Annotated in this window: 43 protein-coding genes, 4 tRNA genes and 1 pseudogene; 24 read left to right on the forward strand and 24 right to left on the reverse strand. The window is 60.6% G+C overall.

The window, feature by feature from the left end; translation table 11 throughout:
- Positions 1-133 precede the first annotated feature (133 nt).
- From ACFZPT_RS14650 to ACFZPT_RS14660, 3 genes are read right to left on the reverse strand one after another with little or no spacing between them, the layout of a single operon-like run.
- Positions 134-1,552, reverse strand: coding sequence for an efflux transporter outer membrane subunit (locus ACFZPT_RS14650; RefSeq protein WP_034114277.1), 1,419 nt, complete (start codon positions 1,550-1,552; stop codon positions 134-136).
- The gene (locus tag ACFZPT_RS14655) at positions 1,536-2,702 is read right to left on the reverse strand and encodes an efflux RND transporter periplasmic adaptor subunit (RefSeq protein ID WP_034098868.1); all 1,167 of its coding nucleotides are present in this window, start codon (positions 2,700-2,702) and stop codon (positions 1,536-1,538) included. Before ACFZPT_RS14655 ends, ACFZPT_RS14650 begins: the two co-directional genes overlap by 17 nt.
- Complete coding sequence (locus ACFZPT_RS14660; RefSeq protein ID WP_034114275.1) at positions 2,692-5,913, reverse strand: efflux RND transporter permease subunit; 3,222 nt, start codon at positions 5,911-5,913, stop codon at positions 2,692-2,694. Before ACFZPT_RS14660 ends, ACFZPT_RS14655 begins: the two co-directional genes overlap by 11 nt.
- A 193-nt stretch (positions 5,914-6,106) precedes the next feature.
- Between ACFZPT_RS14660 and ACFZPT_RS14665 the strand changes: the two genes are divergently transcribed.
- Positions 6,107-6,517, forward strand: coding sequence for a hypothetical protein (locus tag ACFZPT_RS14665; protein ID WP_034098864.1), 411 nt, complete (start codon positions 6,107-6,109; stop codon positions 6,515-6,517).
- Here ACFZPT_RS14665 and ACFZPT_RS14670 read toward each other — a convergent pair.
- Positions 6,514-6,666, reverse strand: a complete 153-nt coding sequence (locus ACFZPT_RS14670; protein ID WP_167389900.1) for a hypothetical protein — start codon at positions 6,664-6,666, stop codon at positions 6,514-6,516. The two genes, ACFZPT_RS14665 and ACFZPT_RS14670, sit on opposite strands and share 4 nt — an antisense overlap.
- Before the next feature lie 187 nt (positions 6,667-6,853).
- Here ACFZPT_RS14670 and ACFZPT_RS14675 point away from each other — a divergent pair, with 187 nt between their 5' ends.
- Entirely contained in the window at positions 6,854-7,516 is a 663-nt protein-coding gene (locus ACFZPT_RS14675) for a peptidase C39 family protein (RefSeq protein ID WP_034114273.1), read from the forward strand.
- Positions 7,517-7,563: 47 nt separating this feature from the next.
- Here the strand turns inward: ACFZPT_RS14675 and pbpG are convergent, their stop codons facing one another.
- Together pbpG and folD are read right to left on the reverse strand one after the other, a co-directional pair.
- Positions 7,564-8,487 carry a D-alanyl-D-alanine endopeptidase gene (pbpG, locus tag ACFZPT_RS14680; protein WP_034114272.1) on the reverse strand — a complete coding sequence of 308 codons (924 nt, stop codon included), beginning with the start codon at positions 8,485-8,487 and terminating at the stop codon, positions 7,564-7,566.
- Between the two features lie 207 nt (positions 8,488-8,694).
- Positions 8,695-9,549, reverse strand: coding sequence for a bifunctional methylenetetrahydrofolate dehydrogenase/methenyltetrahydrofolate cyclohydrolase FolD (gene folD / locus ACFZPT_RS14685; protein WP_034098858.1), 855 nt, complete (start codon positions 9,547-9,549; stop codon positions 8,695-8,697).
- Positions 9,550-9,824: 275 nt separating this feature from the next.
- On the opposite strand from folD, the gene ACFZPT_RS14690 reads away from it, so the two are divergent.
- The 12 genes from ACFZPT_RS14690 to ACFZPT_RS14745 all read left to right on the forward strand — a co-directional run bounded on the left by ACFZPT_RS14690 (position 9,825) and on the right by ACFZPT_RS14745 (position 22,985).
- Positions 9,825-9,901 (forward strand) — tRNA-Arg (locus tag ACFZPT_RS14690).
- Between the two features lie 32 nt (positions 9,902-9,933).
- Positions 9,934-10,009: transfer RNA gene (locus ACFZPT_RS14695), tRNA-His, on the forward strand.
- 56 nt (positions 10,010-10,065) lie between these two features.
- A tRNA-Leu gene (locus tag ACFZPT_RS14700) sits at positions 10,066-10,150 on the forward strand.
- Positions 10,151-10,227: 77 nt separating this feature from the next.
- Positions 10,228-10,303: transfer RNA gene (locus ACFZPT_RS14705), tRNA-His, on the forward strand.
- A gap of 1,352 nt (positions 10,304-11,655) precedes the next feature.
- Positions 11,656-13,359 carry a group II intron reverse transcriptase/maturase gene (ltrA, locus tag ACFZPT_RS14710; protein WP_379555697.1) on the forward strand — a complete coding sequence of 568 codons (1,704 nt, stop codon included), beginning with the start codon at positions 11,656-11,658 and terminating at the stop codon, positions 13,357-13,359.
- 127 nt (positions 13,360-13,486) lie between these two features.
- A complete protein-coding gene (gene tig, locus ACFZPT_RS14715; protein WP_034098856.1) occupies positions 13,487-14,797 on the forward strand; it encodes a trigger factor in 1,311 nt (436 codons plus the stop codon).
- A 91-nt stretch (positions 14,798-14,888) separates the two neighbouring features.
- Positions 14,889-15,524 (forward strand): ATP-dependent Clp endopeptidase proteolytic subunit ClpP, encoded by a 636-nt coding sequence (gene clpP / locus ACFZPT_RS14720; protein ID WP_034098854.1) that lies wholly within the window; start codon positions 14,889-14,891, stop codon positions 15,522-15,524.
- A 112-nt stretch (positions 15,525-15,636) separates the two neighbouring features.
- On the forward strand, positions 15,637-16,920 hold the full coding sequence (gene clpX / locus ACFZPT_RS14725) for an ATP-dependent Clp protease ATP-binding subunit ClpX (RefSeq protein WP_034114271.1): 1,284 nt from the start codon (positions 15,637-15,639) through the stop codon (positions 16,918-16,920).
- 161 nt (positions 16,921-17,081) lie between these two features.
- Positions 17,082-19,478, forward strand: coding sequence for an endopeptidase La (lon, locus tag ACFZPT_RS14730; RefSeq protein ID WP_034114270.1), 2,397 nt, complete (start codon positions 17,082-17,084; stop codon positions 19,476-19,478).
- Positions 19,479-19,626: 148 nt separating this feature from the next.
- Positions 19,627-19,899, forward strand: coding sequence for an HU family DNA-binding protein (locus ACFZPT_RS14735; protein WP_003174819.1), 273 nt, complete (start codon positions 19,627-19,629; stop codon positions 19,897-19,899).
- Positions 19,900-20,129: 230 nt separating this feature from the next.
- Complete coding sequence (locus ACFZPT_RS14740; RefSeq protein ID WP_034114268.1) at positions 20,130-22,004, forward strand: SurA N-terminal domain-containing protein; 1,875 nt, start codon at positions 20,130-20,132, stop codon at positions 22,002-22,004.
- A 168-nt stretch (positions 22,005-22,172) separates the two neighbouring features.
- The gene (locus ACFZPT_RS14745) at positions 22,173-22,985 is read left to right on the forward strand and encodes a DUF2242 domain-containing protein (protein WP_034098847.1); all 813 of its coding nucleotides are present in this window, start codon (positions 22,173-22,175) and stop codon (positions 22,983-22,985) included.
- A 313-nt stretch (positions 22,986-23,298) separates the two neighbouring features.
- On the opposite strand, the gene ACFZPT_RS14750 is transcribed toward ACFZPT_RS14745, so the two are convergent.
- Complete coding sequence (locus ACFZPT_RS14750; RefSeq protein ID WP_034114266.1) at positions 23,299-24,333, reverse strand: AraC family transcriptional regulator; 1,035 nt, start codon at positions 24,331-24,333, stop codon at positions 23,299-23,301.
- A 4-nt stretch (positions 24,334-24,337) separates the two neighbouring features.
- On the reverse strand, positions 24,338-25,468 hold the full coding sequence (locus ACFZPT_RS14755) for a carbon-nitrogen hydrolase family protein (RefSeq protein ID WP_034114264.1): 1,131 nt from the start codon (positions 25,466-25,468) through the stop codon (positions 24,338-24,340).
- A gap of 211 nt (positions 25,469-25,679) precedes the next feature.
- On the opposite strand from ACFZPT_RS14755, the gene ACFZPT_RS14760 reads away from it, so the two are divergent.
- Both ACFZPT_RS14760 and ACFZPT_RS14765 read left to right on the forward strand, forming a co-directional pair.
- Complete coding sequence (locus ACFZPT_RS14760; protein ID WP_034114262.1) at positions 25,680-27,719, forward strand: NADPH-dependent 2,4-dienoyl-CoA reductase; 2,040 nt, start codon at positions 25,680-25,682, stop codon at positions 27,717-27,719.
- 57 nt (positions 27,720-27,776) lie between these two features.
- On the forward strand, positions 27,777-28,667 hold the full coding sequence (locus ACFZPT_RS14765; protein WP_034114261.1) for a 1-aminocyclopropane-1-carboxylate deaminase/D-cysteine desulfhydrase: 891 nt from the start codon (positions 27,777-27,779) through the stop codon (positions 28,665-28,667).
- On the opposite strand, the gene ACFZPT_RS14770 is transcribed toward ACFZPT_RS14765, so the two are convergent.
- From ACFZPT_RS14770 to ACFZPT_RS14780, 3 genes are all read right to left on the reverse strand, one after another.
- Positions 28,657-29,214, reverse strand: coding sequence for a cytochrome b (locus ACFZPT_RS14770; protein WP_034098839.1), 558 nt, complete (start codon positions 29,212-29,214; stop codon positions 28,657-28,659). The genes ACFZPT_RS14765 and ACFZPT_RS14770 overlap by 11 nt on opposite strands.
- 113 nt (positions 29,215-29,327) lie before the next feature.
- A complete protein-coding gene (phnX, locus tag ACFZPT_RS14775) occupies positions 29,328-30,155 on the reverse strand; it encodes a phosphonoacetaldehyde hydrolase (protein WP_034114260.1) in 828 nt (275 codons plus the stop codon).
- Complete coding sequence (locus ACFZPT_RS14780; protein WP_034114259.1) at positions 30,152-31,282, reverse strand: 2-aminoethylphosphonate--pyruvate transaminase; 1,131 nt, start codon at positions 31,280-31,282, stop codon at positions 30,152-30,154. The genes phnX and ACFZPT_RS14780 overlap by 4 nt, the downstream gene beginning before the upstream one ends.
- 110 nt (positions 31,283-31,392) lie before the next feature.
- Here ACFZPT_RS14780 and ACFZPT_RS14785 point away from each other — a divergent pair, with 110 nt between their 5' ends.
- Together ACFZPT_RS14785 and ACFZPT_RS14790 are read left to right on the forward strand one after the other, a co-directional pair.
- Positions 31,393-32,250 carry a LysR substrate-binding domain-containing protein gene (locus tag ACFZPT_RS14785; RefSeq protein WP_047882689.1) on the forward strand — a complete coding sequence of 286 codons (858 nt, stop codon included), beginning with the start codon at positions 31,393-31,395 and terminating at the stop codon, positions 32,248-32,250.
- A gap of 100 nt (positions 32,251-32,350) precedes the next feature.
- On the forward strand, positions 32,351-33,058 hold the full coding sequence (locus ACFZPT_RS14790; protein ID WP_034098834.1) for a YebC/PmpR family DNA-binding transcriptional regulator: 708 nt from the start codon (positions 32,351-32,353) through the stop codon (positions 33,056-33,058).
- A gap of 162 nt (positions 33,059-33,220) precedes the next feature.
- Here the strand turns inward: ACFZPT_RS14790 and ACFZPT_RS14795 are convergent, their stop codons facing one another.
- The 4 genes from ACFZPT_RS14795 to ACFZPT_RS14810 form a co-directional block, all read right to left on the reverse strand.
- Positions 33,221-34,528 (reverse strand): protein kinase, encoded by a 1,308-nt coding sequence (locus ACFZPT_RS14795; protein ID WP_034114341.1) that lies wholly within the window; start codon positions 34,526-34,528, stop codon positions 33,221-33,223.
- A 39-nt stretch (positions 34,529-34,567) separates the two neighbouring features.
- A complete protein-coding gene (zapE, locus tag ACFZPT_RS14800) occupies positions 34,568-35,662 on the reverse strand; it encodes a cell division protein ZapE (RefSeq protein ID WP_034114255.1) in 1,095 nt (364 codons plus the stop codon).
- A 108-nt stretch (positions 35,663-35,770) separates the two neighbouring features.
- The gene (locus ACFZPT_RS14805; protein WP_034098830.1) at positions 35,771-36,508 is read right to left on the reverse strand and encodes an anti-sigma factor; all 738 of its coding nucleotides are present in this window, start codon (positions 36,506-36,508) and stop codon (positions 35,771-35,773) included.
- Positions 36,505-37,011, reverse strand: a complete 507-nt coding sequence (locus ACFZPT_RS14810; RefSeq protein WP_034114253.1) for a sigma-70 family RNA polymerase sigma factor — start codon at positions 37,009-37,011, stop codon at positions 36,505-36,507. The genes ACFZPT_RS14805 and ACFZPT_RS14810 overlap by 4 nt, the downstream gene beginning before the upstream one ends.
- 276 nt (positions 37,012-37,287) lie before the next feature.
- Here ACFZPT_RS14810 and ACFZPT_RS14815 point away from each other — a divergent pair.
- The 3 genes and pseudogenes from ACFZPT_RS14815 to ACFZPT_RS14825 all read left to right on the forward strand — a co-directional run.
- Positions 37,288-37,673: pseudogene (locus ACFZPT_RS14815) on the forward strand (AMP-binding protein); the annotation flags it as partial.
- A gap of 122 nt (positions 37,674-37,795) precedes the next feature.
- A complete protein-coding gene (locus ACFZPT_RS14820; protein WP_034114249.1) occupies positions 37,796-38,878 on the forward strand; it encodes a catalase family peroxidase in 1,083 nt (360 codons plus the stop codon).
- On the forward strand, positions 38,875-39,414 hold the full coding sequence (locus ACFZPT_RS14825; protein ID WP_034098823.1) for a cytochrome b: 540 nt from the start codon (positions 38,875-38,877) through the stop codon (positions 39,412-39,414). Before ACFZPT_RS14820 ends, ACFZPT_RS14825 begins: the two co-directional genes overlap by 4 nt.
- 18 nt (positions 39,415-39,432) lie before the next feature.
- Here the strand turns inward: ACFZPT_RS14825 and ACFZPT_RS14830 are convergent, their stop codons facing one another.
- Together ACFZPT_RS14830 and ACFZPT_RS14835 are read right to left on the reverse strand one after the other, a co-directional pair.
- On the reverse strand, positions 39,433-40,584 hold the full coding sequence (locus tag ACFZPT_RS14830) for a M14-type cytosolic carboxypeptidase (RefSeq protein ID WP_034114247.1): 1,152 nt from the start codon (positions 40,582-40,584) through the stop codon (positions 39,433-39,435).
- Positions 40,585-41,048: 464 nt separating this feature from the next.
- Positions 41,049-41,399 (reverse strand): DUF6124 family protein, encoded by a 351-nt coding sequence (locus tag ACFZPT_RS14835; RefSeq protein WP_034098818.1) that lies wholly within the window; start codon positions 41,397-41,399, stop codon positions 41,049-41,051.
- A 131-nt stretch (positions 41,400-41,530) separates the two neighbouring features.
- Here ACFZPT_RS14835 and ACFZPT_RS14840 point away from each other — a divergent pair, with 131 nt between their 5' ends.
- Positions 41,531-42,166, forward strand: a complete 636-nt coding sequence (locus tag ACFZPT_RS14840) for a LexA family transcriptional regulator (RefSeq protein ID WP_034114245.1) — start codon at positions 41,531-41,533, stop codon at positions 42,164-42,166.
- Here ACFZPT_RS14840 and ACFZPT_RS14845 read toward each other — a convergent pair.
- From ACFZPT_RS14845 to ACFZPT_RS14860, 4 genes are read right to left on the reverse strand one after another with little or no spacing between them, the layout of a single operon-like run.
- On the reverse strand, positions 42,163-44,088 hold the full coding sequence (locus ACFZPT_RS14845) for an acetyl/propionyl/methylcrotonyl-CoA carboxylase subunit alpha (RefSeq protein ID WP_034114243.1): 1,926 nt from the start codon (positions 44,086-44,088) through the stop codon (positions 42,163-42,165). The genes ACFZPT_RS14840 and ACFZPT_RS14845 overlap by 4 nt on opposite strands.
- Entirely contained in the window at positions 44,085-44,891 is an 807-nt protein-coding gene (locus tag ACFZPT_RS14850; protein ID WP_034114241.1) for a gamma-carboxygeranoyl-CoA hydratase, read from the reverse strand. The genes ACFZPT_RS14845 and ACFZPT_RS14850 overlap by 4 nt, the downstream gene beginning before the upstream one ends.
- Positions 44,892-44,906: 15 nt before the next feature.
- Complete coding sequence (locus tag ACFZPT_RS14855; RefSeq protein ID WP_034098810.1) at positions 44,907-46,514, reverse strand: carboxyl transferase domain-containing protein; 1,608 nt, start codon at positions 46,512-46,514, stop codon at positions 44,907-44,909.
- Positions 46,515-46,525: 11 nt separating this feature from the next.
- A complete protein-coding gene (locus tag ACFZPT_RS14860) occupies positions 46,526-47,689 on the reverse strand; it encodes an isovaleryl-CoA dehydrogenase (protein ID WP_034114239.1) in 1,164 nt (387 codons plus the stop codon).
- A gap of 150 nt (positions 47,690-47,839) precedes the next feature.
- Here ACFZPT_RS14860 and ACFZPT_RS14865 point away from each other — a divergent pair, with 150 nt between their 5' ends.
- Together ACFZPT_RS14865 and ACFZPT_RS14870 are read left to right on the forward strand one after the other, a co-directional pair.
- Positions 47,840-49,474 carry an AMP-binding protein gene (locus ACFZPT_RS14865; protein WP_034114237.1) on the forward strand — a complete coding sequence of 545 codons (1,635 nt, stop codon included), beginning with the start codon at positions 47,840-47,842 and terminating at the stop codon, positions 49,472-49,474.
- Positions 49,475-49,555: 81 nt separating this feature from the next.
- Positions 49,556-54,739, forward strand: coding sequence for an NEL-type E3 ubiquitin ligase domain-containing protein (locus ACFZPT_RS14870; RefSeq protein ID WP_379555709.1), 5,184 nt, complete (start codon positions 49,556-49,558; stop codon positions 54,737-54,739).
- A gap of 549 nt (positions 54,740-55,288) precedes the next feature.
- Here ACFZPT_RS14870 and ACFZPT_RS14875 read toward each other — a convergent pair.
- The 3 genes from ACFZPT_RS14875 to ACFZPT_RS14885 all read right to left on the reverse strand — a co-directional run bounded on the left by ACFZPT_RS14875 (position 55,289) and on the right by ACFZPT_RS14885 (position 57,668).
- A complete protein-coding gene (locus tag ACFZPT_RS14875) occupies positions 55,289-56,188 on the reverse strand; it encodes a hydroxymethylglutaryl-CoA lyase (protein WP_034114236.1) in 900 nt (299 codons plus the stop codon).
- A gap of 16 nt (positions 56,189-56,204) precedes the next feature.
- Positions 56,205-56,597 carry a MerR family DNA-binding transcriptional regulator gene (locus ACFZPT_RS14880; RefSeq protein WP_034098804.1) on the reverse strand — a complete coding sequence of 131 codons (393 nt, stop codon included), beginning with the start codon at positions 56,595-56,597 and terminating at the stop codon, positions 56,205-56,207.
- A gap of 135 nt (positions 56,598-56,732) precedes the next feature.
- Positions 56,733-57,668, reverse strand: a complete 936-nt coding sequence (locus ACFZPT_RS14885) for a LysR family transcriptional regulator (protein ID WP_034098802.1) — start codon at positions 57,666-57,668, stop codon at positions 56,733-56,735.
- Positions 57,669-57,671: the final 3 nt, after the last annotated feature.

Genomic DNA, 57,671 nt, shown 5'->3' on the forward strand with positions numbered 1-57,671 from the left:
CTTGAACTGCGTCGTGTACTTGCTCATGAAAAAGCCCCAAGAGTTGGATAGGTGTCCAACTTTTGGGGCGCACTTCATTATTCCATTCACAGCATCATTAACCGACATCACCGAGCTGTGCCTTTGCCCCCGATCAAGCTCCAGGCTGCCAACCGCCGCCCAGGGCGGTGATCAAGCCGACGCTCGCCTGCAACTGCCGTGTCTGCACTGCCTGCAATGTCCGCTGCGCCTGTAACGCCTCAGTTTGCGCGGTGACCACATCCAGGTAACTCACGGCGCCTGCCTGGTAGCTGTTCATCGCCAATGATTGCGTATGCTGCGCCGCGTCCGCCGCCGCCTGTTCATCCTGCGCTTGCTGCTGCAAGTCCCGCAGTTGCGCCAAGTTGTCTTCCACCTCGCGTACGGCCTTCAACACCTGGCTGCGATACTGCGCCGATGCCTCTTCGAACTCGGCCTTGGCCTGGCGTTCGTTGGCGCTCAAGCGCCCACCGTCAAGGATCGGCAGGTTCACCAACGGCCCCAACGCCCAATACCGATTGCCGGCCGAGAGCAGATTGCCAACGCCTTGGGTCTGCCCGCCGATCAAGCCGGTCAAGCTGAAATCCGGATACCACGCCGCCTTGGCCACGCCGATGTTGGCGTTGGCGGCAAACACCCGGCGCTCTGCTGCGGCGATATCCGGACGACGTTGCAACAGCTGGCTGGGCAGTTGCGAGGGGATTGCCGGCAGTGCAATCAGTTGCGCAGTGGGCGCTAGGGTGAAGTCACTGGCCGCTACACCGATCAATTCTGCGAGCGCATGTTCGATGAGGTTGCGTTGCCCGCGTACGTCATCAAGCTGGGCGCGGGCTTCGGACAGTTGGTTCTGGGCGCGGGTCAGGTCCAACTCCGAGGCGATCTGACCTTCGTAGCGGCTGCGGGTCAGTTGCAAGGCTTGGCTGAAATCCTCCAGGGAGCTGTTGAGGATGCGCGCCTGGGCATCCAGCCCATTGAGCTGTACGTACAAGGTTGCCAACTGGCGTTGCAGGCTCAGGCGCGCCACTGCCAGATCGTCTGCGGACGCCTGGGCCTGGGCGTCACCGGCGGCGACCTGGTTGCGGATTCTGCCCCAGAGATCCAGGTCGTAACTCAACGAAAAACCCGCCGTGTTGCTGTTGTACACCGACGGTTGTGTAGTCCCCCGCAACGGACGCGAATCCGACTGCCGCTGGCGCAAGGGCTGCGCGCTGGCGTTGATCTGTGGGAACAGCCCCGCGTGCAGTTGGCTGGCATATGCCTGGGCCGCATCGAAGTGCGCGAGCGCCGCCGCCAGGTCCGGGTTGGCCTGGAGCAGTTGCTGTTGCAGGTGATCCAGCGTCGCGTCGTGGTAGAGCGTCCACCACTGCGCTGCCAGTTGGTCGTTGGGTTGTGCGCTATGCCACGGGCCTGCGCTGGTCTGTTCGCGGTAATGGGCCGGCAGCTCCAGCGCCGGCGTGGTATAGCCGGGCGCCATGGAGCAGCCTTGCAAGCCCAGCAGCACCAGCGCGGCGAGCGGTTTAAGCCTTGGGCGCATGTGCACCTCCGGCGGCGGCCAGTTGTACCGGGTCGCCTTCGCGCAGGGCGTCGGGCGGGTTGTCCACCACGCGGTCGGCAGCGTTGAGGCCCTGGTCGATCACCAGCCGATCGCCCAGGTCCAGGCCGATATGGATGCTTTGCAGGTGCACATGATTGTGCCCGTCCAGCATCGCCACCTGGGTGCCTTGGGCGCGGAAGATCAGGGCACTGGCGGGGATGCTCACGCCATGGGTGTCCGCCGGGATCGGCAGGGTGGCTTCGGCATAGTCGCCGGGCAGCAGTTCGCCGTTGGGGTTGTCCGCGACAAATTGCGCGAGCAGCGTACCGGAACGCCGATCGATGGCGGTGGAGTCGCCGATCAACCGCGCCTTGAAGTGCATGCCGGGGTGCTCTGGCACGCTCAACTCGGCTTCCAGGCCCGGATGGATCACTGCGGCGTAGTTCTGCGGCACCGGTACATACAGGCGCAACTGGTGGGTGTCGGCAATGTTGAACAGCTCTGGATCGCTGTCGGTATCGGCCTTGATCAGCTGGCCGATATCGGTATTGCGTGCGGTGATGGTGCCGGCGAACGGCGCGCGCAGGGTCTTGTAGCTTTGCAGTGCCGACAACCGCGCAACGTCTGCAGCGGCGGCCTGAACGTTGGCCTTGGCCGCCGCCGCGTTGGAGGTTTTCTCATCGGCTTCCTGACGCGATACCGAATGGCTGGCCAAGAGGTTTTGCCAGCGCGTCGCGGTGGTCGCTGCAAGGTGCGCGTTCGCCTGTTCCTGAACCAATCGCGCATGGGCCTGGGCCAGTTGTTGATCGAGGTCGGGGCTGTCGATTTCGGCCAGCACTTGCCCGGCCTTTACCTGGCTGCCGATGTCGACCTTCCAGTCCTTCAGGTAACCGCTGACTCGTGCATGAATCGGTGCGGTGCTCCAGGCTTCCAGGTGCGCGGGCAGGCGCAGGGTGTCGCCGGCGGCATTGTGTTGCGGTTGGAATACGCTGACATGGGGGATGGCAGCGGCCTGTGTCCAGGCGCTGACCGACTGTGCGTGCAGCGTATGGGCATGCAAGCCGTTGGCGACCAACAGGGCGGCCAGGGTCAGGCCGCCGACACCCAGGAGCATCAGGCGCTTGCGCGAGGGTTTTTGATCAGACGACATGGGGCGTTTCTCCAGCAGTGGCGCGAGTAGGGTGACGCCCGTGGACCAGGCTGAAGACCACGGGTACAAACAACAGGGTGGCGGTGGTGGCGAGAATCAGGCCGCCGATCACGGCGCGGCCCAGGGGCGCGTTCTGCTCCTCGGACAGGGCCAGGGGCAGCATGCCGATGATCATCGCCAAGGCGGTCATGCACACCGGCCGGAAACGCGTGTAGCCGGCCTCCAGTGCGGCTTTCAAGGCATCGCCGTGTTCGGCCAGGCGTTCCCGGCAGAAACTCACCACCAGGATCGAGTTGGCGGTGGCCACGCCCATGCACAGGATCGCGCCGGTCAAGGCCGGCACCGACAATGAGGTGCCGCTGAGAAACAGCATCCACACGATCCCCGCCAAGGCCGCCGGCAGGGCGGTGATGATCACGAACGGGTCGACCCACGACTGGAAGTTGACGACGGTCAGCAGATAGATCAGCACCACCGCGCCGAGCAGGCCAAAACTCAGCCCACTGAAAGCTTCATGCAGCGCATCGATCTGCCCATGCAGGCTCACCGTTGCGCCTTTGGGGCGCTTGGACGCGGTGTCGTCCAGCACCTTTTGCACGTCACACGCCACGCCGCCGAGGTCGCGCCCTTGCACATTGGCGTACAGGTCGAGGGTTGGTTCGATGTTGTAGTGAGTCACCACCGCCGGGCTTTGCACGCGGGAGATGCTTGCCACGCCGCCGAGGATCTGCGACTGGCCGTTCGCGCCGGTCACTGGCAAGGCTTCCAGCGACGGCAGGCTGTCCAGCCGATATTGCGGGGTGGCGGCGACGATGGAATAGGACACACCGTTGGCCGGGTTGAGCCAGAACGTCGGCGCAATCTGTGAACTGCCGGCCAGTGATGCGACCATGCTGTTGGTTACGTCGCGCTCGGTAATGCCCAGGCCGTTGGCGCGCAGGCGGTAGACATTGACCTGTAACGATGGGTAGCCGGTGGACTGCTGGATGCGCAGATCGGCGATGCCCGGAACGTGTTGCAGGCGGCGTTCCAGCTCCAGCGCGTAGGCGCGGTTTTCGGCGTCGTTGTGCCCGGAGATTTTTACGTCCAGGGGCGCCGGCGCGCCGAAGTTGAGGATCTGGCTGCTGATGTCCGCCGGCAGGAATGCGAAGTGGCTGCCGGGAAAGCTTTGCGGCAGGGCTTCACGCAGTTTTTTCACATAGTCGGCGGTGGGCGCGTGGTGTTTTTCCAGGGTGACTTGGATATCGCCATCCTGCGGCCCGATGGTGCCGCTACTGCTATAGGCCATGTCGATGCCGCTCAGCGGAATACCGATATTGTCGACGACGGTATCCAGTTCTTCGGCGGGAATGATTTCGCGAATCCGCGCTTCGATGCGGTCGAAGGCGGCGGCGCTTTCTTCGATGCGCGTACCCAGCGGCAGGCGCACGTGCAGGGCCAGCGCACCGGCATCGGTTGCCGGGAAAAAGTCCTGGCCCAGGCTGGGCAACAGCAGGAACGAGGCGAGTACACAGGCGAGAAAACCCACGATAAAGCGCTTGCGGTTGCCCAGGGCCAGTGTCAGCAAACCATGGTAGGTGTCGCGGATATTCGAGAAGTGGCGCTCGAAACCTTGTTGGAAATTCAGTACGGCCTGCAGCGCAACATTGCGTGGCTTCTGGTGCTGCTCGCCCTCATGGTGGTTGATGAATTCATCTTCGGGATGGTGCCCTGCGCCTTGTTCCGGTGTGTGCGGTTTGAGCAGAAACATCGCCAGTGTCGGCACCAGGGTGCGCGACAGAATGAACGAACTGGCCATGGCAAAAATCACCGCCAATGCCATCGGCCGGAACAGATAACCGGCGATGCCTTGCAGCAGAAACATCGGTACGAACACGATGCAGATGCACAGCAGCGAGACGAACGCCGGGCCGACGATTTGCGCGGCGCCATCAAGAATCGCAGCCTTCACCGCCTTGCCTTGTTCCAGGTGCCAATTGATGTTTTCGATGGTCACCGTGGCGTCGTCCACCAGGATCCCCACCGCCAACGCCAGCCCGCCTAAGGTCATGACATTGAGGGTTTGCCCGGTAACCGCCAGCAGCGCAATGGCTGACAGCACGGCCAGGGGAATCGATACCGCAATGATCAGCGTGGAGCGCCAACTGCCGAGGAACAGCAGGATCATCGCGCTGGTCAGCAGTGCAGCAATGATGCCTTCCTGGGCGACGCTGCCCACCGATTGCTTGACGAACACCGAGGCGTCGCCCAGCAGCGAAGTTTTGAGTGACGGTGGCAGGGTTTCATCGATGCGCGGCAACATCTGGTGGATGCCGTCGATGATCGACAGGGTGGAGATACTGCCGTTTTTCAGCGCCGGCATCAGCACCGCACGATGTCCGTCGACGCGCACGATATTGGTCTGCGGCGGCGAACCGTCGCGCACATGGGCGACCTGGCCGATGGTAATCAGCGCACCGTCGACGGTCTTGATCGGCAGGTTGTTCAGCTCATCGATGGCCTTGGGGCTGTTATTGAGCAGGATTGTGTATTCGTCGGTGCCGAGTTTGGCGGTGCCTACCGGAATGATCTGGTTTTGCAGGGCCAGCGCCGTGCCCACGTCCTGGGCCGACAAGCCCTTGGCAGCCAGCGCCTGCGGGTCGAGGTCGAGGGTGATCTGGCGTTGCTTGCCGCCCATCGGGGTCGGCATCGCCAGGCCGGGCAGGGCGCTGAGGGGCAGGCGGATATTGTTCTGCACCAGGTCGCGGATCTTGGCTTCCGACAGTGTCGGGCTGGAAAACGCCATTTGCAGGATGGGCACCGTGGAGGCGCTGTAGTTGAGGATCAGCGGCGGCGTGATGCCGGGCGGCATCTGCTTGAGCACGGTTTGTGATACCGCCGTGACCTGGGCGTTGGCGGTGCGGATATCCACGCCAGGCTGGAAGAAAATCTTGACGATGCCCATGCCGGGCAGCGATTGCGACTCGATGTGTTCGATGTCATTGACGGTGGTGCTCAAGGAACGTTCATAGGTGTAGATCACCCGACCGGCCATGGCATCCGGCGACAGACCGTTGTATTGCCAGACCACAGCCACCACGGGAATGCCGATATCCGGGAAAACATCGGTGGGTGTGCGCAGGGCCGCCATCGGCCCGATGATGCAAATGAATATGGCCAGCACGATAAACGTATACGGCTTGTGCAGTGCGGTCTTTACCAGCCCGAGCATGCGTGGATCTCCAACAGAGCAAGGATTGCAAACCCCGGCAGTCTTGCCCGACCCACCTAACACGCACCTTTCAGCCAGGTGAAGGAACATTTAGGTAAGCGCTGAAGATCGTTTCATAGGCTTTCATTTGTTCCAGGCCTGGCAGCTGCCCAAGCTTGTAGCCCATCGAATGTACGATCCAAGGAGCGCTGCCATGTCACTCAAACCGTTTTTATTGATCCCCGCCCTGAGCGCCGTATTGCTGTTATCGGCCTGTGCCGGGCCGATGCCCAAGGCGGACCCGAGCGAGGCCTGGATCGGCCTTAAAGAGGAAGCGCCCAATGACCTGCTGGCCGAACGTGTAGACGGCAAGCGCGTGGACGATGGACGCTTCTTCGAGGTGACACCGGGGGACCATCGCTTGGACGTGACGCTGTTCGAGGACGAACCCGGTGACGACAATCAGCAAGACTGCCAGGGTCGTGTCGAATACAAGCATTTCAAGGCGGGCGAGCACTACACCTTGGTGGAGTCCAGCCTGGGGATGACCGTACGCGCAACCCTAAAGGATGCACAAGGTCACGAAGTGGCGGCGACACAGGACTTCAATTGCATGCCTGGTTAAGCGTGACGCACCACCGCTTTGTGAGGCTTGGCGGGTTTGACGTGGGGGTGATGGTGCCGGCGGGTAATGCGCAACACTCCCCACAACATGGCGCCGGCTACCGCCAGCCAACCGCAGATCAACAGGAAAATCGTTGTTGCAAGGCTCATTTGGGCCTCCTTCGCCCCGCAGGGGGCACACACAGTCTTCTCAATGGACAGTCTAGCTACCTGGCGGTTGCCTGCTATTGACCAATGGTCGTGTCTGTCCAACGAGTTCGCTATATCCAGGCCCGACACAAACGTGATTGGGCTATGATCAGCGCCCTCACCGACGGCTGATCAAGAGAGTAGAAAAGTGCGGTTACGGTCGAATCTTCCAACGTCCCTGCTGCTGGCCTTCACCCTGGGGCTCACCGCGTGTGCCGGGCAACCCTCAAAACTAGCGGGCCTGCCTGAACGGGTCGAACTCAATGGTGTGCCGACCTTTCGCAGCGAGGTCTATCAAAGCGGCCCTGCTGCATTAGCCAGCATGCTGTCGCAACAAGGCATTGTGATGACACCGGGGCTGCTGGATAAACCGCTGCATTTGCCGGGCGGCGAGGCAAACCTGGAGCGCACGATGCCGCAATTGGCGCGCGAATATGGGCTGATGGTGTACCCGTTGGAGGCCAAGTTGACCGCCGTGCTGGCGCAGGTGGCCGCAGGTTATCCGGTGATGGCGCGCCTCGGCGGCGGGCTCTGGTCCGACGCGCGGTATGTCGTGGTGGTGGGCTTCAATCAGCAAAAGAGCACGGTGTTACTGCGCTCGGGCATGGACCGGCGGCTATTGATGAGCTTCAGCGATTTTGAATCGAAATGGGCCAGTGCCGGACATTGGGCGATCCTCACCCAGCGCCCGAGCCAGTTGCCGGCCAATGTGGATGCGCAGCGCTGGCGCGAGGCGGCCGATGCCACGGCCCAGGCCGGGCAGGAGCGGGCCGCGGCGCAGGCGCTTAAAGTCTTGGCGGATCACCGATAGCAATGGGGGCAGGGCGCAGAGCCCCTCCCATCGGTTCTTCGGTGTTATCAGCGCCGGACCTCGGCGGCATTCGCGCGGTTTTTCAGATTTTTGTCGGCTTTGTAGCGCAACGCGACATCCGGCACCGCGCCGCCCTTGCCGGTCTCGACCCAACTGCGGATACGGCTGGCGTCGGCGAAGTGGGTGTACTTGCCGAAAGCATCGAGGATCACCAGCGACACTGGTCGGTTGCCCATGCTGGTCACCAGCACCAGGCAATGGCCGGCTTGGTTGGTGAAGCCGGTCTTGGTCAGCTTGATATCCCAGTTGGCGCGGTTGATCAGATGGTCAGTGTTGGAGAAACCCAGGGTGTAGTTGGGCTTGCGGAAGGCTACGGTCTTTTCCTTGGTGGTGCTCAACTGGCTCAGCATCGGGTACTTGCGCGCAGCGGCCAACAGCTTGCTCAAGTCGCGAGCGGTGGATACGTTGTGGATCGACAGGCCAGTGGGTTCGACATAGTGGGTGCTGGTCATGCCGAGGGCCTTGGCCTTGGCGTTCATCGCCGCGATAAACGCCGAATAGCCGCCCGGATAGTGGTGGGCCAGGCTGGCGGCGGCCCGGTTTTCCGAGGACATCAGGGCGATCAGCAGCATTTCTTTGCGCGGCATTTCGCTGCCGATCTTCACGCGGGAGAACACACCTTTCATTTCTGGCGTATCGGTGATGTTGATATCGATGTACTCGTCCATGTTTTGCTTGGCTTCGAGGACGATCAGGCCGGTCATCAGCTTGCTCACAGACGCAATGGGCACCACCACGTCGGGGTTGCTGGCATAGATGACTTTGTTGGTTTGCAAGTCGACCAGCATGGCGCTGCCGGAAGCGATTTGCAGTTTGGAAGGATCGCGGGGCGCCAGGGCGGTTTCGGCGGCATGCGCGATAGTGCCTGTGAATGCGAAAAATAGGCTGATGATGGAAAGACGAATTTTCACGCGGATGAACTCGCTAAAAAGTAAGAAATACCGTTAGGAAAACGGGTTTTTGATAAATGGCGTTACATTTTAGGAGTATGGATCAGAAACTGTCGAATGTTCTTACAGAACCAGACGAAAGTGCTTAAAAACAAAGAAAAAACAGGTTTTATTCCGGCTAATAAAAAGCCCCGCGATAAGGCGGGGCTTCTTCAGTACATGCGGTTATTAATCGTGCAGGGTTTCCGCGGCGTACAGGGTATTTTCCAGCAGGCAGGCGCGGGTCATCGGGCCGACGCCGCCTGGCACCGGCGTGATCCAGCCGGCGCGAGGCAGGGCGGTGTCGTAGACCACGTCGCCCACCAGCTTGCCGTCTTCCTGACGATTGATGCCGACGTCGATAACGATTGCACCCTCTTTGATCCACTCACCTTTGACCAGGCCCGGCTTGCCGGCGGCAACCACCACCAGGTCCGCGCGTCCGACGTGGCCGGCGAGGTCCTTGGTGAAACGATGGGTCACGGTCACGGTGCAGCCGGCCAGCAACAGCTCCATGGCCATCGGGCGACCGACGATGTTCGAGGCGCCCACCACCACGGCATCGAGACCGTACAGGTCTACACCGGTGCTTTCCAGCAGGGTCATGATGCCTTTGGGGGTGCAGGGGCGCAGCAGCGGGATGCGCTGTGCCAGGCGCCCGACGTTATAAGGATGGAAACCGTCGACGTCTTTGTCCGGGCGAATGCGCTCAAGCAATTTGGACGCGTCCAGGTGATCCGGCAGGGGCAGTTGCAGTAGCACACCGTCTATCGTCGGGTCCTCGTTGAGGCTGTCGATCAGGTCGGTCAGGGCCTGCTGGGTGGTCTGCGCAGGCAGGTCGTAGGCCTTGGAAATAAAGCCGACCTCTTCACAGTCTTTACGCTTGTGCGAGACATAAACCTGAGACGCAGGATCGCTGCCGACCAGGATCACCGCGAGTCCCGGTGTGCGCAGGCCTTGCTGGCTGCGCTCTGCGACCCGTTTGGCGATCTGCTGGCGCAGGCTGGCGGCGATTGATTTGCCGTCGATAAGTTGTGCAGTCATTACGCGTGATTAACCATCGAGAGGGGGAAGAAAAGTGCGCGCATTCTCGCACGCTAAGACGTGAGGGCAAAGGCGGTTGGTCTGCAAATTGCCCTAACTCCTTAAATAAAATGAATTTTTTTTAAAAAAGATTTGACGGGTTTCAGGGGGCTCTATACTATTCGTCGCACTTGTCGGGCACAGCCTAGCACTGGTTAAGAAGGTCAAGCAGAATCACTGTTCTGTAAGGCTGGAAGCACTTAGTTTGTAATCCTCCAAGAGTACAGATTAATAAGGCGCCCGTAGCTCAGCTGGATAGAGCATCCGCCTTCTAAGCGGATGGTCGCAGGTTCGAGTCCTGCCGGGTGCGCCATTAGGCAGCTTTGGCACAAGTAGCGCTATATGGTGGGCGTAGCTCAGTTGGTAGAGCACGGGATTGTGACTCCCGTTGTCGAGGGTTCGATCCCCTTCGTCCACCCCATATTTTAAAGGCGCCAGATTTTACAGTCTGGCGCCTTTGCTTTAAGAGCTTCAAGCGCGGATGTGGTGGAATTGGTAGACACACTGGATTTAGGTTCCAGCGCCGCGAGGCGTAAGAGTTCGAGTCTCTTCATCCGCACCAATTAAAGCGTTGTTCGGTCGTAGGATCGGGCAGGGCTCGACAAAGAAGTGGTTTGGTTTCTTTGTTAACGCAATATGGTGGGCGTAGCTCAGTTGGTAGAGCACGGGATTGTGACTCCCGTTGTCGAGGGTTCGATCCCCTTCGTCCACCCCATATTCGAAAGGCGCCAGATTTAACAGTCTGGCGCCTTTTTTGGTTTTGGCGGTTCGGATCGTGGGCGGCCGTAGCTACCGGGTCGCAGTGTCAGGGATGGAAGTGATGGCCTCTCCTATATATAGAAGAGGCGGCACAGAGCCCTGGCATGATTGGCTGTATTTGTCAGCGGGGCGAGGTGCAGCAGTGCTCTCGTGCCGATAAATTGCCGGCTGTTTGCGAGCATATTTCCAGTAGGGTGACTTCTTGAGTTTGACCCACTAGAATGCATGCCCTTGGTGCGACACGCGTGGCGTGTCTCCTAAACTTCGAGGTGTAGAGTCATCTTGAAGGGTTTTCGAAAGAGAGCCGAGAGCTTGGGTGCCCAATCCCAAGAAGCAAAACCCTCCCAGAAGTCCAATGCCTTCAAGGACTTGCCGCAGCGGCGGTGGCAAACCCAAGGTCGATTAGCGCTCGGAGGCTCGACCACAATACCGGATCTTACGGTATTGGAGCGCCTACTACACATCAGCCCTATTTAGGGCTAAACCCATGCGGGAGAGAATCCCCGCTGGGGTTCCCTCCTGCTTTTGAAACAGGAGGTAACAATTCTTTGAGCATGCTGCTTCGGCAGTCCCTGTTCACATCAAACCGGAGACATGAGCGAAAGCTCTGTCTGTCATTGTCCAACCATTGCCTGTCTGGAGTGGCAGCGGACTCGTTGTGCGACCAACGATAGCCTAGGAAGACATGCGTCACTGGTAACGGTGGGGTGTGAAGCTCTTCCAACAATGTAGCCCCCGTATGGGTGTGTCTTCGCCGTGAGGCGGAGCGCAGATGCTCGGAGCAGTACCGGGTTGAGGCGCTAGGCTGGCTGGTATGGGTAACACAAGTGAAATGCTAATAAACGTCGTCAGCATTACGGTGCCTAATCTGCTGATAGGCATTAACCAAAAAAGGTGATGCGACCGGTTGTTCTGGTCAAGGGTCGGAACACGTCGTCACATAAGGTCGCCGGCGAATAGGCAGACCCTAACCCAGTCGTGTGACGGGCAGGGAACGTGGTAAGCCCGTATAGCTGCCTTCGGGCAGGTGAGCCGCAAGGTGATCCGTTGGCTGTGCGGGTATGGGATCGCAGAGAAAGCGAACGTCGGGCTGTAATGGCTCGGATAGGGGCTGGAACATTGCTCCACGGGAAACCGGGCAGACTTCTGCGTGGTCTTTCGTCGCATGAACTCTGAGTGAACCTGTCTCAATAAACCTAGAGATCCAGCTGTAACGGATCTTCTATTAATCCAACCCTGGCGGGAGCGTCCATTCCCGTCAGGGGATGTGCGCGTCTTTCGCTTAGGGCAACTTGAGAGGAAGGCAGCATGTTAGAGCGTAGCCAGTTGGCCGTGTCTGCGCCTTCCGGCACTCCGCAACAATGGCATGACATCGATTGGTGGCGTGTTCAGCGGAATGTTCGGGCGATGCAGATACGGATTGCGAAGGCTTGTCGGGAAGGCAACTGGCGCAGGGTGAAAGCCTTGCAACGGATGCTGACCCGCTCACGCTCGGCCAGATACTTGGCCGTACGGCGAGTCACTGAAAATCAGGGTAAGCGCACGGCGGGAGTCGACCGCGTGCTCTGGGATACACCCAATGCCAAATGGAATGCGGCAAATGGGTTGAAGCGCCACGGTTATAAGCCACGGCCTTTACGGCGTGTGTTTATCCCGAAGTCAAATGGAAAGGAGCGCCCTTTGGGCATTCCGACCATGACGGACAGGGCAATGCAGGCGTTGTATTTGCTTGCTCTGGCGCCCATCGCAGAAACCACCGGTGATCCAAACAGCTACGGCTTTAGGGTCGAGCGATCTACGGCGGATGCAATGGGGCAATTGTTCGTGTGCCTATCCAAGAGGGTTTCGGCCCAATGGGTTTTGGAGGCGGACATCAAAGGCTGCTTTGACCATATCAATCATAATTGGCTTATCACCAACGTCCCAACGGATAAGGTGGTTCTCCGAAAATGGTTGAAAGCTGGCGTGATTCATAAAGGCCAGCTACAGGCAACGGATGCCGGCACGCCACAGGGCGGGATTATCTCGCCCAGCTTGGCGAATCTGGTACTGGATGGGCTGGAGTCACAACTTAAGCAACACCTGGGTGTGACAAAGGCCAAGAAGCTGAAAATCAATGTGGTGCGTTATGCGGATGACTTTGTGATAACTGGAACCTCGAGAGAGGTTCTGGAAACTGAAGTCAGACCTTGGGTAGAGCGGTTCCTCGCGGTACGGGGGCTGCAGCTGTCACTCGAGAAGACGCGTGTCGTCCATATAAAGGAAGGCTTTGACTTTCTAGGTTGGAATTTCCGCAAGTACGATGGGAAGCTTTTGATCAAGCCAAGCAAGAAAAACGTGAAAGCGTTCTATAGCAAGGTAAGGGAGGTCATCAGTACCAACAAAACGGTAAGGCAGGAGGATCTGATCCGACAGCTGAATCCGATACTGCGAGGCTGGGCGTTCTATCACCAGCCTGTGGTAGCCAAGAAAGCGTATAGCCGCATGGATTACATGATCTTTCTGGCTCTATGGCGTTGGGCAAAACGGCGACACCCTAAGAAAACACTCCAGTGGATAGGAGCGAAGTACTTCAAACCCATGAAGGGGCGGAAAGGGGTGTTTGCTACCGCGACGATGAATGACAAGGGAGAGATGCAAACGATCGAGTTGTACTCGCTAGCGAGCACTCCGATTGAGCGACACAAGAAGGTAAGTGGGGAGTACAACCCCTTCGATCCTTCTATGGAGAAAATGGGTGAGAAAAGGCGTATGGAACAGATGCTCAAAAGGCTGGCGTACCGTAAGCAAATCTTGAACCTTTTCCAGAGTCAGAAAGGATTGTGTCCGATGTGTAAGTTGCCGATTACGAAGGAGACGGGGTGGCATGATCACCACATTCTGTACCGCACAAAAGGCGGTGGAGACTCCCTAAATAACCGGGTACTATTGCACCCCCTTTGTCACCAGCGGCTACACGCTCGCGGATTGACAGTGAACAAACCGGCTCCCCTTACCGGGGGTTTTGATTAGGCCCGAGCCGTATGCGGGGAAACTCGCACGTACGGTTCTTAGGGGGAGGTGGGTCAGTAATGGCCCATCTCTACCCGACATTGGGGTCGGAAATGGCCGGCTAACGTCTGTGCAACGAGGAATATCCATGCAAGTTTCTGTTGAAAATACTACTGCTCTCGAGCGCCGCCTGAGCATCACCGTGCCGGCAGAGCGTATCGAGACTGCGGTCAACAAGCGTCTGCAGCAGACTGCCCAGAAGGCCAAGATCGCTGGTTTCCGTCCAGGCAAAGTGCCGATGAGCGAAATCAAGCGTCGTTTTGGTGCCGATGCGCGTCAGGAAGCTGTTGGTGACGTCATTCAGGCTTCTTTCTACGAAGCCGTTGTCGAGCAAAAGCTGAACCCAGCCGGCTCGCCTTCGATCGAGCCTAAGTCCCTGGAAGCAGGCAAGGACCTGGAATACGTAGCCGTATTCGAAGTGTTCCCTGAATTCGAAGTTGCCGGCTTCGAGGGTATCGCTATCGAGCGCCTGAGCGCTGAAGTGGCTGATTCCGATCTGGACAACATGCTGGAAATCCTGCGCAAGCAGAACACCCGTTTTGAAGTGGTCGAGCGTGCCGCCCAGAACGAAGACCAACTGAACATCGATTTCGTTGGCAAGGTTGACGGCGAAGTATTCGCTGGCGGTTCTGCCAAGGGCACTCAACTGGTGTTGGGTTCCAACCGCATGATCCCTGGTTTCGAAGATGGCCTGGTTGGCGCTAAAGCCGGCGAAGAGCGCGTTTTGAGCCTGACCTTCCCGGCTGACTATCAGAACCTGGACCTGGCCGGTAAAACCGCCGAGTTCACCGTGACCGTTAACAGCGTTTCCGAGCCTAAGCTGCCAGAGCTGAATGAAGAGTTCTTCGCTCAGTTCGGTATTAAAGAAACCGGCATCGAAGGTTTCCGCGCCGAAGTTCGCAAGAATATGGAACGTGAGCTGCGCCAGGCCATCAAGTCCAAGGTGAAGAACCAGGTCATGGACGGTCTGCTGGCCGCCAACCCGATCGAAGTACCTAAGGCTCTGCTGTCCAATGAAGTGGATCGCCTGCGCGTTCAAGCCGTTCAGCAGTTTGGTGGCAACATCAAGCCTGATCAACTGCCTGCCGAGCTGTTCGAAGAGCAAGCCAAGCGTCGCGTAGTGCTGGGTTTGATCGTGGCTGAAGTGGTCAAGCAATTCGACCTCAAGCCTGACGAAGATCGCGTTCGTGAAATGATCCAGGAGATGGCTTCGGCCTATCAGGAGCCTGAGCAGGTCGTGGCTTGGTACTACAAGAACGACCAGCAGCTGAACGAAGTACGTTCGGTTGTGCTGGAAGAACAAGTTGTGGATACTGTTCTGCAGAAGGCTAAGGTGACCGATAAAGCGGTCTCTTACGAAGAAGCAGTCAAACCGGCGGAAGCAGCACAAGCCGACTGATTGTCCAACTCGTTGGAAATACAACCATAAGCCAGCCTCGCGCTGGCTTATGCGTTTTCAAGACATGACTATTTGGGAGTAACTGCAGAGCATGTTCCGTAATTCCTATATTCAGCAGAACTCTGATATCCAGGCCGCCGGCGGCCTGGTCCCGATGGTTGTCGAGCAGTCCGCTCGTGGCGAACGCGCCTACGACATCTACTCGCGCCTGCTCAAGGAGCGAGTGATCTTTCTGGTTGGTCCGGTAGAGGACTACATGGCCAACCTGATTTGCGCGCAACTGCTGTTCCTTGAAGCGGAAAACCCGGACAAGGACATCCATCTTTACATCAACTCGCCGGGTGGTTCGGTGACTGCGGGCATGTCGATCTACGACACCATGCAGTTCATCAAGCCAAACGTGTCGACCACTTGTATCGGCCAGGCGTGCAGCATGGGCGCATTCCTGCTGACTGCGGGTGCTCCGGGCAAGCGTTTCTGTCTGCCGAACTCCCGCGTGATGATTCACCAGCCATTGGGTGGTTTCCAAGGTCAGGCGTCGGATATCGAGATCCACGCCAAGGAAATCCTCTTCATCCGCGAGCGTTTGAATACGCTGATGGCCAAGCACAGTGGTCGCACGCTGGAAGAAATCGAGCGTGATACCAACCGTGACAATTTCATGAGTGCGGAAATGGCGCGTGAATACGGGTTGATCGACGCAGTGATTGACCACCGCCCCGCATAATATAAGCCGCTCAAAATAAGGTGGGTCGGCGTAGCCGATCATCGGCGGGCTTGAAAAAGCCCGCATAAGCCTTCATCTTGTGTTGCAAGCCTATCGGATTTGGATCGAACGAATGACTGACACCCGCAACGGCGAGGACAACGGCAAGCTGCTCTATTGCTCCTTCTGTGGCAAAAGCCAGCATGAAGTACGCAAATTGATTGCCGGCCCCTCGGTCTTTATCTGCGACGAGTGCGTCGACCTGTGCAATGACATCATCCGCGAGGAGGTGCAGGAAGCCCAGGCCGAAAGCAGCGCGCATAAATTGCCTTCGCCCAAAGAAATCAGCGGCATTCTTGACCAGTATGTGATCGGTCAAGAGCGTGCCAAGAAGATTCTGGCCGTAGCGGTGTACAACCACTACAAGCGCTTGAATCAGCGTGACAAGAAAGGTGAAGAGGTCGAACTCGGCAAGAGCAACATCTTGCTGATCGGTCCTACAGGTTCGGGTAAGACCCTGCTTGCGGAGACCCTCGCTCGCCTGCTGAACGTTCCCTTCACCATCGCTGACGCGACCACCCTCACCGAGGCTGGCTACGTGGGCGAGGACGTCGAGAACATCATTCAGAAATTGCTGCAAAAATGTGATTACGATGTAGAGAAGGCCCAGATGGGTATTGTCTACATTGACGAAATCGACAAGATTTCGCGCAAATCTGATAACCCGTCCATTACTCGAGACGTGTCCGGCGAGGGTGTGCAGCAAGCGCTGTTGAAACTGATTGAAGGCACGGTTGCATCCGTACCGCCGCAAGGTGGCCGCAAGCACCCGCAGCAGGAATTCCTTCAGGTTGATACGCGTAATATTCTGTTCATCTGTGGCGGTGCGTTCTCCGGTCTGGAAAAGGTTATTCAAAACCGCTCCACCCGTGGCGGCATCGGTTTCAGTGCGGAAGTGCGCAGCAAGGAAGAAGGTAAGAAAGTGGGCGAGTCCCTGCGTGAAGTCGAGCCTGACGATTTGGTCAAGTTCGGTCTGATCCCGGAATTCGTCGGCCGTCTGCCGGTCCTGGCTACGTTGGATGAGCTGGATGAGACTGCTCTGATTCAGATCCTCACCGAGCCGAAAAACGCCCTGACCAAGCAATACGCCAAGCTTTTCGAAATGGAAGGAGTAGACCTCGAGTTCCGTACCGATGCGCTCAAATCTGTAGCGAAGCGGGCACTGGAGCGTAAGACCGGTGCGCGCGGTTTGCGCTCGATCCTCGAAGGTGTGTTGCTCGACACCATGTATGAAATCCCCTCGCAGTCCGAGGTGAGTAAAGTGGTGATCGACGAAAGCGTTATAGAAGGTAAGTCCAAGCCACTGTATATCTATGAAAACAGTGAGCCGGCTGCCAAGGCTGCGCCAGACGCGTAAGCGTTTCGCGGTTTCGGTACAGACAAAGGGGCCTCCAGGGGCCCCTTTGTTTTTTTGTAGGTTTTTACTGCGTTTAACTGCCGGCAATAAGCTTGTTTTTTTTGCATGCAGCCCCCATCTTGGCTTCATGCTTACTTTTGAACTGTCATAGAGGCGAAATCATGAAGACCACCATCGAATTGCCTCTCCTGCCGTTGCGTGATGTTGTCGTCTATCCGCACATGGTTATCCCGCTGTTCGTGGGGCGCGAGAAGTCTATCGAAGCCCTCGAGGCCGCGATGACGGGCGACAAGCAGATCCTGCTGTTGGCCCAGAAAAATCCAGCTGATGATGATCCAGGCGAAGACGCCCTGTACCGGGTCGGCACTGTTGCTACTGTTCTGCAATTGCTCAAACTGCCGGACGGCACCGTCAAGGTGCTGGTGGAAGGCGAGCAACGCGGCGCGGTGGAACGCTTCATGGAGGTGGATGGCCACCTACGTGCCGAGGTGGCGTTGATCGATGAGATCGAGGCCCCGGAGCGCGAGTCTGAAGTGTTCGTACGCAGTCTGCTCTCGCAATTCGAGCAGTATGTACAGTTGGGCAAGAAAGTCCCGGCTGAAGTCCTATCTTCTCTTAATAGCATTGATGAACCCAGCCGCCTGGTCGATACCATGGCTGCCCATATGGCGCTGAAGATCGAGCAGAAGCAGGACATCCTCGAAATCATCGACCTGCCGGCTCGCGTCGAACATGTGCTGGCGTTGTTGGATGCTGAAATCGACCTGCTGCAGGTTGAAAAGCGCATTCGTGGCCGCGTTAAAAAGCAGATGGAGCGCAGCCAGCGTGAGTACTACCTGAATGAGCAGATGAAGGCCATTCAGAAAGAGCTCGGCGACAGCGAGGAAGGCCACAACGAAATCGAAGAGCTGAAAAAGCGCATCGATGCCGCGGGTCTACCTAAAGATGCTTTGACTAAAGCCACCGCCGAGCTGAACAAGCTCAAGCAAATGTCGCCGATGTCGGCCGAAGCCACCGTGGTGCGCTCCTATATCGACTGGCTGGTGCAGGTGCCGTGGAAGGCTCAGACCAAGGTGCGCCTGGACCTGGCCCGCGCCGAAGACATTCTCGACGCCGACCACTACGGCCTTGAAGAGGTTAAGGAGCGCATCCTTGAATACCTCGCCGTACAGAAGCGCGTGAAGAAAATCCGCGGGCCGGTGCTGTGCCTGGTCGGGCCGCCTGGCGTGGGCAAGACCTCTCTGGCCGAATCCATCGCCAATGCCACCAACCGTAAATTCGTCCGCATGGCCCTGGGTGGCGTGCGGGATGAAGCGGAAATTCGTGGCCATCGCCGCACCTATATCGGTTCGATGCCAGGAAGATTGATTCAAAAGATGACCAAAGTCGGCGTGCGCAATCCGCTGTTCCTGCTCGATGAAATCGACAAAATGGGCAGCGACATGCGTGGCGATCCGGCCTCGGCCTTGCTCGAGGTTCTCGATCCTGAGCAAAACCACAATTTCAACGACCATTACCTCGAAGTCGATTACGACTTATCCGACGTCATGTTCCTGTGCACCTCCAACTCCATGAATATTCCGCCAGCGCTGCTGGATCGGATGGAGGTGATTCGTCTGCCGGGTTACACCGAAGACGAGAAGATCAACATCGCGGTCAAGTACCTCGCGCCCAAGCAGACATCGGCCAATGGCCTCAAGAAGGGCGAGATTGAGTTCGAGGTCGAAGCGATTCGCGACATCGTGCGTTACTACACCCGCGAGGCCGGTGTGCGGGGGCTTGAGCGCCAGATCGCGAAGATCTGCCGCAAGGCGGTCAAAGAGCATGCTCTGGAAAAACGCTTCGCGGTGAAGGTCACGTCCGACTCCCTGGAGCACTTCCTGGGCGTGCGCAAATTCCGTTACGGGCTGGCTGAACAGCAGGATCAGGTCGGGCAGGTGACGGGTTTGGCGTGGACTCAGGTGGGTGGTGAGCTGCTGACCATTGAAGCTGCCGTGATCCCTGGCAAGGGCCAGTTGATCAAGACCGGTTCCCTGGGGGATGTGATGGTCGAGTCCATCACCGCCGCGCAGACCGTGGTGCGCAGTCGCGCTCGGAGCCTGGGGATCCCCTTGGACTTCCACGAGAAGCACGACACCCATATCCATATGCCGGAAGGGGCAACCCCGAAGGATGGTCCAAGCGCCGGCGTGGGCATGTGCACCGCGCTGGTGTCGGCATTGACCGGTATTCCGGTACGCGCTGATGTAGCCATGACCGGGGAAATTACTCTGCGTGGTCAAGTATTGGCCATTGGTGGTCTGAAAGAGAAATTGCTTGCCGCGCACCGTGGTGGAATCAAGACCGTGATCATTCCTGAAGAGAATGTTCGCGACTTGAAGGAAATTCCTGACAATATCAAGCAAGATCTTCAGATTAAACCCGTTAAATGGATTGACGAGGTCCTGCAAATTGCGCTGCAATACGCGCCGGAGCCCTTGCCGGATGTGGCCCCGGAGATAGTTGCTAAGGACGAAAAACGAGAGTCTGATTCCAAGGAAAGAATTAGCACGCATTAATGCGAATAAGCCTGGAGGCTTCCTTGACAGCTTTTTAGAGCCCTTGTTATAAAGCGGCTCTTAAGTGTCTGTAGGCCATTCAGCACTGGTTTTTGCTTTCACCAAAAAACTTAGAATCATACTCAATAGATATATAAGGGGACTTAGAGTGAACAAGTCGGAACTGATTGATGCTATCGCTGCATCCGCTGATATCCCGAAAGCTGCTGCTGGCCGTGCGCTGGATGCAGTAATCGAATCCGTCACTGGCGCTCTTAAGGCCGGCGACTCCGTGGTACTGGTAGGCTTCGGTACTTTCTCTGTGACTGACCGCCCAGCTCGCACTGGCCGCAACCCACAGACTGGCAAAGCACTGCAAATCGCTGCTGCCAAGAAACCAGGTTTCAAAGCCGGTAAAGCCCTGAAAGAAGCCGTCAACTAAGTTTCGATCAAGCCTTACCTACCCGGGTCAGACGCAGGTCTGGCCTGGCAGCGGAGCGGCAGCTGACCCACGTATCCATTGGGTCGCCACGCCGGGGGTGTGGGTTCAAACCCCCGTCCGCTCCGCCAGTTACGAGAAGGCGCATCCTCGGATGCGCCTTTCTTCTATCCGGACTCTACCCACGCTCCACGGTTGCCAATTTTTGAAGTTCAACCGTTTCTGGGGGACGCATGCTGCAAAATATCAGGGACAATTCACAAGGCTGGATTGCCAAGACCATTATCGGGATCATCGTCGCATTGATGGCGTTCACCGGTATCGAAGCGATTTTCCAGGCTTCGACCAACACCAAGCAGGACGTGGCCAAGGTCAACGGTGAAACCATCACCCAGACCGAACTGAGCCAGGCCGTCGACATGCAACGGCGCCAGCTGATGCAACAGCTGGGCAAAGATTTCGATGCTTCGCTGCTGGACGAAAAACTGCTGCGCGAGGCGGCCCTCAAGGGCCTTATCGATCGCAAGCTGCTGCTGCAAGGTGCCGCCGATTCCAAGTTTGGCTTCTCTGAAGCCGCACTGGATCAGGTGATCCTGCAGACACCGGAATTCCAGGTGGATGGCAAATTCAGTCCAGAACGATTTGATCAGGTGATTCGTCAGCTGGGCTATACCCGTTTGCAATTCCGTCAGATGCTGACGCAAGAAATGCTTATCGGCCAGGTTCGCGCAGGTATCGCCGGCAGTGGTTTCGTAACCGACGCCGAGGTGCTGGCTTTTGCCCGTCTGGAGAAACAGACCCGCGATTTCGCCACCGTCAACATCAAGGCCAATCCTGCAGCGGTGAAGCTGACCGACGAGGAGGTCAAGGCCTACTACGATCAGCACGCCAAAGAGTTCATGACCCCTGACCAAGTGGTCATCGATTATCTCGAGTTGAAGAAGTCGTCCTTCTTTGATCAGGTCAACGTCAAGGACGATGAGCTGCAGGCGGCTTATCAAAAGGAAATCGCCAACCTCGCTGAACAGCGTCGTGCCGCGCATATCCTGATTGAAGTCAACGACAAGGTCACCGACGCTCAGGCGAAAGCGAAGATCGAAGAAATCCAGGCACGCCTGGCCAAAGGTGAGAAGTTCGAAGCCTTGGCCAAGGAGTTCTCCCAGGACCCTGGTTCGGCCAGCAACGGCGGCGACCTCGGTTTCGCCGGCCCTGGCGTTTACGATCCGGATTTCGAAACCGCCCTGTACGCTTTGAACAAAGACCAGGTCTCGGTACCGGTGCGCACCACCTTTGGCTGGCACTTGATCAAGCTGCTGGGGGTTGAAGCACCTGAAGTGCCGACTTTCGCCAGCTTGAAGGACAAGCTGACCCGCGAGCTGAAGACTCAGCAGGTCGAGCAGCGTTTCGTCGAAGCCACCAAGCAGTTGGAGGATGCGGCATTCGAAGCGTCCGACCTGACTCAGCCGGCGTCTGACCTCAAGCTCACTGTGCACACCTCGGCGCCATTTGGCCGTGACGGCGGTGAAGGGGTCGCGGCTAACAGGGCAGTGGTGACCGCCGCATTCAGCCCGGAAGTGCTGGATGAAGGCGCTAACAGTAGCGCCATCGAGCTGGACCCTGAAACCATCATCGTGCTGCGTGCCAAGGAGCACCGCAAACCAGCGCAATTGCCGCTGGAGAGCGTTGCCACGGCAATCCGTGCACAGATGACCAAGGAGCGCGCCAGCGCGGCGGCCAAGACCCATGCCGACGAGCTGATTGCCAGTCTGCGTGATGGCAAGACCCCGCTGAACCAGCCGATTGACGGTCAGGCGTGGAAAGTTACCGAAGCGGCTACCCGTGGCCAGGAAGGGATTGATCCTGCCGTGCTGCAAGCCTTGTTCCGCATGCCAAAACCTGCGTCCAAGGACAAGCCGACCTTCACCACCGTGACCCTGGCCGATGGTAGCCTGATGATCGTGCGGTTGAACGGTGTCAACGAAGCCGCCGCTCCATCGGACGAAGAAAAGGCGCAGTACCGCCGCTTCCTCGCTTCCCGTGTCGGTCAACAGGACTTCGCGGCTTACCGTAAACAGTTGGAAACCAAGGCTGACATCAAGAAATATTGATGCCGGCTTGAACAAGAAGCCCCCGGCCTGAAAAGTCCGGGGGCTTTTTCGTGGGCGTTCGTTCAGGGGGGCGTAGTCAACCTGTGACGTTTTACCGACAGGAATACGCGCGCCTGCCCCTCGTTCTGTTGCACAATACCGCCCAGATCGTTTTCCTCAGGATTATCAATGTCGACATCATTTCACTTGCGCAGCCTCGGGTTGGCGTTGGTGTTGGCGGGCGCCGCGGGCTGCTCGTCACCCAAGACCGCTATTTATGAACATGAGAACTTCGACGATTCCGGCACCTTTTCCCGGGACTACCCGGTCAGCGATGTGGCGGCGTGCGAAGCCGCACGGCGTGCGTTGCTGAGCCAGGGCTACATCATCACCAGCAGCGACCCAAAACTGGTGGTGGGCAACAAGAGCTTCCAGCAGAGTGGCGAAACCCATTTGCAGATCAGTTTCAACGTGGTGTGTGCCGACGACGGCAAAGGCAAGAAACATTCAACGATGTTTGCCAACGCCTTGCAGGACCGCTACGCGCTGAAGAAGGTCAACAACTCGGCGAGCCTGGGAGTGGGGGTGCTGGGTTCGGTGTCGATGCCGATCGGCTCCACCGATGACTCCATGGTCAAGGTCGCCAGTGAAACGGTGTCCGCGCCCAAGTTCTATGAGCGCTACTTTGCGCTGGTGGACGTGTTCCTGCCCCAGGAAGTGAAGAAGGCCGAGCATATTCCGGAGAAGCCGAAGGCTGAACTGGGGGTGCCGGAGCCTAAAACCGAACCGGCCGCCGAGAAAGTCGAGGCTCCCAAGGATCAGCCTGCTGTGCCTGCCGCCTCGCAACCGCTCGCTCCACCGGCAGAACCCGCGCCGATTGCGCCTCAGGCGGCGCCCGAAGCAGCCCCCGCGCCAGAACCTACGCCTGCTCCCGCGCCGACCAATCCCGACCTGCCCGCGCCGACAGAAGCCATTCCCCCGCTGCCTACGCCTGCACAGTAATCAACACGCTACGGGATCGACGCTGATCCCGTAGCGGCGAGTGCCTCCACTGCCTCCCTGGGCTAAATCACCGACCTGCTGCTACGTTTAATCCTCAAGTGCAGAAACGTCATGGCGCTGACTTTTTTTCGTCATCACGGCACTTTAGGCTGACTATTCGGGTCATTTGCTAAGGCCGCTCTACGCCGGCTTTTCTCATCCAAAACAGGGAGCACACCATGGACGATTATCAAGAAGAGCTGTTGGAGTATCAGGCGTTTGAACTGGACCCTTTGGATCCGGCCGACGATGCCACCGAGCTGTAACACCGACCTCAGGCGGAATGCCGCTGACTGCGGCGAAACTCCCCTGGGGTCTGGTTGTTCCATCGCCTGAACGCGCGTTGAAAGGCCTGGGCTGAGGCAAACCCGAGCAAGTAGGCGATTTCGCCGAAGGCCAGTTCCGTATCGCGGATATAGGTCATGGCCAGGTCGCGGCGGGTGTCATTGAGAATCGCGCGAAACTGGGTGCCTTCTTCCGTCAGTTTGCGTCGCAGGGTCCAGGTCGGCAGCTTCAAGCGTGCCGCCACTTCTTCCAGGTCGGGTTCCCGTCCGCCATTGAGCATCGGCCCGAGCAAACGGGTAATTCGCTCGCTCAGGCTGCGAGTGCGGGTCAACTGCTCCAACTCCCGTTCGCACAATTGCAGCAACAGGTGCCAGGTACTTGGGCAATGTTGCGGGTTGCGCAAGGCCAGGGTGGCTTGGCTCAGACGCAGTTGGTTCAGGTCAGCACCGAAATGCACAGGGCTATCGCCCAGCAGGCTATAGCGTTCGCTGTAGTCGGGGGCTTGAAATTCGATCTCGATCCGCTGGGCCTGCACCGGTTGCTGGGCCAGGCTGGACATTTGATGCAGCCAGCCAGCGATGATCGAGTCGACCACAAAGCGGTTGTAGGCGTTATATGGGCTGATGGAATAGAAGCGCAGCCAAGCGCCTTGGGCGTCCTCGTGAAAGCTCGATTGCCCCCGGTAGTTGGAGCCGTACAGCGGTTCAAAGCGCGTCAGCGTGCGTGCGGCCTCGCGTACGGTGGGCGCTTGCGCGGCGGTGACACCGGCGAGTCCAGCCTGGCTCAGACGGCTGAGCTGGCCCATGCGCAGGCCCAGGGCAGGGTCGCCCGTGAGCTGTATGGCGGCGTGGCCCAGACGCATATAGCGGGGTATAGATAAGCGCGCGCCGGCTTCGGCCAACCGCGCCGGGTCGAGGCCGTATTGCAGCAGCAGGGGTTGCGGGTCCAGGCCATGGCTGTGCACCGCGTCGGCCAAGGTGTGCACGAAGCCCACCGACAAGTCCCCCAGGCGCACTGGTTTCACGGCGTTACAGCCAGATATTCAGCATGCGCGCGCCACGGGCGTCGCCATCGGCGCTGATCTGGCCGTTGCTGCTGAGGAAGCTGTGCCCCGCAGTGCCCAGGTCCCAGAACTGCCCGCGTAGAAACACGCTCATGCCGGCGCTGGCCTGGCTGACGGGTTGCTGGCTGATCAACGTGAGTCGACGCCAAGCCTCGCCCTCACTGAGTTCCTCGGGCTTGAGGCTGACTTCCGGCGGCGTGGAAACGCTCTTGAAGCCGCGCCATGGCCGGTCCCAGGTGTCACGGCCTGTGACCAGCGCCGGTACGGCGATCAGATGGGCACCGTTTTCGTTGAGCTTGCGGTAGTTATCCGGGTACCAGCTGTCGCTGCCCACTAACACGCCCAATCGACCGGCTGGCGTATCCACCACGCTAACCACGTTTTCATCGCCGGGCTGGATAAATTCGCGCTCGTCGTAGATCGGGTAGAGCTGGCGCTGGGGATCGCCGATGGGCAAGCCGTCCGCAGCGAATACCACGCTGGCGTTGTACAGGGCGCCGTGGCCGATCTGCAGTTGCCGTTGGCTGATGCTCGGGTTGGGCAGGGCGATGGAGCCGGCCACCAGGGTCACGCCGAACTCTTTGGCCAGCCCGCCGAACAGTACCTGATAGTCGCGAGCCATGGCGGGCGCTTTCATGCGTAGATAGGCGTCGTCCATGCGGTCGGCGCCGGTGGCGCTGATCCAGGCGCGCACGAACTGCACCGGGTTGCTGATCGACAGCCAGTTCATCGCCTCCTTGAGGTGCAGCGCTTGATAGACCTCGTTCTTTTCGCCGGTGAGCATCAGCCAGGTGCCGATGTGTTCGGGCAGCACCACAATGGTCTTTTCGTTGATCAGGCCTTGGTCGCGGGCGTTTTGCAGATACGCGGCGAGTTTCAGGTGCAGGCGTTCCAGGCTCTGGTAGTCGGCGGGGAACAACTCAGGCTGGATGCCTAGCAGGTTGCCTCGGTCGGCTGGTACGCCTTCGTTGACGGCCAGGGTGATGCGCAGGTCCGACAGGTAATGCGCCACAGGGCGCTCCTGGGTCCAGACCAGATACGCGGTGACGGCGGCAACCAGGGCCAGGGTAACGGTGAACGCTAGAAGTTTACGCATGGGCAACAGACAACAGACCGGGTGCTGGGTTCGGCGTCTAGGGTAGGGCCCATGCCTTGGCTTGCCAAGGGGCGCTGTACATTTGGATCAATAACTTGTCAGTTTCAGTCATTGAGCAGTCGGTAACCGCCTCTTAGTCTGTGGGGCATAAACCGATGGTTGGCCATTCGAGCCGGCCACGTCCCGTGATGACCTGCCGTGGAGCTGTACCATGACCGCCGTTGCTTACCCGCACCTGCTGGCCCCGTTGGACCTGGGCTTTACCACTTTGCGCAACCGTACCCTGATGGGGTCGATGCACACCGGCCTGGAAGAAAAACCCGGCGGTTTCGAGCGCATGGCCGCCTATTTCGCCGAGCGCGCTCGGGGTGGCGTGGGTTTGATGGTCACTGGCGGTATTGGCCCCAACGATGAGGGTGGTGTGTACGCCGGCGCGGCCAAGTTGACCACCGAGGAAGAAGCCCAGAAGCACAAAATCGTGACCCAAGCGGTGCATGCGGCGGGCGGTAAGATCTGCATGCAGATCCTCCACGCCGGGCGGTATGCCTACAGCCCCAAGCAAGTGGCACCGAGCGCGATCCAGGCGCCGATCAACCCGTTCAAGCCCAAGGAGTTGGACGAGGAAGGCATCGAAAAACAGATCCAGGATTTCGTCACTTGCTCGCGGCTGGCTCAGGTCGCCGAGTACGACGGTGTAGAAATCATGGGCTCTGAAGGCTACTTCATTAACCAGTTCCTCGCCGCGCACACCAACCACCGCACCGACCGTTGGGGCGGCAGCTACGAGAACCGCATGCGCCTGGCCGTGGAAATCGTGCGTCGTGTGCGCGAAGCGGTGGGGCCGAATTTCATTATTATCTTCCGCCTGTCGATGCTCGACCTGGTGGAAGGTGGCAGCACCTGGGAAGAAATCGTGCAACTGGCCAAGGCCATCGAGCAGGCCGGTGCGACCATCATCAACACCGGTATCGGCTGGCACGAAGCACGCATCCCGACCATTGCCACTAAAGTGCCGCGTGGCGCGTTCAGCAAAGTCACCGCCAAGTTGCGCGGTGCGGTACAGATCCCGCTGATCACCACCAACCGCATCAATACCCCGGAGATTGCCGAGCGCATCCTCGCCGAAGGCGATGCCGACATGGTGTCGATGGCGCGGCCGTTTCTTGCCGACCCCGAGTTCGTCAACAAGGCGGCCGCCGGGCGTGCCGATGAGATCAACACCTGCATCGGCTGCAACCAGGCGTGCCTGGATCACACCTTCGGCGGCAAGCTGACCACCTGCCTGGTCAACCCCCGTGCGTGCTACGAAACCGAGCTTAACTACCTGCCGGTCAAACAGATCAAGAAAATTGCCGTGGTCGGTGCCGGCCCCGCCGGTCTGGCGGCGGCGACGGTGGCCGCCGAGCGTGGGCACCAAGTGACCCTGTTCGATGCCGCCAGCGAGATCGGCGGTCAGTTCAATATCGCCAAACGCGTACCGGGCAAAGAAGAATTCTTCGAAACCCTGCGCTACTTCAAACGCAAATTGCAGACCACCCATGTCGAGGTGTGCCTCAATACTCGCGTGGACGTGGCGCAACTGGCGGCCGGCGGCTATGACGAAATCATCCTGGCCACCGGCATTGCGCCGCGCACCCCGGCCATCCCAGGGATCGACAACCCCAAGGTGCTGAGCTACCTGGACGTGATCCTCGAACGCCAGCCGGTCGGCCAGCGCGTGGCGGTGATCGGCGCCGGCGGCATTGGCTTCGACGTATCGGAGTTCCTAGTGCATCAGGGCGTGTCCACCAGCCTGGACCGTGAGGCGTTCTGGAAGGAATGGGGCATCGACACCCAACTGCAGGCCCGTGGCGGTGTGGCCGGTATCAAGCCCCAGCCCCATGCGCCGGCGCGAGAAGTGTTCCTGCTGCAACGCAAGGCTTCCAAGGTCGGCGATGGCCTGGGCAAGACCACTGGTTGGATCCACCGCACCGGCTTGAAGAACAAGCAGGTGCAGATGCTTAACAGCGTCGAGTACCTGAAGATCGATGACCAAGGCCTGCATATCCGTATCGGCGCCGAGGGCGAGCCGCAGTTGCTGGCGGTGGACAACATCGTCATCTGCGCCGGTCAGGACCCGCTGCGCGACTTGCAGGACGGCCTGGTCGCCGCCGGGCAGAACGTGCACCTGATCGGCGGCGCAGACGTGGCGGCCGAGCTGGACGCCAAGCGCGCGATCAACCAAGGTTCGCGCCTCGCCGCCGAGCTGTAAGGCCCTGAGCGGGGCGGTGCTAGACTACCGCCCCGTTTGCCAGGCAGATCCACCCCCATGGGCCCCTTCGATTGGCTTCCCATCGCTCCCCTTGAACCATTGCACCTCGATTGGCTGAACGGCATCGAGCTGGCTGTGCTGCGCCTGGACCGTATAGACCCCCTAATCAGCGGCAACAAGTGGTTCAAACTCACCGAGCATTTGAGGCAGGCAGAACAGGCCGGTGCCCGTGGCATCATCAGCCTGGGCGGGGCTTACTCCAACCATTTGCATGCCTTGGCGGCAGCGGGTGAGCGCTTTGGTTTCGCCACTGTCGGCCTGTTGCGCGGCCATCCTCAAGACACCCCCACCGTCCTCGACCTGAAAGCCTTTGGCATGCACCTGCATTGGCTGGGCTACGCCGGCTATCGCGCGCGCCACGGGGCGGACTTCTGGCTGCCGTGGCGTGAGCAATACCCGCAGTTGTATCCGGTGCCCGAAGGCGGCGGCGGGCTTGCCGGTGCGCTGGGTTGCGCGGTGCTGGTGGAACAGGTCCGTGGGCAATTGAGCAAGCTGGGTTGGGACGCTTACGACGCTTGGTGGCTGGCCGCCGGCACGGGGACGACCCTGGCAGGTTTGGCCCTGGCGGAAGCGGGCGCGCACCCGGTGTACGGTGCGATGGCGGTGCCGGATGATCACGGCGTGGCCCAGAATGTGGGGGCGATTGTGGCCGGTGGCTACGAATTGCTGGAGGCCAGCCGCGGTGGGTTCGCCAAGGTCGACGCGGCATTGCTCGACTTTATGCAAACCACCGAACGCGCCACTGGCCTGCCGTTGGAGCCGCTCTATACCGGCAAGGCGCTGTTGGCGTTGAAGCAGCAGATCGAGGCCGGGCGGTTCTCGCCCGGCACGCGTCTGATCTTTGTGCACACCGGTGGCTTGCAGGGCCGTCGCGGGTTCACAGGTTAGCGCGCTTACCCGGCATCATCCGCAGCGCGGTGTTATCGCGAATCACATAGTGGTGCACGATTCCCGCCAGCGCATGCAGGCCGATCAGCCAGTAGCCGATTTTGCCGAACAGCACATGCCAACCTTCGATCTCTTTGGCCAACGCCTTGTTTTCAGCGATCAGCGGTGGCAGCTCAAGACCATAGAACATCACTGAATGCCCTTCGGCGCTGACGATCAGCCAACCGGCAATCGGCATGCCGATCATCAAGGCGTACAGCGCCCAGTGCATCAGTGTGGCCAGCAGGCTCTGCCATGGCGGCGGGGTGGGGATGATCTTTGGCGCGACCCCCAGGCTCCGGGCGAACAGGCGCAGCCACACCAGCACGAACACGGTAAGGCCGAACATAAAGTGCATTTCCACGATCAACGTGCGTGCGCCGCTGCCCTTGGGGAACTGCCCGCGTAGCTCAATGCAGGCGTAAACCACCGCCAGCAGCACCACCATCAACCAGTGCAGCGCAATCGACATGGTGCTGTAGCGCGTATCGGAATTTTTCCACGGCATCGCTGGGATCCTCATTGGTCAGGGCATGCCTTCGTTCTTTTGTGACGAAGTATTTCTACTGTATGCCTGTTTCCAAGGATTTGTCCGCTACGACAGCGTTGTTTTGACCTCAATCAGTGGCTTTGCGGCATTTCACCGCGGGCCAGGCGTTGGTTGATGTCGACGATGACCGCCGGCAGGTCGTTAATAGTGTTGATCAGGTAGTGGGGCCGCGAGCCTTCGAACATCGCTTCGATTCGCCTGCGTTCGCTGGCCAGCGTGGCGGCGTCGAGGGCGCGAAATTGCGCATAGGTCAGCCCCAGCGCATTGCCGGAGCAGGTCAGCGCCACGGTCCACATGCCGGCGCGGCGGCCTTCGAGGATGCCCGGTACGGTGTCGTCGACTTTTACGCACGCTGCCACGTCGTCAATGCCCAGGGCGATCACATTCGCCAGGGCCTGGGCGGGCCATGGACGGCCATTGGGTACTTCGTCAGTGGCGACCACATGGTCGGCGACGTAGCCGTTGCGCGCGGCCAGGGCGACCACTTTGTCCATCACCTGCTTGGGGTAGCCGGAGCAGGAGCCGATCTTGATGTTCTGGGCACGCAGTGTGGCGATGGTGTCGAGCGCGCCGGGGATCAGCGCCGAATGCTCGGCGATCTTCTCGATCTGCAGGGGCATAAAGCGCTTGTAAATGGCCGTCACGTCGTCATCGGTGGGCGTGCGCCCGAATGCTTGGCGGTAGCGCTCGGCCACCTGCGGCTGATTGCACAGGGTGCGGATATGGTCCCACTTGCCCATGCCCATCGGACCACGGGCTTCGTCGATGGACACCTGCACGCCGAACTCGGCGAAGGCCTCGACAAAAATCTGCGTGGGCGCGAAGGAGCCGAAGTCGACCACGGTGCCGGCCCAATCCAGGATCGCGGCCTGGAGTTTGGTGGGGTTTTGATAGTTCATGCGGGTACTCCAGACGCAGAGAGAAGAGGGATGTCCATGGCGCGCAATACCTGGGCGATGGTGGTTACGGCGGCGCGCATGTCGGTAGCGTCGACATGGCCGATGCAGCCGACGCGAAAGGTTTCCACCTGGGTCAATTTGCCGGGGTAGAGGATGAAACCCTTGGCCTTGACCCGTTCGTAGAACTCCTTGAACTGGTAGCGCGAGTGTTGCGGGGCGTGGAAGGTGACGATGATCGGTGCTTGGATCGCCGCCGGTAGAAAGCTGCGCAGGCCCAGTTCGGCCATGCCCTCAAGCAGCGTCTGACAATTGTGCGCGTAGCGCTGATGGCGCGCGGGCAGACCGCCTTCTTCGTGGTATTGCAGCAGCGCTTCGTGCAGGGCCGCCACCACATGGGTGGGCGGGGTGAAGCGCCATTGGCCGGTTTCGGCCATGTAACGGTGCTGCTCGAAAAGGTCCATCGCCAGGGAGTGGCAGTTGCCTTGAGCAGTGGCCAGCGCCTGTTTATCGACAAAGACAAAACCCATGCCCGGCACGCCTTCCAGGCACTTGCCTGAGGCCGCTATCAGCGCGTGGAACGGCACTTCGCGGGCATCGATCGGCAGCGCACCGAAGGAACTCATGGCGTCGACGATCAAGCGCTTGCCGTGGCTTTTTACCACCTGGGCGATGGCCGGCAGCGGGTTGAGAATGCCGGTGCTGGTTTCGCAATGGATCAGCGCGACATGGCTAATCGACGGATCGGCGTGCAGCAGGCGGTCCACATCGGCGGCGGTGGTGGGTTCGTCCTCGGCGGTTGCAAAGGTGCTGAATGCACGGCCGAGCACTTCGCATATCTTCGCCAGGCGTTTGCCGTAGGCGCCGTTGACCAGCACCAGCACCTTGCCATCCCGTGGCACCAAAGTGCCGATTGCTGCCTCGACGGCGAAGGTGCCGCTGCCCTGCAAGGGCACGCAGTGGTGGCTGTCGGCGCCATGAATGATTGCCAGCAACTGCGCGCGGACGCTGGCGGTGAGTTGGTTGAAGCGCTCATCCCAGGAACCCCAGTCCACCAGCATGGCCTGGCGGGTGCGGGCAGACGTGGTCAGGGGGCCTGGGGTCAACAGCATCGGCGCGGTAAGGAGCATCGTGGGTTCTCTTCAGCGTTGGGTTGAATCTACGGCGCTTACGTTGCGGTTTGGCGTGATATCAATCAAATTGTTTATTGTTATGCGAGCTATCAGCGAGGCCGATAAGCATGAACCTGTTTCAACTGCGTGCATTCGATGCCGTGGCCCGCGAGGGCAGTTTTACCCGTGCGGCGGCGCGGCTGTTTATCAGCCAGCCAGCGGTAACCGGGCATATCAAGGCCCTGGAGGAGCACTATCAGATTCCGCTGTTGCGCCGTACGGCGCGGCGGGTCGAGTTGACCGAGGAGGGCGCGCGGCTGGCGGCGATCACCCGGGCGATCTTCGGTCTGGTGGACGAGGCCCAGGCCCTGCTCGAAGCCAATCGCCAGTTACTCAGCGGGCGCCTGGAAGTGGCGGCGGACGGTCCGCACCTGGTCATGCCGATGATCGCCAGCCTGCGCGCGCGGTACCCGGGCATCACCGTCAACCTGCGGCTGGGCAATGCTCAGGAGACCTTGGCCGCGCTGTTGGCCGAGCATGCCGATGTGGCGGTGCTGACCGAGGTGGAACCCCGCCCTGGCATGCATTTACAGCCCTTGGGCGAATCGCATATCTGCGCCTTGGTCCCGTCCAACCACCCGTGGACGGAACTGCCCAACGGCATCGAGCTGAAGCAACTCGATGAGGTGATCATGGTGCTGCGCGAGCCCAGTTCGATCACCCGCCGCACCTTTGATGCCGCCTGCCAAGCCGCCGCTGTGCAGCCCAAGGTACTGCTGGAGCTGGATAGCCGTGAGGCGGTGACCGAGGCGGTCGCCGCACAATTGGGCGTCGGCGTGGTGTCGTCGATGGAGGTCAGCCAGGACCCGCGGGTGCGGGCGGTGCCGATCCGCGGCGCGGGGTTACTGAACCGGCACAGTCTCGGCTGCATGGAGCGACGCCGTTCCCTGCGCCTGATCCAAGCGTTTTTCGAGCTGGCGCCGTGACGGTTTTTTGGTGGAACGATGCGTTCTCGCGCTATAAACTCTGCCCCCAAAGCGCCGGCCAGTAGACGTTTCGGCGCGATGGACGAGAAGAGAGCGAGTCATGGGCGCACAGTGGAAAGTCAAACATAAAGAAGCGGCAGCCAATGCCAAGGGCAAAATCTTCGGCAAGCTGGTGAAAGAAATCACCATCGCCGCGCGCAACGGTGCCGACACCGCGACCAACGCCCACCTGCGTCTGGTGGTGGAGCAGGCCAAAAAAGCCTCGATGCCCAAGGAAACCCTGGACCGCGCCATCAAGAAAGGCGCCGGTCTGCTCGGCGAAACCGTGCAATACCACCGCGTGACCTACGAAGGGTTCGCGCCCCATCAGGTGCCGCTGATCGTCGAGTGTGTGACCGATAACATCAACCGCACCGTGGCGGAAATCCGCGTGGCATTCCGCAAAGGCCAACTGGGCGCTTCCGGTTCGGTAGCCTGGGACTTCAACCACGTCGGCTTGATCGAAGCCTCGCCGGACAGCCCGGACGCCGATCCTGAAATGGCCGCCATCGAAGCCGGCGCCCAGGATTTCGAGGACGGCGAAGAAGAGGGCACCACCCTGTTCATCACCGAAACCACCGATCTCGACGCCGTGCAGAAAGCCCTGCCGGAGCAAGGCTTTACCGTGCTATCGGCCAAGCTGGGCTATATCTCGAAGAATCCGGTGAGTGGTTTGACCGACGAGCAGATGGCTGAAGTCGAAGCCTTCCTCGAAGGCTTGGACAACCACGACGACGTGCAGGACATGTTCGTCGGCCTGGCGGGCTGATCGACGGCTGAGCAAGGTGGGAGGGGCGGTGCGACGATTCGACTTGCCCCCGATTACGGTGTGTCAGTGAAAGCGGGGCTGACTGTCGCACCGCCCCTCCCACATTTTGATCCAGTAATTTTCTATCCGAGCTGTTTTGAAGCCCCTCTGACATTGCCTTAATTAGTCAAAGTTGCAGATGGCGTGCAGCAACGCCTCGATCTCTTCGAACCCCGGCCGCGCCAGCACGTCCGGCTGACAGCAGCGCGCCTGCAGCGCCACCAGTGCCGCATCTACGGGTTCCCCCTCGATCCGCTCCAACAATTCCCCCAACAACACCCCGAAGGCCCGCACTTCGATGCGCTGCAATGCCCGGGTTTCCACGGTGTCCGCCACGGCGTGGAATGACGCCGCGCCAAAGTCCCCCAGCAAACAATCGCCCGTCGCGTTCCACAGAATATTGTGAGCGTACAGGTCGCCATGGGTGATGCCGTGACGGTGTAAATGCGCCGCCACCGAAGCCATGCCACGGGCTATACGCAGTGCGACATCGGCGCTGAAGCGGGTGTCGGGCGCGTAGATATCGCGCGTGCAGGACGCCAGGCTGGGCAGGGCGGCCAGGTTGCGGTAGCTCGGCTCGATCAGGTCCATCACCAAGGCGGCCTGGTCATCGGGGTGGCCGACCACGCGACCTTGCACCTTGATCAGGTTGGGATGCCGCCCGGCGGCGATGCACGCCTGCATTTCGTGCAGCGGTGAACCGTCGCTGGTAATCGTGCCTTTGTAGAGCTTGACCGCCACCGGCAGGGCCTGGGGTTTCCACAAGGCTTTGTGGATCACGCCGGAAGCCCCTTCGCCAAGGACATCGGCCAATGCCAATTCGCCCCAGGGAATATCCGGCGTGGTGTCGTCTGCCTGGACTTCCACTGCCATTTCCACTGGGTTGCCGGCATAAGCCAGCCAGGTCAGGCTTGGCAGTGACAGCAGCCAGTCCGGCAGGTGGGTGAGGCGATTGGAGGCGATGCGGATCAGCTCCAGGTTGTGGCACTGAGCCAAGCTGCGTGGCAGTTGCTCCAGTTGATTGCCGGCCAGCATCAGCTTTTGCAGCAATGGCCGTTCACCCAACGCCTCGGGCAACTGGCGAATGCAGTTGTCGGTGAGGATCAGCCAGCGCAGCTGCGGCGGTAGGGCGGCGGCGGGCACTTGGCTGATCCGGTTGGCCTTGAAGCCGATCATGCTCAATTTCGCGCACTGACCCAGGCAGGTCGGCAGTTCGGTGAAGGCGTTGTCCGAGCAGAACAGCACGCGCAGGTGCGGCAGGCGATGCAGGTCGTCCGGCAAGCGGCTCAGGGCGTTACCGCTGAGGTTGAGGATTTCCAGGGTGTCGGCCAGTTCGAAGATTTCCCGAGGAAACTCGGTGAGCCCGCAGGAAAGATCCAGGCGCGTGATACCGGCCAATTGGCCGGCCTTGAGTTGGGCGAGGGTAGTCATGAACGGCGCGGTCACTCGGCAAGGGGGCTTAAAGGGCGCTCATGATACCGGGTCGGGCACGGGTTGCGGGTCGACCTGTTGCAATTGGCTCAGGCGGCTGGCAGTGCGGGCCAGGTCGATAGCCTCGCCCGCCAGGCAGTCGGCCAGAGGCTCGGTGCCGATCAGGGTCAGGCGTTTGTCGCGGTCGTAGAGCACGTCCACCAGATTGATGAAGCGTTGTTGTACGGCAATCGGGCACTGCGCCAGGTGGGGCAGGCCGTCGATGATCCAGTGATCGAACGTCTCGCATAGCAAGAGGTAGTCCATCACCGCCGTCAGTTGCTCGCAAAGATCGGCGAAGGTGAAGACGATGGTGCGCGCTTGGTGGTGGCGACACACCAGTTGCCGATTGCCCACCTGCAACTGCTGCGCTGGGCCTTGGGTCGCCGGCAGGCCGAGGGCCGCACGCTGCGCGGCCGTGCCTGGCCACAGGTAGACGCCGGCGGTAAAGCGCTGCGTGGCATGGGCCTGGGGCAGGCTGCGAAAGTCCTGTGGCGAGCTGACTTCCAGCACGTCCATGCGCGCGGCGATCAGATCGATCACCGGCTTGAAGCGCTCGTGGTACAGCGGGTTGGGCAGCAGTCCTTCGGGCGCGTAGTTTGAGGTGACCAGCACCAGCATGCCGCGCTGGAACAGGGCTTTGAACAATCGGCTGATAAGCATGGCATCGCCGATATCGTGGACGTGGAACTCGTCGAAGCACAGCACCCGGCAGTCTGCCAACAGCTCATCGAGGGTCACGCCCAGCGCATCATCCTGTTCACGGTGCTGGAACATGCCCCGGTGCAGGCGCGCGAAGAAATCGTGGAAATGCACCCGCTGTTTCTCGGCCAGCGGCAGCGCCTGAAAAAAACCGTCCAACAGCCAGCTCTTACCGCGCCCCACCGGCCCGTGCAGGTACAGGCCACGGGTGGCTTGGCCGTCGAGCAGGTGGCCGGTCTCGCGGGCCATGGCGGCAATCGCTCGGGTCTGCCCGGCGCTGAGGGTGTAGCCCTGCTGTTGGGCTTTGTGCGCAAAAAACTCGGGGATGGAGGCGTCGCTGCGTGGCGCGCGTTGTTTACCAAGCAGGCGACGGATCAAAGTCGGCACGGCCACTGCGGATCACTCTGTGGGTCAAAGGTCGCTCACTTTAGGATGCTCTTCACGTTTTGACCAATCGCGAAGGCGCGCATCGGCCATCTCGAAAACGCATGACCCCCACGACTAGAAGGTTTGCAGCGGCGCCACCGGGTGATCCACCGGGCTGACCACCGCGTAGTTATAGCCGCCACCGGACCAGTACTGCGCTTGTAGCCCATCGGCGGTGCGGCTGCCACGGGGCAGGAAGCCGTTGTCCGGGCCCGGCGGGCGGATGTAGAAACTGATACGCCGCCCCTGCGCGTCCTGGTACAGCACCATGGCAGCGGCGCCTTGATCGGTGGTGAGCAGACGCCCGCTGACCGGCGTGAAGCCCGACTGGCTCAAGTCCGGCAAGCGCTGGGCCTGTTGGAAGTACCGGTCGAGCCAGGCTTGCATGGTGCCGCTGTCCTGAGCACGGTAGTCGGCGGGCAGGATGCCATCCTGGGCGAACAGGCGGAACGCCTGCATGGCATCGGCCATGGGTTGCAGCGGCGGTTGAGTCGCCTCGCGGGCCTGCCAGCCGCCCCAGCCGCCGAGGCTCACCGCCACCAGCAACAGCGCTGCCGTGGCCAAGTGGCGACGCGTATTGTGCCGGACGCGCTGGCGGATCAGCGCGGGGTCCAACTGCGGGTTGGCGGGCTGTTGCAGGGCGCCGCCCAAGGCTGCGCGCAATGCGTGTGCGTCCTGTTGCCAGGCCTGCACTTGGGCCGCCACCTCCGGGTGGGTCGCCAGCCAGGTGTCCAGGGCACGCCGGTCATTCTCGCAAAGCTGATGATCGACGTAGGCATGTAAGTCATGTTCGTTGGGAGGCAGGCTGATCATTTGAGTATCCGCAGAGAAGGGCTGGCAATTTCGCCATCGCTGAGTTGACGCAGGGCCTGGCGCGCCCGTGACAACCGCGACATCACGGTGCCGAGGGGTACGTCGAGAATCTCGGCGACTTCTTTGTAGCTCAAACCTTCCACGGACACCCACAGCAGCAGCGCGCGTTGCTCGGTGTTCAATTGATCGAAGGCTTGCAGGGTCGACTGGGCCATCACGGTGCGTTCGACCGAGGGCTGCACGTCTTCGCGTCCTGTAAAGAAGTCGAGCATGCGCGCATAACGGCGGGTACGGCGCTGGGCATCAAGAAACTGCCGGTAGAGGATCGAGAACAGCCATGCGCGCAGGTCGCCTTCCGGGCGTTTGTCGCCCCAGCGGGTGATTGCACGCTCCAAGGTGGCCTGCACCAGATCGTCGGCGCTGCTGGTGTTGCGCGTCAGGGACACGGCAAAGCGCCGCAGCCGGGGCAGGAGTTCGCGTAGCGGTTCGTCGAGTTCATGCATGGTGGGTCAGTCTAGCCAGTTGTAAGAGTAGACGTTCGCCCGCGTAGGTTATTCCATGCCTACCTGAAAGAAACCTTGCCCTTGTGGGGGCGCCCTCTCTGGATAGCCCACAGGCCTGTAATGCCCCACGCCCGCCTTAATCCAGCCTCGTGGCTACCGGTACAGGATCGTCCGCAATGAAGAGGGCGTGTTGATGGATTCACCGACAGGCAAAGCATGTTACTTCCGGCCGGAACTGACGCACTTGCTGGCGGCGTAGCAAGTGATTTTCGCACACAGGCCCTGGCCGATCAGTGGGCGGCGCACTGCACGTTCTACAACGGTTGTGGGCCCACCGAAACCACCATCGTCAATACCTTGCACCGGCATGAGCCTGGCGCCTTGCTGACCATCGGTCGGCCAACTCCGAACAACACGGTGTATGTGCTCGACGAACAAGGGGCGCGCCTGTGAGCTGGGCCAACCTGGGGAAATGTAGGCCGGAGGGGTGGGTGTCACGGCCGGCTACTTGAACAACCCGGCGTTGACCCAAAAGCGATATCGCCCCGATCCGTTCCTGGGCGGCGACAACCTGATGTTCCGCACCCGCGACCTGGGACGCTGGACGGCAGATGGCCGGCTCGAACCTGGGGCGGGTGGATGACCAGGTCAAGGTGCGTGGGCTTTCTGAATCGCGGTATGTAAGGTCGTAACGCTGAAAAAAACTACAGTGAAGTGGGAATAAGCCTGCGTGGGTTTCGTCTCATAGCACTTTCCCCCTGCGGCCCTCGGCCCTGGAGTTTTTATGCTGGATCACCCATCACCGCCCCGTCCTGCCTTGAGTACCGCAAGCCTGGTGGCGCGTCTTGCCGCCATCGGTGTTGTGGTGGCCGGTTTGGCCGCGGCGTTTGCCTACGTCAATGGCACACTCGACCCACAGCGGCTGCGGCCTAAAACCTTGGTCAATGCCCTGGAAACCAACAATGGCGTGCACCCTGGCTATCGGCGCAACCACGCCAAAGGCGTGTGCGTGGCGGGTTACTTCCAAAGCTCTGCCGAGGCGCGCGCCTATTCCAGCGCCGAGGTGTTCAGCGAGACCAAAACCCCGTTGATCGGCCGCTTCGCCTTGCCCAGCGGCAACCCGTACGCGCCTGATAGCAGCGTGCCGATCCGCAGTTTTGCCGTGCAGTTCAGCCAGGCCAACGGCCAGCAATGGCGCACCGGTATGAACAGCATGCCGGTGTTCCCGGTGGGCACGCCCGAGGCGTTCTATCAGTTGCTCAAGGCGGGCGCGCCGGACCCGGCCACCGGCAAGCCGAACCCAGCGAACATGCCGGCGTTTTTTGCCGCCCATCCGGAGGCCGCACCGTTCCTGACATGGGTCAAGACCGCCAAACCGTCGGCCAGTTACGCGACCGAAACCTATAACGGCATCAATGCGTTTTATCTGGTGAACGCCGAGGGCAAGCGTCAAGCCGTGCGCTGGGCGGTGGTGCCCCAAAGCCAAGACGCGGTGGGTGATACCGCCGTCGATGGTGCGGACTTCCTGGAGAAAGACCTGGTGCAGCGCCTGGCCGCCGGGCCGCTGCGCTGGCAGTTGAACATGACCCTGGCCAACCCCGGCGACGTGCTGGACGATGCCAGCAAACCCTGGCCCGGCCCCCATACGGTGCTGAACGCCGGTACCCTGGTGGTGCAAAGCAGCCAGCCCCAGGCCGACGGTGACTGCCGCGATATCAACTTCGATCCGCTGATTCTGCCCAGCGGTATCCAAGCCTCCAATGACCCCTTGCTGGCGGCCCGCTCGGCGGCATACGCCAGTTCTTACCTGCGCCGCGCCGGCGAGGTCAGCCCCTTGCACCATGCTCCACAGGAGTCGAAACCATGAAGGCCTCTCCACAATTCTTCGCTCCCTTGGCGCGCCTGCTGCACTGGCTGATGGCGCTGATGGTCATCGCCATGCTGTTTATCGGCGCGGGCTTGGCGGCCTCGGTCTCGGAGCGGCATGCCTGGCTGATCCAACTGCATAAACCGTTGGGTATTGCGATTCTGGCGCTGGTTATCGTCAGGCTGGTGGTGCGCTTTTCCACGCAGCAACCGCCTCTGCCCCAGGACTTGCCGCAGTGGCAAGTGCTGGCGGCAAAGGCATCGCACCTGATGTTGTATGGTCTGATGCTGGCGTTGCCGCTGCTGGGTTGGGCGATGATTTCAGCGGCGGGCGACCCGGTGATGCTCAGCAGCTCCGTACGACTGCCGGCGTTAGTGGAGGCGAACGCACCGTTGTTCGCGCTGCTGCGTAAGGCCCATGGGTACCTGGCGTACCTGCTGTTTCTCACGGTGTTGGTGCACCTGGCGGCGGCGTTGTTTCATGGGCTGATCCGACGCGATGGCGTGTTGCAGAGCATGACCGGCACCAAGGACTGATGCCGGGGTTCGTTGCTGTCAGCGCAACAGGCCGACGATATCGGCGACGCTGCTCAGCACATCCTTGCCTAGCTGTTTCGAGCGCTCGCCCGACCAGCCGGTTTTCGGGTTGGGCGCGTCGTTGTTGTCCTTGAAGGGCATTTCCAAGGTCAGCGACAGGCAATCGTACTTTTGGCCGACCGCATTGCAGGCCAACGTCATGTTGGCTTCGCCCGGCAGGTCGCGGGTGTAGCCATGGGAGGTCTGGAAGTCACGAGTCAAGCCGCTGAGGTGGCTGCGAAAGTGCTTTTCCAGGGCTTCAATGCGCGGGGTGTAGCCTGGGTTGCCTTCGCAGGCAGCGGCGAATACATAGGGGATTTCTTCGTCACCGTGGATATCCAGGAACAGGTCCACGCCGTACTGTCCCATCTGCTGTTGCACGAACAGCACTTCCGGGCTGAGGTCCTGGCTTGCGCTCTGCCACGCGCGGTTGAGGTCCTGGCCCATGGCGTTGGTACGCAGGTGCCCGTGGAAGGCGCCGTCTGGATTCATATTCGGCACCAGGTACAGGTCAGCCACCGCCAGCAGTTTTTTCAGCTCGGCATCGCCGTCCTGTTGCAAGCGTTCGATGATCCCTTCCATAAACCATTCGGCCATGTGTTCGCCCGGATGTTGCTGGGCGATGATCCATACGTTGCGTCGTCCTTCGCCGCCTTTGCCCCGGCGCAGCAACTGAATGTCGCGGCCTTCGACACTCTTGCCGGTGGCCAGCAATTGGGTGCCGGTGTGTTTGAGCGCCTGCTCGATCAAGCCGTCATGACGTTCGCGGCTGTAGGGTTCGAAGTAGGCGAACCAGGCGTGCTTCTCGCGAGTCTCCAGGCTGATGTGCAAGATTTCGCCATCGAAGCGTGTCGGCACGCGGAACCAGTTGACGTGGTCGTAGGAGGCTACGGCGTTGTAGCCGCTCCAGGCATGGGGATATGAAGAGCGCCCGGCATTGCTTAGGCGGAAGGTGTGGGTATGGCCCACATGCATACCCTCGGCCTTGAAGTGAAACCACTGGAAATGCTGGCTGCGTGTGTCGGGTTTGATCGCCAGCAGCAATTGATAGGCATCGCTGGCGTCCAGCACCTGGATATTGCCACTGTCGAAGTCGGTACTGATTCTGATGGAGGTCAAGGCCACTGTCATAGTCTGGTTGCCTGATTATGAGTATTGTGGCGGCTATATTACACAGGAGTCCGGTAAAGCCTGGATGCAAAATTGTTGCGCAGGGAGGGGGGCATCATCCTTGACGCCGCCGCAGCTTAGAATTTATGAGATTGATTCTCAAGCGCTATTTCCCAAAGATTTGAGCCAGAGCCTTTGGGTGGCTTTCATTCGGCGATGGTCTTTTGCTACCATGCGCGCCATCACGCAACACACAGTCTTCATTAGCCTGAAGCCATGCCAGGAAAACTGGCAAAAAAAGACCCGGCCAAAGAGCCGGGTCAAAAACCGTGATTAGCCTGATGAGGAGATATTCCAAGAGTCCGACCTAAGGTCTCTTGGTCTATCGACTGATCTCGCGATCAGCTGGGTCCAATAATAATCATTATCATTTGCAAGTCAAATGTTTTTATCCGTGGGATAGAAATATTTTTCCTTTGCGCCTATCAGCTGTCCGCCTGCGCTTCGCGCACCTGCAACGACCGCTCGACCATCGCCTTCGCCATATCGATCAAATACACCACTGAAAACGCCAGGTCCCGCTGATTACCCTGGTGGTTGCTCGCGGATTCATACGCAGTGGCCGCCGCGCTGCGCAGCAGGTCCGAGGCATGTATCAAGGCTTCTTCCTGACTGATACCTGCTTTGATGGCGAACAACGCCTCGTTCGCCACCGGCGTCGACATCTCTTCTTTCAAGTAGAAATCCAGCGCACGTTGGGCGGCGCCGCTGCTGCGCAAGTCTTGCAGCTCATCGTTTTCAGCGGGTTCAGGCAGGAGGTACGGGCTCGTCGTCATAAGGGGCAGTACTCTGGGTGGGTGTTGAAAACCTTATGCCTGATAATAGTACGTATCGTATTTATGTCGTTTTATGGATTACTACAAACTGTTTATTGCCCTGAAAAATACCTGACGTATTGTCTGGCCCCATGGATAAATGGATCGCGTTGGTCAGGGCCAACATGAAAGACCGCAAGGTCACGCAAGGTGAACTGGCTGAGCGCTTGGGCATGTCCCAGGGGGGCGTCGGTCATTGGCTCAACAAGCGTCGCGTGCCGAGCCTGGAGGACATGAACCGGGTGCTGGAAGCATTGGGTCTGGGTGATCTGGAAGTGGTGCAGGAAGTGCGCGAGCGTCGCGCCGAACCGGCAGTGCCGACGCCGCGGCACACGGCGTTTTTCCGCTACCCCGTCAACGAATGGAGAGGCCTGGGCGAAGCCCGCGAGGAGCGCCCGGCCTATGCTGGCGCGCGCTATGAAACCACGGATTATTACGCCAGGGGCGACGCCTTCTGGTTGCCGGTCACGGGCGATGCCATGACCGCGCCCAGTGGCTTGAGCATCGGCGCAGGCATGATGATCCTGGTAGATCCGGCCATCAGTGCCGGCCCGGGTAAACTGGTGGTCGCGCAATGGGCCGACAACCCTCACGCGACCTTCCGCCAGTTACGGGAGGAGAGCGGCCAACTCTACCTGGTGCCGCTCAACCCCACGTACCCTAAACAGCTGTTCACCGAGGCGTGTCGCATCCTCGGTGTGGTGGTGCAGGCCATGGCGAGGTTCTAGTCCGCCGTTTCCAGCTCAACCAGCGTGCAGCCTTCGGCGACCATTTCTCCTTCCTGACAGAACAGTGCCTTGACCACCCCGGCTTCGGGAGCACGGATGCTGTGTTCCATCTTCATCGCTTCGAGCACCACCAGTTGGGTGCCGGCCTCGACCGCCTGGCCGGCTTGCACTAGCACCCGCACAATGCTGCCGTTCATGGGCGCCGTCAGGCCACCCTGATGGGATTGGTTGGCTTCCACGGCGGCAATCGGGTCGAACAGGCTGACCCCATGCATTTCACCGTCCCAGCGTACAAACACGCCGCCGTCGTGCCGGACCGCCAGATAGCTGCGACGCACGCCGTCGCGCTCGATGCTCAACTGCTCGCCGTGCAACTGCGTAATGTCTGGCGCCAGGGTCACCAGTCGGTCCTGCCCGTTGCAACTCAAGTGCAACGAAACCTCAGCGGGCAACCCCGCGCGAAAGCCACGGGTGTTTGCCCACGGGCCGTCGCCGGCGGGCAGGCTGTGCATCAGCGCGGCACCTGCGGCCTGCCAGAAATCATCACTCAGCGCACCGGTCGGCGGCAGCAATTGTTCCTGATAGCGCGGAATAAACCCGGTATCCAGTTCCGCTGCGGCGAATGCCGGGTGCCCAATAATGCGCCGCAGGAAGCCCAGGTTGGTCTTCAGTCCGCCCACGGCGAATTCGTCGAGCATGCTCAGCAAGCGCAGGCGCGCCTGTTCACGGTCCTCGCCCCAGGCAATCAACTTGCCCAACATCGGATCGTAGAAGGGCGAAACGCTGTCCCCCTCACTCACTCCACTGTCCACGCGGCGCCCAGGGCCGGGGGCGGATTCGCGGTACAGCGCCAAGTGCCCGGTGGCGGGCAGAAAATCATTGGCCGGGTCCTCGGCATACAGACGCACTTCGATGGCATGCCCGATCAAGGGCACCTGCGCCTGGGTGATCGGCAGCGCCTGGCCCTGGGCCACGTGGATCTGCCAGGCCACCAGGTCCAGACCGGTAATCGCTTCGGTGACCGGGTGTTCGACCTGCAACCGCGTATTCATCTCCATAAAGAAGAACTCGCCGCGCGCGTCGAGCAAAAACTCCACGGTGCCGGCGCCGACATAGCCGATCGCCTGGGCCGCCCGCACGGCAGCCTCGCCCATGGCACGGCGCTGTTCAGCGCTCAAACCGGGGGCCGGAGCTTCCTCCACGACCTTCTGATGACGGCGCTGAATCGAGCAATCCCGTTCATTCAGGTACAGGCAGTGCCCGTGCTGGTCGGCGAAAACCTGGATTTCCACATGACGGGGCTTGAGCAGGTATTTCTCCACCAGCATCTGGGCGTTGCCAAATGACGACAACGCCTCGCGCTGGGCTGAGGCCAGGGCGTCGGCCAATTGACTGACATCCTCGACCACTTTCATGCCTTTGCCGCCGCCGCCGGCCGTGGCCTTGAGCAGCACCGGGTAACCGATGTGGGCACAGGCGTCGCGGAAAGTCTCCAGGTCTTGGGCCTCGCCGTGGTAACCCGGTACCAGGGGCACGCCGGCGGTTTCCATCAACGCTTTGGCTGCGGATTTACTGCCCATGGCGTCGATGGCAGAGGCGGGCGGGCCGAGGAAGATCAAGCCGGCGGCTTCGATGGCGCGGGCGAACCCGGCGTTTTCCGAGAGAAACCCGTAGCCCGGATGAATCGCCTGGGCGCCGCTGGCCTGGGCGGCGGCGATCAGTTTGTCGATTTGCAGGTAACTGCCACTGGCCTTGCTGCCCCCCAGGTCGACGCAGATATCCGCTTCGCGGCAATGGCGCGCGTCGCGGTCGATGGCGCTGTGCACGGCCACGGTGGTCAGCCCCATGGCCTTGGCGGTGCGCATCACGCGACAGGCGATTTCACCCCGGTTGGCCACCAGTATGCGGGTCAAAGTACTCATGAACGCGGCTCCTGCGCTTGCCAGCTCGGTGGACGTTTTTGCAGGAAGGCGCGCAAGCCTTCCTGGCCCTCGGGGCTGACGCGGATGCGGGCGATGGCGTTTTCGCAGTAGCGGCGCAACGCCGGGGTGAGGGCGCCGTTGCCGACTTCGCGCAGCAGATCCTTGCTGGCGCGCATCGCCGCCGGGCTGTTATGCAGCAGGTTGGCTATCCAGTGTTCGACGTGAATCTCCAGCTCGTCCGCCGGATAGCTTTCCGCCAACAGGCCGATCTCGCGCGCGCGCTGGCCGCCGAAGCGCTCGGCGGTGAGGGCATAGCGCCGTGCCGCGCGTTCACCGATGGCTTGCACCACAAAAGGGCTGATCACCGCCGGCGCCAGGCCGATGCGCACTTCCGACAGGCAGAACTGCGCATCGTCGGCGCCGATGGCCATGTCGCAGCAACTGATCAAGCCCAGGGCGCCGCCGTAGGCTGCACCTTGCACCACCGCCAGGGTGGGGATTTTCAGCTTGGCCAGGTTGTACATCAGTTCCGCCAGTTCGCGGGCGTCGTCGAGATTGGTGTGGTAATCCAGCTCGGCCGATTGCTGCATCCAGGCCAGGTCGGCCCCGGCGCTGAAATGCTTACCGCGCCCGCGCAGCACCAGGAACCGCAGGGAAGCATCGCCCTGCACTTGGTCGAGGGCGATGATCAGCTCGCGGATCATCTCGGCATTGAACGCGTTGTTCTTGGCTTCACGACTGAGCCACAGCGTGGCAAAGCCACGGCGGTCGGCGATCAGTTCGAGGGTGTTGAAATCGCTCATGGGGTGCTGCTCCATTTACATGCGGAACACGCCGAAGCGGCTCGGCTCGATGGGGGCGTTCAAGGCCGCGGACAGGGCCAGGGCCAGCACGTCGCGGGTCTGCAACGGATCGATCACGCCGTCATCCCACAGGCGCGCGCTGGAATAGTAGGGGTGCCCCTGGGTTTCGTACTGGTCGAGGATCGGCTGCTTGATCGCCGCTTCCTCCTCGGCGCTGAACCCGGCGCCCGCGCGTTCGGCCTGCTCGCGCTTGACCTGCACCAGCACGCCGGCCGCCTGTTCGGCGCCCATCACGCCGATGCGCGCGTTCGGCCACATCCACAAAAAGCGCGGGTCATAGGCGCGACCGCACATGCCGTAGTTACCGGCGCCAAAGCTGCCGCCGATGATCACGGTGAATTTGGGCACCTTGGCGCAGGCCACTGCCGTCACCAGTTTGGCGCCGTGCTTGGCAATGCCGCCGGCCTCGTATTTCTGGCCGACCATAAAGCCGGTGATGTTCTGCAGGAACAGCAGGGGGATGCCGCGCTGGCAGGCCAGTTCGATAAAGTGCGCGCCTTTCTGCGCGGCTTCGGCGAACAGGATTCCGTTATTGGCCAGGATCGCAATCGGGTAGCCGTGCAGATGGGCGAAACCGCACACCAGCGTGGTGCCGAACAGCGCCTTGAACTCATCGAACACCGAACCGTCCACCAGTCGTGCGATCACTTCGCGTACGTCGAACGGCTGTTTGGGGTCGGCCGGAATCACGCCGTACAACTCTTCGCCGCTGTACAGCGGTGCCACCGGCGTACGTTGCAGCAACTGGCCCTGTTTGTGCCAATTGAGGTTGGCCACGCTGCGGCGGGCCAGGGCCAGGGCGTGTTCATCGCTGTCGGCATAGTGGTCGGCCACGCCCGAGATTTTGCAATGCACATCCGCGCCGCCAAGGTCTTCGGCGCTGACCACTTCCCCGGTGGCGGCCTTCACCAACGGCGGGCCGGCCAGAAAGATCGTGGCCTGCTGGCGCACCATAATGGCTTCGTCGGCCATGGCCGGCACATAGGCGCCACCGGCGGTGCATGAGCCCATCACCACGGCAATCTGCGGGATGCCTTGGGCGCTCATATTGGCTTGGTTGAAGAAGATCCGCCCAAAGTGCTCGCGGTCGGGAAACACCTCGTCCTGACGCGGCAGGTTGGCGCCGCCGGAGTCCACCAGGTAGATGCACGGCAGGCGATTCTGCTCGGCGATGGTCTGGGCGCGCAGGTGTTTTTTCACGGTCAGCGGGTAGTAGGAGCCACCTTTGACCGTGGCGTCGTTAGCCACAATCATGCACTCCACGCCTTCTACGCGCCCGATTCCGGCGATGACGCCGGCCGCGGGCACGTCTTCGCCGTAGACCTGGTAGGCGGCGAGTTGGCTGAGTTCAAGAAACGGCGAGCCCGGATCGAGCAGGCGATTGATGCGTTCGCGCGGCAACAGTTTGCCCCGTGAGGTGTGCCGCTCTTGAGCCTTGGCGCCGCCGCCTTGCTGCACGTGAGCGAGCAGAGTGTGCAGGGCGTCGACCTGTTGGCGCATCGCCGCGCTGTTGGCGGCGAACTCCGCCGAGCGCGGGTTGAGCTGGGTGTGCAAGGTGGCCATGGCGCGTGCCCTCAGCGAGTTTCGTTGAACAGTTCGCGACCGATCAGCATCCGCCGGATTTCACTGGTGCCGGCGCCGATTTCGTACAGCTTGGCATCGCGCAACAGGCGCCCGGCGGGGAATTCGTTGATGTAGCCGTTGCCGCCGAGAATCTGGATCGCATCCAGGGCCATTTGCGTGGCGCGTTCGGCGCTGTAGAGGATCACCCCGGCGGCGTCCTTGCGGGTGGTCTCGCCACGTTCGCAAGCCTGGGCCACCGCATACAGGTAGGCGCGGCTGGCGTTGAGTTGGGTGTACATATCGGCGACTTTGCCCTGGATCAACTGGAACTCGCCGATGCTTTGGCCGAACTGCTTGCGGTCGTGGATGTACGGCACGATCAGGTCCATGCACGCCTGCATGATCCCGGTGGGGCCGCCGGAGAGCACCACGCGCTCATAGTCCAGGCCGCTCATCAGCACTTTCACGCCGCCATTGAGCACGCCGAGGATGTTGTCTTCGGGCACTTCGACGTCATCGAAAAACAGCTCGCAGGTGTTGGAGCCGCGCATGCCCAATTTGTCGAACTTGTTGCTGCGGCTGAAGCCCTTCCAGTCGCGCTCGACAATAAACGCGGTGATGCCGTGTGGGCCTTTTTCCAAGTCAGTCTTGGCGTAAATCACATAGGTGTTGGCATCGGGACCGTTGGTGATCCAGGTCTTGCTGCCGTTGAGCACATAGTGGTCGCCGCGCTTGTCGGCGCGCAGCTTCATCGAGACCACATCGGAGCCGGCGTTCGGCTCGCTCATGGCCAAGGCGCCGACGTGTTCGCCGCTGATCAGTTGGGGCAGGTACTTGAGCTTCTGTGCGTGGTTACCGTTGCGGTTGATCTGATTCACACAGAGATTGGAGTGAGCGCCGTAGGACAACGCCACCGATGCCGAGCCACGGCTGATTTCTTCCATGGCCACCACATGCGCCAGGTAACCCAGGCCGGCGCCGCCGTACTCTTCCGGCACGGTGATGCCGAGCAGGCCCATGTCCCCGAATTTGCGCCACAGGTCGGCGGGGAACAGGTTGTCGCTGTCGATTTGCGCCGCGCGCGGTGCGACCTCTTTGGCCACGAAGGACTGCACCTGGTCGCGCAGCATGTCGATGGTTTCGCCGAGGGCGAAGTTCAGGGACGGGTAACTCATGGACAGGCACCTTAATGTGAGCTTTGTTGTTGTGTGGTCGGCGCGCCAGGGGAGGGCGCTCACCTTTACGTTAACGTAAGCTTGCGTTGTGACGCTGTCAATCGTAGTTTACGTTTACGTCAACCTACAAAAAAGATAACAGGGGTCGTTATGGATCAACCGCATCAGAGCTACAGCCGTGGCTCCCAGGACAAGACCTTACTGGCCATGACCATCGGCCAGGCCTTCGATCACACAGTGGCGCAATTCCCCGATGGCGAAGCGCTGGTGGTGCGTCATCAGTCACGACGTTATACCTGGCGGCAACTGGCCGATACCGTCGACCTGCACGCCCGCGCCTTCCTCGCCTTGGGCCTGCAAACCGGCGACCGCTTGGGCATCTGGGCGCCGAACTGCGCCGAGTGGTTGATCAGCCAGATTGCCAGCGCCAAGCTCGGCGTGATCCTGGTCAATATCAACCCGGCGTACCGCACCAGCGAGCTGGACTACGTGCTCAAACAGTCCGGTTGTCAGTGGCTGGTGTGCGCCGGGGCGTTCAAGGGTTCCGATTACCACGGAATGCTCCAGGAACTGCAACCCGACCTGCGCGGCATCATCAGCCTCGATCCCGGCCCGCCGGCAGGCTTTATGCCCTGGTCGACGCTGGCCACCCTCGGCGCCGAGGTAACGCCCGAGCAACTGCACCAGCGCCAGGCCAGCCTGCACTTCGACCAAGCCGTTAATATCCAGTACACCTCCGGCACCACCGGGTTCCCCAAGGGCGCCACACTCAGTCATCACAATATTCTCAATAACGGCTACATGGTCGGTGAAAGCCTGGGCCTGACCGCCCTGGATCGCTTGGTGATCCCGGTGCCGCTGTATCACTGCTTTGGCATGGTGATGGGCAACCTGGGCTGTATCACCCATGGCACCGCCATGATCTACCCGAACGACGGCTTCGACCCATTGCTGACCCTCAGCGCCGTCGCCGAAGAACGCGCCACTGGCCTGTATGGCGTGCCCACCATGTTTATCGCGCTGCTTGATCACCCGCGGCGCGGTGAGTTCGAGCTGTCCAGCCTGCGCACCGGCATCATGGCCGGCGCCACGTGCCCCATCGAAGTGATGCGCCGCGTGATCAGCGAGTTGCACATGGGCGAAGTGCAGATCGCCTACGGTATGACCGAAACTAGCCCAGTGTCCTTGCAGACCGGGCCACAGGATGATCTGGAGCGCCGGGTCACCACCGTCGGCCGCACCCAACCGCAGTTGGAAACCAAGATCATCGACATTGATGGCAACACCGTCGCGCGCGGTGAAATCGGCGAGCTGTGCACCCGAGGCTACAGCGTCATGCTCGGCTACTGGAATAATCCCGAGGCAACCCGCGAGGCCATCGACGAGGCCGGCTGGATGCACACCGGCGATCTGGCAAGCATGGATGAGCACGGCTATGTGCGCATCGCTGGACGCAATAAGGACATGATCATTCGCGGCGGCGAAAACGTGTACCCGCGCGAGTTGGAGGAGTTTTTCTTCACCCACCCGGCGGTGGCCGATGTGCAGGTGATCGGCATTCCGGATGCGCGCTACGGCGAAGAAATCGTCGCCTGGATCAAACTCCACCCGGGCCACGCGACCGATGAGCTGGATTTGCAGGGCTGGTGCAAGGGTCGCATTGCGCACTTCAAGACGCCTAAGCACTTCAAGTTCGTGGATGAGTTTCCGATGACCGTCACGGGCAAGATCCAGAAGTTTCGCATGCGCGAGATCAGCCTCCAGGAGTTGAGCACCGAGCGCTGAAACGGGGTGCTGGGCTACCGCGTTCGGCCTGCGCCAGCTGCCTAGAGTGGCGGATTATTCCGCTACTCGAAGGCGATGCCCATGACCGATCTGCTCACTGATCCGCTTGCCCTGCCCGATGTCGATGAGCCAAGCCCCCATGTGGGGCCCATCCAGGACAACACCCCCGCTTGGTATACCGATGCGCTGGCAGGGCGCAAGACCGAATTGGCCAACCTCAAACTGGTTATCCCGCCCTGGTACACCAACGCCGACTCAACAGCGAAAGACCGATTGAAGGTAGTCCACGACCGCAGCCGGACGTCGTTAAACCAGCTGGATCAATGGTTCAGCCAACTCAAAAGCCCCGCCGACTATGCCGAACCCTTGCTGGTGGCGGCCATTGAAGAGAAGTTCGGCCTGCGCCTCGACGTCACGAGCGTGTTCTACGCGCGCAAGATGGAGCAGAGATCGTGCAGCACCGATTCGGAAGAACTGTCGACCACCACCGTGTCGTCAGCGTCGTCGCCGCTGTATTTCTACAAGGGCGTCAGCCTGCTTGAAGCGGCCTTGATGAATTTCACCGAGGACGACGCAAGCAAGCCGATCTGCTTGGATTGTCGTTTGATCACCCGCTATAACTTCCACCAATATTCCAGCGCAAAGAAGCATGCACCCGCGAGTGTCAAGTCGTTCAAACTGTCGATCAAACCCAACGAGTTTGCCGCCCTGTGCCGAACGCTGGACCTGGGGCAGTCGTACTACGAGCATGTGCGCGGCATTATCAATGCCCCGATTCTGGCCAAGCCCCCCGGCGCCCTGACAGGCAAGCTGTACAGCACGTTGATCACCGCGCACCGCAATCAGTTGGAATTGGCCGCCGAAATTGCCCTGATGCAGGGCCATATCCAGTCCCAGGACCATCGCTTGATCCAGGCGATTCTGATTCAACAGACCGGGCACACATGGGCAGAGGATGACGTCAGCTTTTCGCCCTTGCAGTTGTGCACGGTCGTGATCGAGCAGGTGCTGATCATCGGGCCGGTGGTGTGGCAGCCCCATCCGCGAAATGCCACGATCCTGCCGCGACCGTGCATGGTCTACATCCCCGGTGATCCGCTGCACCCGCTCAAGGCTTACGACAACCTCACCGCCTTCGTCGACCACCTGACCACGCGCCTGTGCCGTGCTGACTACCGTACCTTCTTCAGTCAGTTCGTCCCGCTTTCCCGGCAAGAAATGTTCTTTACCAAACTCAAGGCACTACTGGACCCCGACGAGGTTTACACCGCCACGCAGAACTTCGATCCGGCGCTCAAAGCCCGGCTTCACCGCCAGGGCACCTACGCACCGCCTTGGCGTGACGTGTGGATCGACAGCGCGCAACAGCGGGTTCGCTCGATCATGGAAAACGCTCAGGCGAGCGCCGTGTCCACGCAAGAGGCCACGGACCATGCCGAGAAAGCCTGGCTGTGGTCGTGGGGCAAAAAAATACTGGATGTGCTGAACGTGGCGGCATTCGTGGTGCCGTACCTTGGCGAAGTGATGCTGATAGTTGCGGCGGTGCAAATGGTCGACGACGTGGCAGAAGGCATACAGGCGTGGTCCGAGGGCGATGCGCGTGCGGTCTGGGCGCACTTCTCGGCGGTGGGTCTGAACTTGGCGGGGCTGGCGGTGCCCGCCGCGCTGGCAGCGTTCAAAGAGACCGCTTTTATCAAGCGTCTGGTGCATGTCGACTTCGGCGGGCGCAGCCGTTTGTTTGACTTCGATCCGACGCGGTACACCCACTCGATCAGCCTGCCCGCTGAGCTGAAGCCGAACAGCCTGGGCTTGTATGAGCATCAAGGCGCCACGTACCTGCCGTCGACCCACGGCGGTCACTACAAGGTGCAAGCCATCGCCGAGGGAGATTTCAGGCTCGTCCACCCGGATGGCGACGCCCGTTACTGGCCCAGGGTACGCCACAACGGGGCGGGTGCCTGGGTGCATGAATTCGAACAACCCCTGACGTGGGATCGCAAGACCCTGTTGCGACGTCTCGGCCCCAGCGTTGACGCTTTCAGCGACGCTCAATTGGAGCAGGTCCGAGCGCTGAGTGGGGTCACGGATGAGCAATTGCGCCGGGTTTACGTCGATCAGCAATTGCCGCCGCCGCTGTTCAGAGAAGCGCTACGGCGCTTCGAATCTGCCCGTCGCTACCAAGGCTTCATTGATCGCCTGAGCAGCACCGACCCTGCCGTCTTTGGGCGTGTCGACTGGAGCTTGCAAATGAGGTTATTGCTCGACAGCGGCAAGTGGCCTGAAGCCAGGGTGCTGGTCGCCTTGGATGCCGACGGCGATATCGTATGGCGTTCGGCCGCAGTCGCCCAACGCAGTCAGGTGGTCAAGCTCGATCTGGCCCAAGCGGCGACCCGGGATGGCGTGATTCTGCCGTCGCTGCTGAGCCAATTGAGCGAAGAGCAGATCCGGCACCTGTTGGACGAGCCGGCCGTCGAGCGAGCGCTGCGTTATGAACTGATGCTGACCGGCAGAATTGATTCCGACTTTCTGGCGACGGCCGCCGATAAGGCGTACGCGGATCGCTTGGTTGAACGCATGATGAGCGAGCAGCGCACACCCCAGGCGAGGGCGCTGCGCTACCGCGACCGATTGCGCGAGTTGGCGCAGGACAGCAAAGCCAGGTTGTTTGGCCTTGAAATCGCGGCCGGGGACGTGTCCAGTGAGGCGAACGTGCAACTGCTCCAGCGCGACTTTCCAGGCTTGCCCAAACTGATCGCCGAAGACCTGTTGGCCCACGCCACCGACCAAGAGTTGGCGCGTATGGGCGAAACCTCCCGTGTGCCGTTGCGTTTGGCTGAAGAGGCGCGCCGCTATGGGCAGAGGGTCCGAGCCCTGCGCGCCCATACCGATCTATTGTTCGATAACGAACTCACCCCGGACAGTGTGCGTCTGGCGCTGCACAAGCTGGCGACGCTGCCGGGTCGTCTTGACGACGTGGGTCTTGAGTTACGCGCTGACACCTATGACGGTGAACTGTTGGACCGCGTCGGGCGTGCTGACGCGCCCAGGCAGTTACGCCTCGTGCGCATCAGCCTCAACGAGTGGAAGCTGTTCAGCGGTCCCGATGATCTGGAGTATTGGCGCTCGGACAAAGATGCTTTCTACACCGCGCTCTGGCGGGTGGGTTACAGCGGGCGCACGGATTGGCGGCAACTGAAAGCCTCCACCCAGGCGTTGAAGGAGCAGCTCGCACAACAGCCCTTGAGCGACGAGGGCACGCGCCAGGCCCTTGGCTTGCAAGCCATCAAACCGGGGTTCAAGTCGCCTATGCGCCTGGCGGACGGGCGGTTTGGGTACCCGCTCAGCCCAGTTGGAGGCGCGGGGCGGCGGCCGTTTATTTGCACCATGAAAGCCATGTATCTGTACCCGTCGAAGTCACTTGAAGAGGTCGAAGCCCTGTATGGGCTTCAAGGCTTGACTGATGCCCAGGTTCTAGCCCGCCTCAGCAGCCTCGAAGAGGAATACAACCAGTTGAAGCAGACGCTGGACGCCTGGCATCAGGACGCAGAGCCGGGCCACAGCCAAATTCGTCGCAGGGTCGCGGGGACGATTATGGCCGCGTGGCAGCGCCAGTCGCCGCAAGCGTATGCGGCGGATCAAACACCGATTGGCCACATTCTGGATCTATCGGATGAACTGGTGGGTGAACTGCCGCCGATAACGGCGAATATGGATCATGTGGGCAGCCTGGATTTACGTCGAATGGGACTGTCGGACGAGTCGCTCCCCTTTCTCAACGCATTCGGCCGCCTGCGCTGGCTGAATATGCGCGAAAACAACCTCACGCAACTGCCGGAGTTCACCCATGGCGGGGCGGGGCTGACCAAGCTCAACCTGAGTCGCAATGACCTGCAACTGACCGACGCCAGTCGTGCGCGCCTCGAAGGGATGCGAGACCTGAAAATCCTCGATCTGTCCGACAATCGCCGCTTGGGCTGGACCGCCGATCTGCGGGGCATGCGCAGCCTCAATCAACTTTATCTGGCCGACACCGGCACCACGACCTTTCCGGCGGGGGCTGAGCAATTGACGTCCTTGGCCAGGATCGACCTGCACTCGAACCGGATCACAACCTTGCCCGACTATGCGTATCAGCACTTGGACCGGATCAACGTGCATGAGAACCCGCTGTCGGCGGCCACCCGCGAACGCCTTGGCCTGGAGGCACCGGTGGACCCGGCGCAGTGGGCCGACCACGTCACGTTGGACGAGGCTCGGACCCTGTGGTTGCGAGAGGTGCCTGCCGCCGAACAGACGCACCGCGCCCGGCTGTGGGACGACGTGAAGGCTTGCCCTGATTCGGCCGCCCTGTTCACGGTCCTGGCCGACACTACCCGCAGCGCCGAATACGCCTCGCCGGTCACCCGCGCCGCATTGACCCAGCGGGTGTGGGACTTGTTGGAGGCCGCCAGTCAAAGCCAGGCCATTCGCGAGTCGCTGTTTGGCATCGCCGATGATCGTGTCACCTGCGGGGATGGCAGTACGGTGGAGTTCATGAACCTTGAGAGTGAGCTGTTGGCGTTGAAGGCGCTTGAGCAGGCGGGGGAAGCGGACAGCGAAGGCTCACTGATCAGCATCGCCCGCCAGTTGTTCCGTCTGACGCTGGTGGACGCCGTGGCTGAACAGGACGTTGCTTCTCGCGGGCCGGGTTTTACCGAGCAGGTCGAAGTGATCCTGGCCTACCGGATCGGTCTGGCGGACAGGCTGGGGCTGCCGATAAACACCCGTGAAATGCTGTTTCCCCAGCAGGCCAATGTGAGCCAGCAAGCCCTCGACAGTGCTTATCGGCAAGTGCTCAGGAACGAAAGTGTTACCGCTGACGAGAGCGCTTTTTTCGTGGGACGCGAATTCTGGGAGAAACACCTGCGCAGCCGATACCCGCAGGAGCTCCAGGCATTGATGGGCCCGGGTATTGAATTGATCGAGGAAAAAAGCTCGGCGTTGTTCGAGCTTTCGGATGTGCAAGGCGAGCAAGACACGGGGGCGGACCTGGCGGCGCAAGCGGACTGGCAGAGCCGTCATGACGCGGCGGTCGACAGGCTGGCGCGCCTGTTGGGCAAAAGCAAAGACGACATTCTGGTCGATGGCGCCATGCCCAGTGCGTTCTTCGACGGGGAACTCAAGCAACTGGCGGCGGCGCGACAGCAAGAGCAAACACAGGCATTGCAGCGCCTGACTCGAAAGGTGCTGAACAATTTCATGGCCACCGAAGGCACGTCAGTGTGAGGCGCCGAACGCCCATAACACGAAGGGGACCCGAAGGTCCCCTTTAATGTGCGTTGCCTGCTCTTTTTTTATTATTGAGGGGCGGTCTATTGTTGTTTTTGGCAACCGTTACCCTTTACCGCTGTTTTTGGCGATCCCCATCCGGGATCAAGAGCAAACGTATTTTTTTGAGCGCTGATCTGCTTCTTCGCAAGCGATCCAACCAGTGGGTAGCTACCTGAAGGTAGTTTTATTTTTCTCTATCCGGTTGCGGGTCTCGGCACGCCGTACCCTGCGAAGCACATCTTCTCCAAAAAAATCTGTTAGCTGCGTCTCTGCCGTGTTGTTTTTGTTATGTCAGAGTCGTTTCGTCTTATTTTTATTAGGTTTGGCGCTTTTTATTCTTGTTATGCCATAGAGATAGCAGAAGCCGTGCCAACTTTTAAAATACCTTTAAAATCAAGGAGTTGATTTTTGTGTAGGAAATGACCGGGGGCAAATACGACAAAATATGTTCCCGTGTTACTCGATGTGTAGGGCTTGGGTAACACATTGTCACAGGCGTGCTACTCACACGGCGTTACGCGCCTTGGCCACCCGCGAACCGCTGGGGCGCCCCAGCACCTGGCTGATCTGCCGGCCTGCGAGGATCAAGGCGTCCAAGTCGACCCCGGTGTGAATGCCCAGGCCATTGAGCAGGTACAGCACGTCTTCGGTCGCGACGTTACCGCTGGCGCCCTTGGCATACGGGCAGCCGCCAAGCCCGGCAATAGAGCTGTCGAACACCTGGATACCTTCCAGCAGCCCGGCGTACACATTGGCGATGGCCTGGCCATAGGTGTCGTGGAAATGCCCGGCCAACTTGTCCCGTGGCACCTGCGCGCCGACCACTTCAAACAGGCGGCGGGTGGCGCCCGCCGTGCCGGTGCCGATAGTGTCGCCCAACGACACTTCATAACAGCCCATGGCATACAACTCCCGCGCCACTACCGCTACCTGTTCGGCGGCGATCTCGCCTTCATAGGGGCAGCCCAATACACAGGACACATAGCCGCGCACACTGACCCCGTGTTGCTGGGCTGCGGCCATGATGGGCGCGAAACGTTCCAGGCTTTCGCTGATGGAACAGTTGATATTGCGCTGGGAAAACGCCTCGGACGCGGCCGCGAACACCGCCACTTCCTTGACCCCGGCGGCCAGCGCGTCTTCGAAACCGCGCAGGTTCGGTGCCAATGCGCCATAGGTCACGCCGGGTTTGCGCTGGATCTGGGCGAACACTTCGGCGGAGCCGGCCATTTGCGGCACCCACTTGGGCGAAACAAAACTGCCGACTTCGATATAGCTCAAGCCGGCGGCGCTGAGGGCGTCGACCAATTGAACCTTTTCCGCGACGCTGATGGGGTTGGCTTCGTTCTGCAAACCGTCGCGCGGGCCGACTTCAACCAGGCGGACGTGGGAGGGGAGGGTCATGGCGGTCACCTTCTGATCAATCGCCGGCCTGGCGCATGGTTTGGGCCAGGGCCTGGGTGCAACGCTCTTCGGCGGTGTCCAGTTCCAGCTTCATCTGTTCGATATCCAGCAGTTGCTGTTCCAACTGCTCACGGCGCTCGGCGATCTTGGCCAGCATGCTGTTGAGCTGGATGTGGTTGCCGCTGCTGGGGTCATAGAGTTCGATCAATTCGCGGCACTCGGCCAGGGAAAAGCCGATGCGCTTGCCGCGCAGGATCAGCTTGAGGCTGACCTTGTCCCGCGCGCTGTAAATGCGCTCCTGGCCACGCCGCTCAGGGGCCAGCAGGCCCTGTTCTTCATAGAAACGAATGGCGCGGGTGGTGATATCCAGCTCGCGGGCGAGGTCGGAAATACTGTAGGTAGTGCTCATGGCGGCGCTCAAGAAAGTTCTGGCGCTAAGCTAAAGGTAGGTTGACGTGAACGTCAAGGTCCGCTGCGCGGACCATCGGGGGCGAGCCCCCTCCCATAAAGGGCTCCTTGGTAGTCCATTGCACGGGAGGGGCGCTCAAGCTTGTTGTTTGTCGAGCTTCTTTTCGTGGGCGGTGACTTGTTGGCACAGCTCGATCATCTGCTCGCGCATCCAGCGGTTGGCCGGGTCTTGGTCGGTGCTTTCGTGCCAGTACAAGTGGGTTTCCACCGGCGGTACGTCGTTGACCGGCAAGTTGAACCAGTGCAGTTCATGGCGTCGGGCAAAGCGCTCGGGCACGGTCATCACCATGTCGGTCTGCTGCAGCACTTGCGAGGCCATCAGGTAATGCTGGGAGCGCAGGGCGATCTTGCGCTGGATGCCCATTTTGCCCAGCGCCAGGTCGACGTGGCCCAGACCATTGCGACGGCTGGAGATATGGATATGGGTCAGCGACAGGTAGTCGTCCAAGGTGAATTTGTCCTTGCCCGCCATCGGGTGGCCCTTGCGCATGGCGCAGACGTAGCGGTCCTCCATCAGCTTGACGTGACGTACCTGCGGGTCGGTATTGAGCGGCGCGTCCACGGCAAAGTCCAGGCGCCCGGCGGCCAGTTCCTTGGTGGTTTCGCGGCGCTTGGACAGGAAGCTCTCGATCACCACCGTGGGCGCCAGGCGGCGCAGGCGCTGGAACAGCGGCGGCAGGATCACCGCCTCGGTAAGGTCGGTCATGCTGATGCGGTAGGTTTTGGCCGCCTGTTGCGGGTTGAAGATGCGGCTTTCCTGCACCGACACCCGCAGCAGCGACAGCGCATTGCGCACCGGGCCGATGATGTTCTGCGCCATCGGCGTGGGCACCATGCCTTGGGCGGTGCGCACGAACAGCGGGTCGTTGAAGGTCTCGCGCAGGCGGGCCAGAGCGTTGGACACCGCCGGTTGGGTGATGCCGACAATCTGTCCGGCGCGGGTCAGGTTGGCTTCGGTGTAGATCGCGTCAAAGACGATGAAGAGGTTGAGGTCGACCTTGCTCAGATTCATTTC

The organism is Pseudomonas sp. MD330_10, assembly GCF_042610415.1.
In the GTDB taxonomy this organism is placed as follows: Bacteria; Pseudomonadota; Gammaproteobacteria; order Pseudomonadales; family Pseudomonadaceae; genus Aquipseudomonas; species Aquipseudomonas rhodesiae.

Excerpts from the sequence above, each read along its gene's own strand:
- ACFZPT_RS14650 (WP_034114277.1), bottom strand. The coding sequence starts at position 1,552 with ATGCGCCCAAGGCTTAAACCGCTCGCCGCGCTGGTGCTGCTGGGCTTG.
- ACFZPT_RS14655 (WP_034098868.1), bottom strand. The coding sequence starts at position 2,702 with ATGTCGTCTGATCAAAAACCCTCGCGCAAGCGCCTGATGCTCCTGGGT.
- ACFZPT_RS14660 (WP_034114275.1), bottom strand. The coding sequence starts at position 5,913 with ATGCTCGGGCTGGTAAAGACCGCACTGCACAAGCCGTATACGTTTATC.
- ACFZPT_RS14665 (WP_034098864.1), top strand. The coding sequence starts at position 6,107 with ATGTCACTCAAACCGTTTTTATTGATCCCCGCCCTGAGCGCCGTATTG.
- ACFZPT_RS14670 (WP_167389900.1), bottom strand. The coding sequence starts at position 6,666 with ATGAGCCTTGCAACAACGATTTTCCTGTTGATCTGCGGTTGGCTGGCG.
- folD (WP_034098858.1), bottom strand. The coding sequence starts at position 9,549 with ATGACTGCACAACTTATCGACGGCAAATCAATCGCCGCCAGCCTGCGC.
- ltrA (WP_379555697.1), top strand. The coding sequence starts at position 11,656 with ATGTTAGAGCGTAGCCAGTTGGCCGTGTCTGCGCCTTCCGGCACTCCG.
- tig (WP_034098856.1), top strand. The coding sequence starts at position 13,487 with ATGCAAGTTTCTGTTGAAAATACTACTGCTCTCGAGCGCCGCCTGAGC.
- clpP (WP_034098854.1), top strand. The coding sequence starts at position 14,889 with ATGTTCCGTAATTCCTATATTCAGCAGAACTCTGATATCCAGGCCGCC.
- clpX (WP_034114271.1), top strand. The coding sequence starts at position 15,637 with ATGACTGACACCCGCAACGGCGAGGACAACGGCAAGCTGCTCTATTGC.
- lon (WP_034114270.1), top strand. The coding sequence starts at position 17,082 with ATGAAGACCACCATCGAATTGCCTCTCCTGCCGTTGCGTGATGTTGTC.
- ACFZPT_RS14740 (WP_034114268.1), top strand. The coding sequence starts at position 20,130 with ATGCTGCAAAATATCAGGGACAATTCACAAGGCTGGATTGCCAAGACC.
- ACFZPT_RS14745 (WP_034098847.1), top strand. The coding sequence starts at position 22,173 with ATGTCGACATCATTTCACTTGCGCAGCCTCGGGTTGGCGTTGGTGTTG.
- ACFZPT_RS14755 (WP_034114264.1), bottom strand. The coding sequence starts at position 25,468 with ATGCGTAAACTTCTAGCGTTCACCGTTACCCTGGCCCTGGTTGCCGCC.
- ACFZPT_RS14760 (WP_034114262.1), top strand. The coding sequence starts at position 25,680 with ATGACCGCCGTTGCTTACCCGCACCTGCTGGCCCCGTTGGACCTGGGC.
- ACFZPT_RS14765 (WP_034114261.1), top strand. The coding sequence starts at position 27,777 with ATGGGCCCCTTCGATTGGCTTCCCATCGCTCCCCTTGAACCATTGCAC.
- ACFZPT_RS14770 (WP_034098839.1), bottom strand. The coding sequence starts at position 29,214 with ATGCCGTGGAAAAATTCCGATACGCGCTACAGCACCATGTCGATTGCG.
- phnX (WP_034114260.1), bottom strand. The coding sequence starts at position 30,155 with ATGAACTATCAAAACCCCACCAAACTCCAGGCCGCGATCCTGGATTGG.
- ACFZPT_RS14780 (WP_034114259.1), bottom strand. The coding sequence starts at position 31,282 with ATGCTCCTTACCGCGCCGATGCTGTTGACCCCAGGCCCCCTGACCACG.
- ACFZPT_RS14785 (WP_047882689.1), top strand. The coding sequence starts at position 31,393 with ATGAACCTGTTTCAACTGCGTGCATTCGATGCCGTGGCCCGCGAGGGC.
- ACFZPT_RS14790 (WP_034098834.1), top strand. The coding sequence starts at position 32,351 with ATGGGCGCACAGTGGAAAGTCAAACATAAAGAAGCGGCAGCCAATGCC.
- ACFZPT_RS14795 (WP_034114341.1), bottom strand. The coding sequence starts at position 34,528 with ATGACTACCCTCGCCCAACTCAAGGCCGGCCAATTGGCCGGTATCACG.
- ACFZPT_RS14805 (WP_034098830.1), bottom strand. The coding sequence starts at position 36,508 with ATGATCAGCCTGCCTCCCAACGAACATGACTTACATGCCTACGTCGAT.
- ACFZPT_RS14810 (WP_034114253.1), bottom strand. The coding sequence starts at position 37,011 with ATGCATGAACTCGACGAACCGCTACGCGAACTCCTGCCCCGGCTGCGG.
- ACFZPT_RS14820 (WP_034114249.1), top strand. The coding sequence starts at position 37,796 with ATGCTGGATCACCCATCACCGCCCCGTCCTGCCTTGAGTACCGCAAGC.
- ACFZPT_RS14825 (WP_034098823.1), top strand. The coding sequence starts at position 38,875 with ATGAAGGCCTCTCCACAATTCTTCGCTCCCTTGGCGCGCCTGCTGCAC.
- ACFZPT_RS14830 (WP_034114247.1), bottom strand. The coding sequence starts at position 40,584 with ATGACAGTGGCCTTGACCTCCATCAGAATCAGTACCGACTTCGACAGT.
- ACFZPT_RS14835 (WP_034098818.1), bottom strand. The coding sequence starts at position 41,399 with ATGACGACGAGCCCGTACCTCCTGCCTGAACCCGCTGAAAACGATGAG.
- ACFZPT_RS14840 (WP_034114245.1), top strand. The coding sequence starts at position 41,531 with ATGGATAAATGGATCGCGTTGGTCAGGGCCAACATGAAAGACCGCAAG.
- ACFZPT_RS14845 (WP_034114243.1), bottom strand. The coding sequence starts at position 44,088 with ATGAGTACTTTGACCCGCATACTGGTGGCCAACCGGGGTGAAATCGCC.
- ACFZPT_RS14850 (WP_034114241.1), bottom strand. The coding sequence starts at position 44,891 with ATGAGCGATTTCAACACCCTCGAACTGATCGCCGACCGCCGTGGCTTT.
- ACFZPT_RS14855 (WP_034098810.1), bottom strand. The coding sequence starts at position 46,514 with ATGGCCACCTTGCACACCCAGCTCAACCCGCGCTCGGCGGAGTTCGCC.
- ACFZPT_RS14860 (WP_034114239.1), bottom strand. The coding sequence starts at position 47,689 with ATGAGTTACCCGTCCCTGAACTTCGCCCTCGGCGAAACCATCGACATG.
- ACFZPT_RS14865 (WP_034114237.1), top strand. The coding sequence starts at position 47,840 with ATGGATCAACCGCATCAGAGCTACAGCCGTGGCTCCCAGGACAAGACC.
- ACFZPT_RS14870 (WP_379555709.1), top strand. The coding sequence starts at position 49,556 with ATGACCGATCTGCTCACTGATCCGCTTGCCCTGCCCGATGTCGATGAG.
- ACFZPT_RS14875 (WP_034114236.1), bottom strand. The coding sequence starts at position 56,188 with ATGACCCTCCCCTCCCACGTCCGCCTGGTTGAAGTCGGCCCGCGCGAC.
- ACFZPT_RS14880 (WP_034098804.1), bottom strand. The coding sequence starts at position 56,597 with ATGAGCACTACCTACAGTATTTCCGACCTCGCCCGCGAGCTGGATATC.
- ACFZPT_RS14885 (WP_034098802.1), bottom strand. The coding sequence starts at position 57,668 with ATGAATCTGAGCAAGGTCGACCTCAACCTCTTCATCGTCTTTGACGCG.